Origin of the sequence: Pleurocapsa sp. CCALA 161, from assembly GCF_003003995.1 — a bacterium.
Classification (GTDB): Bacteria; Cyanobacteriota; Cyanobacteriia; order Cyanobacteriales; family Xenococcaceae; genus Waterburya.
Map to the genome: position 1 here is coordinate 1 of NZ_PVWF01000033.1, position 47,857 is coordinate 47,857.

General features: G+C 40.1%; 43 protein-coding genes, 1 other RNA gene and 1 riboswitch. Of the genes, 20 read left to right on the forward strand and 24 right to left on the reverse strand.

Features of this window, described 5'->3' with window-relative positions:
- From C7B62_RS09995 to C7B62_RS10030, 9 genes are all read right to left on the reverse strand, one after another.
- Window positions 1-1,052, reverse strand: a 1,052-nt coding sequence (locus tag C7B62_RS09995; protein ID WP_146132081.1) for a 4Fe-4S binding protein, incomplete at its 3' end; no start/stop codon positions are given.
- A gap of 164 nt (window positions 1,053-1,216) precedes the next feature.
- Window positions 1,217-1,753 (reverse strand): hypothetical protein, encoded by a 537-nt coding sequence (locus C7B62_RS10000; protein ID WP_146132082.1) that lies wholly within the window; start codon window positions 1,751-1,753, stop codon window positions 1,217-1,219.
- Between the two features lie 410 nt (window positions 1,754-2,163).
- The gene (locus C7B62_RS25370; protein WP_146132083.1) at window positions 2,164-2,586 is read right to left on the reverse strand and encodes a hypothetical protein; all 423 of its coding nucleotides are present in this window, start codon (window positions 2,584-2,586) and stop codon (window positions 2,164-2,166) included.
- A 239-nt stretch (window positions 2,587-2,825) separates the two neighbouring features.
- Window positions 2,826-3,671, reverse strand: coding sequence for a nitrate ABC transporter ATP-binding protein (locus C7B62_RS10005; RefSeq protein WP_106235423.1), 846 nt, complete (start codon window positions 3,669-3,671; stop codon window positions 2,826-2,828).
- A 176-nt stretch (window positions 3,672-3,847) separates the two neighbouring features.
- The gene (locus tag C7B62_RS10010) at window positions 3,848-5,848 is read right to left on the reverse strand and encodes a nitrate ABC transporter ATP-binding protein (RefSeq protein WP_106235425.1); all 2,001 of its coding nucleotides are present in this window, start codon (window positions 5,846-5,848) and stop codon (window positions 3,848-3,850) included.
- Between the two features lie 73 nt (window positions 5,849-5,921).
- Window positions 5,922-6,761 carry a nitrate ABC transporter permease gene (ntrB, locus tag C7B62_RS10015; RefSeq protein ID WP_106235427.1) on the reverse strand — a complete coding sequence of 280 codons (840 nt, stop codon included), beginning with the start codon at window positions 6,759-6,761 and terminating at the stop codon, window positions 5,922-5,924.
- A 67-nt stretch (window positions 6,762-6,828) separates the two neighbouring features.
- On the reverse strand, window positions 6,829-8,178 hold the full coding sequence (locus C7B62_RS10020; RefSeq protein WP_106235429.1) for a CmpA/NrtA family ABC transporter substrate-binding protein: 1,350 nt from the start codon (window positions 8,176-8,178) through the stop codon (window positions 6,829-6,831).
- Between the two features lie 299 nt (window positions 8,179-8,477).
- Window positions 8,478-9,641, reverse strand: coding sequence for an esterase-like activity of phytase family protein (locus tag C7B62_RS10025; protein ID WP_233219897.1), 1,164 nt, complete (start codon window positions 9,639-9,641; stop codon window positions 8,478-8,480).
- Window positions 9,642-9,677: 36 nt separating this feature from the next.
- Entirely contained in the window at window positions 9,678-10,019 is a 342-nt protein-coding gene (locus C7B62_RS10030; RefSeq protein ID WP_106235431.1) for a hypothetical protein, read from the reverse strand.
- A 258-nt stretch (window positions 10,020-10,277) separates the two neighbouring features.
- Here C7B62_RS10030 and C7B62_RS10035 point away from each other — a divergent pair, with 258 nt between their 5' ends.
- From C7B62_RS10035 to C7B62_RS10075, 9 genes are all read left to right on the forward strand, one after another.
- The gene (locus tag C7B62_RS10035; RefSeq protein ID WP_106235433.1) at window positions 10,278-11,072 is read left to right on the forward strand and encodes a pseudouridine synthase; all 795 of its coding nucleotides are present in this window, start codon (window positions 10,278-10,280) and stop codon (window positions 11,070-11,072) included.
- The gene (locus C7B62_RS10040; RefSeq protein ID WP_106235435.1) at window positions 11,065-11,832 is read left to right on the forward strand and encodes a RodZ domain-containing protein; all 768 of its coding nucleotides are present in this window, start codon (window positions 11,065-11,067) and stop codon (window positions 11,830-11,832) included. Before C7B62_RS10035 ends, C7B62_RS10040 begins: the two co-directional genes overlap by 8 nt.
- 193 nt (window positions 11,833-12,025) lie before the next feature.
- Window positions 12,026-13,996, forward strand: coding sequence for an AMP-binding protein (locus C7B62_RS10045; protein WP_106235437.1), 1,971 nt, complete (start codon window positions 12,026-12,028; stop codon window positions 13,994-13,996).
- Window positions 13,997-14,191: 195 nt separating this feature from the next.
- Entirely contained in the window at window positions 14,192-14,638 is a 447-nt protein-coding gene (locus C7B62_RS10050) for a YlqD family protein (RefSeq protein WP_106235439.1), read from the forward strand.
- 145 nt (window positions 14,639-14,783) lie between these two features.
- Window positions 14,784-15,776 carry a carbohydrate kinase gene (locus C7B62_RS10055; RefSeq protein WP_106235441.1) on the forward strand — a complete coding sequence of 331 codons (993 nt, stop codon included), beginning with the start codon at window positions 14,784-14,786 and terminating at the stop codon, window positions 15,774-15,776.
- Window positions 15,777-15,947: 171 nt separating this feature from the next.
- A riboswitch (cyclic di-AMP (ydaO/yuaA leader) is annotated at window positions 15,948-16,086 on the forward strand.
- Between the two features lie 239 nt (window positions 16,087-16,325).
- Window positions 16,326-16,472 carry a hypothetical protein gene (locus tag C7B62_RS25670; protein WP_158260660.1) on the forward strand — a complete coding sequence of 49 codons (147 nt, stop codon included), beginning with the start codon at window positions 16,326-16,328 and terminating at the stop codon, window positions 16,470-16,472.
- A gap of 184 nt (window positions 16,473-16,656) precedes the next feature.
- Window positions 16,657-17,991, forward strand: coding sequence for an ArsB/NhaD family transporter (locus tag C7B62_RS10065; RefSeq protein WP_106235446.1), 1,335 nt, complete (start codon window positions 16,657-16,659; stop codon window positions 17,989-17,991).
- Between the two features lie 94 nt (window positions 17,992-18,085).
- Window positions 18,086-20,239 (forward strand): cation:proton antiporter, encoded by a 2,154-nt coding sequence (locus C7B62_RS10070; RefSeq protein ID WP_106235448.1) that lies wholly within the window; start codon window positions 18,086-18,088, stop codon window positions 20,237-20,239.
- A 52-nt stretch (window positions 20,240-20,291) separates the two neighbouring features.
- A complete protein-coding gene (locus C7B62_RS10075) occupies window positions 20,292-20,825 on the forward strand; it encodes a hypothetical protein (RefSeq protein WP_106235450.1) in 534 nt (177 codons plus the stop codon).
- Window positions 20,826-20,898: 73 nt separating this feature from the next.
- Here the strand turns inward: C7B62_RS10075 and C7B62_RS10080 are convergent, their stop codons facing one another.
- The 3 genes from C7B62_RS10080 to C7B62_RS10090 all read right to left on the reverse strand — a co-directional run bounded on the left by C7B62_RS10080 (window position 20,899) and on the right by C7B62_RS10090 (window position 23,603).
- A complete protein-coding gene (locus C7B62_RS10080) occupies window positions 20,899-21,519 on the reverse strand; it encodes a class I SAM-dependent methyltransferase (protein WP_106235452.1) in 621 nt (206 codons plus the stop codon).
- Window positions 21,520-21,915: 396 nt separating this feature from the next.
- Window positions 21,916-22,554 carry a peroxiredoxin gene (locus C7B62_RS10085; protein WP_106235454.1) on the reverse strand — a complete coding sequence of 213 codons (639 nt, stop codon included), beginning with the start codon at window positions 22,552-22,554 and terminating at the stop codon, window positions 21,916-21,918.
- Window positions 22,555-22,676: 122 nt separating this feature from the next.
- Window positions 22,677-23,603 (reverse strand): hypothetical protein, encoded by a 927-nt coding sequence (locus C7B62_RS10090; protein ID WP_106235456.1) that lies wholly within the window; start codon window positions 23,601-23,603, stop codon window positions 22,677-22,679.
- A 206-nt stretch (window positions 23,604-23,809) separates the two neighbouring features.
- On the opposite strand from C7B62_RS10090, the gene C7B62_RS10095 reads away from it, so the two are divergent.
- Together C7B62_RS10095 and C7B62_RS10100 are read left to right on the forward strand one after the other, a co-directional pair.
- Window positions 23,810-24,946: an alanine--glyoxylate aminotransferase family protein gene (locus C7B62_RS10095; protein WP_106235458.1), complete on the forward strand. Its 1,137-nt coding sequence runs from the start codon at window positions 23,810-23,812 to the stop codon at window positions 24,944-24,946.
- Window positions 24,947-25,337: 391 nt separating this feature from the next.
- Window positions 25,338-26,222, forward strand: a complete 885-nt coding sequence (locus tag C7B62_RS10100; RefSeq protein WP_233219898.1) for an MgtC/SapB family protein — start codon at window positions 25,338-25,340, stop codon at window positions 26,220-26,222.
- 87 nt (window positions 26,223-26,309) lie between these two features.
- Here C7B62_RS10100 and C7B62_RS10105 read toward each other — a convergent pair whose 3' ends face one another.
- Together C7B62_RS10105 and C7B62_RS10110 are read right to left on the reverse strand one after the other, a co-directional pair.
- Window positions 26,310-27,179: a metallophosphoesterase gene (locus tag C7B62_RS10105; RefSeq protein ID WP_106235460.1), complete on the reverse strand. Its 870-nt coding sequence runs from the start codon at window positions 27,177-27,179 to the stop codon at window positions 26,310-26,312.
- A gap of 102 nt (window positions 27,180-27,281) precedes the next feature.
- The gene (locus C7B62_RS10110) at window positions 27,282-27,572 is read right to left on the reverse strand and encodes a DUF4499 domain-containing protein (protein ID WP_106235462.1); all 291 of its coding nucleotides are present in this window, start codon (window positions 27,570-27,572) and stop codon (window positions 27,282-27,284) included.
- A gap of 86 nt (window positions 27,573-27,658) precedes the next feature.
- On the opposite strand from C7B62_RS10110, the gene C7B62_RS10115 reads away from it, so the two are divergent.
- The gene (locus C7B62_RS10115) at window positions 27,659-28,450 is read left to right on the forward strand and encodes a tryptophan-rich sensory protein (RefSeq protein ID WP_199194131.1); all 792 of its coding nucleotides are present in this window, start codon (window positions 27,659-27,661) and stop codon (window positions 28,448-28,450) included.
- 124 nt (window positions 28,451-28,574) lie between these two features.
- On the opposite strand, the gene C7B62_RS10120 is transcribed toward C7B62_RS10115, so the two are convergent.
- From C7B62_RS10120 to C7B62_RS10130, 3 genes are all read right to left on the reverse strand, one after another.
- The gene (locus tag C7B62_RS10120; RefSeq protein WP_106235464.1) at window positions 28,575-29,255 is read right to left on the reverse strand and encodes a DUF2993 domain-containing protein; all 681 of its coding nucleotides are present in this window, start codon (window positions 29,253-29,255) and stop codon (window positions 28,575-28,577) included.
- 411 nt (window positions 29,256-29,666) lie between these two features.
- On the reverse strand, window positions 29,667-30,482 hold the full coding sequence (locus C7B62_RS10125) for a metallophosphoesterase (RefSeq protein ID WP_106235466.1): 816 nt from the start codon (window positions 30,480-30,482) through the stop codon (window positions 29,667-29,669).
- Window positions 30,479-31,243 (reverse strand): GTPase, G3E family protein, encoded by a 765-nt coding sequence (locus C7B62_RS10130; RefSeq protein ID WP_106235468.1) that lies wholly within the window; start codon window positions 31,241-31,243, stop codon window positions 30,479-30,481. The genes C7B62_RS10125 and C7B62_RS10130 overlap by 4 nt, the downstream gene beginning before the upstream one ends.
- A gap of 427 nt (window positions 31,244-31,670) precedes the next feature.
- Between C7B62_RS10130 and C7B62_RS10135 the strand changes: the two genes are divergently transcribed.
- Window positions 31,671-33,674 carry a type I polyketide synthase gene (locus tag C7B62_RS10135; RefSeq protein WP_106235470.1) on the forward strand — a complete coding sequence of 668 codons (2,004 nt, stop codon included), beginning with the start codon at window positions 31,671-31,673 and terminating at the stop codon, window positions 33,672-33,674.
- A 63-nt stretch (window positions 33,675-33,737) separates the two neighbouring features.
- Here the strand turns inward: C7B62_RS10135 and C7B62_RS10140 are convergent, their stop codons facing one another.
- The 3 genes from C7B62_RS10140 to ssrS form a co-directional block, all read right to left on the reverse strand.
- Window positions 33,738-35,048: an ATP-dependent RecD-like DNA helicase gene (locus C7B62_RS10140; protein ID WP_106235472.1), complete on the reverse strand. Its 1,311-nt coding sequence runs from the start codon at window positions 35,046-35,048 to the stop codon at window positions 33,738-33,740.
- A gap of 91 nt (window positions 35,049-35,139) precedes the next feature.
- Complete coding sequence (locus C7B62_RS10145) at window positions 35,140-36,420, reverse strand: pitrilysin family protein (RefSeq protein WP_106235474.1); 1,281 nt, start codon at window positions 36,418-36,420, stop codon at window positions 35,140-35,142.
- A gap of 127 nt (window positions 36,421-36,547) precedes the next feature.
- Window positions 36,548-36,731, reverse strand: a non-coding RNA gene (ssrS, locus tag C7B62_RS10150) — 6S RNA.
- A 141-nt stretch (window positions 36,732-36,872) separates the two neighbouring features.
- On the opposite strand from ssrS, the gene C7B62_RS10155 reads away from it, so the two are divergent.
- Window positions 36,873-37,802 (forward strand): NAD(+) kinase, encoded by a 930-nt coding sequence (locus C7B62_RS10155; RefSeq protein ID WP_106235476.1) that lies wholly within the window; start codon window positions 36,873-36,875, stop codon window positions 37,800-37,802.
- A gap of 118 nt (window positions 37,803-37,920) precedes the next feature.
- Window positions 37,921-39,666: a mechanosensitive ion channel family protein gene (locus C7B62_RS10160; RefSeq protein ID WP_106235478.1), complete on the forward strand. Its 1,746-nt coding sequence runs from the start codon at window positions 37,921-37,923 to the stop codon at window positions 39,664-39,666.
- Window positions 39,667-39,686: 20 nt separating this feature from the next.
- On the opposite strand, the gene C7B62_RS10165 is transcribed toward C7B62_RS10160, so the two are convergent.
- Window positions 39,687-40,469, reverse strand: a complete 783-nt coding sequence (locus C7B62_RS10165; RefSeq protein ID WP_199194132.1) for a CPBP family intramembrane glutamic endopeptidase — start codon at window positions 40,467-40,469, stop codon at window positions 39,687-39,689.
- 111 nt (window positions 40,470-40,580) lie between these two features.
- Window positions 40,581-40,868: an ATP-dependent Clp protease adapter ClpS gene (gene clpS / locus C7B62_RS10170; RefSeq protein ID WP_106235502.1), complete on the reverse strand. Its 288-nt coding sequence runs from the start codon at window positions 40,866-40,868 to the stop codon at window positions 40,581-40,583.
- A gap of 376 nt (window positions 40,869-41,244) precedes the next feature.
- Between clpS and C7B62_RS10175 the strand changes: the two genes are divergently transcribed.
- The 3 genes from C7B62_RS10175 (at window position 41,245) to C7B62_RS10185 (ending at window position 43,965) form a co-directional block, all read left to right on the forward strand.
- Complete coding sequence (locus C7B62_RS10175) at window positions 41,245-42,153, forward strand: alpha/beta fold hydrolase (RefSeq protein ID WP_106235480.1); 909 nt, start codon at window positions 41,245-41,247, stop codon at window positions 42,151-42,153.
- Between the two features lie 55 nt (window positions 42,154-42,208).
- Window positions 42,209-43,000, forward strand: a complete 792-nt coding sequence (locus C7B62_RS10180) for a DUF2993 domain-containing protein (RefSeq protein WP_106235482.1) — start codon at window positions 42,209-42,211, stop codon at window positions 42,998-43,000.
- Window positions 43,001-43,371: 371 nt separating this feature from the next.
- Window positions 43,372-43,965 carry a thylakoid membrane photosystem I accumulation factor gene (locus tag C7B62_RS10185; protein ID WP_106235484.1) on the forward strand — a complete coding sequence of 198 codons (594 nt, stop codon included), beginning with the start codon at window positions 43,372-43,374 and terminating at the stop codon, window positions 43,963-43,965.
- 25 nt (window positions 43,966-43,990) lie between these two features.
- On the opposite strand, the gene C7B62_RS10190 is transcribed toward C7B62_RS10185, so the two are convergent.
- Together C7B62_RS10190 and C7B62_RS10195 are read right to left on the reverse strand one after the other, a co-directional pair.
- The gene (locus C7B62_RS10190; RefSeq protein WP_106235486.1) at window positions 43,991-44,809 is read right to left on the reverse strand and encodes an inositol monophosphatase family protein; all 819 of its coding nucleotides are present in this window, start codon (window positions 44,807-44,809) and stop codon (window positions 43,991-43,993) included.
- Between the two features lie 62 nt (window positions 44,810-44,871).
- Entirely contained in the window at window positions 44,872-45,411 is a 540-nt protein-coding gene (locus C7B62_RS10195; protein WP_106235488.1) for a hypothetical protein, read from the reverse strand.
- A gap of 92 nt (window positions 45,412-45,503) precedes the next feature.
- Between C7B62_RS10195 and rseP the strand changes: the two genes are divergently transcribed.
- The gene (rseP, locus tag C7B62_RS10200; protein ID WP_106235490.1) at window positions 45,504-46,595 is read left to right on the forward strand and encodes an RIP metalloprotease RseP; all 1,092 of its coding nucleotides are present in this window, start codon (window positions 45,504-45,506) and stop codon (window positions 46,593-46,595) included.
- A gap of 297 nt (window positions 46,596-46,892) precedes the next feature.
- Window positions 46,893-47,621: an endonuclease III gene (nth, locus tag C7B62_RS10205; protein WP_106235492.1), complete on the forward strand. Its 729-nt coding sequence runs from the start codon at window positions 46,893-46,895 to the stop codon at window positions 47,619-47,621.
- Window positions 47,622-47,857 lie beyond the last annotated feature (236 nt).

The following is a 47,857-nucleotide window of genomic DNA, read 5'->3' on the forward strand; positions in this document are numbered from 1 at the left end:
GCACGTTTTTCGACCCACTGTCCCACACCATAGCTGATCGCGGTACATCCTCCCAGTAAAAGCGGAACAGCAACTAGTTTAGGAATATTGATCGCCTGTCCAAATAGATAAAGTCCAGGGCTAAACAGAGAAGCTAGTTGATCGGTCTGTCGCAGCCAAGCACCAGAAAAGTAATAGTTCCAATTGCCTGCATATAAATAGTAATAACTAAAATAGCCAATCACTAAACCCACATACCCATACCGCAGAAACGTGGTTTCAGGCTTATTTAAGCTATTCCAATAGGTGCGTTCAGCATCAATGTCAATACATGGATTTTGGCAAGCTACACAAGCACTCTGCTCTTGACCATCAGGTAGTACAGTACGACACATTGACTGAGTAATAGGCTGAACATCCATATGGGCTTTGCTACTCAACAAGCCCCCTGGCTCACTATAAATACTTTGAACAGGTGCCATCGGACAAAAGTATTGACACCAGGACTTCCCGCCATAAAAATAACCCACTGCGATCGCAGCGGCGATCGTGAACAGCATCCACCCAGCAAGCACTAAGCGATCGGCGTTAAAAAATAAAATTCGCCCACACAACCCCACAAATAGCCAACCAAACTGTACATAAGGATAGTTTCGACCCAGCCACGAATCAGCGTTAACCTTCGCCAACTCGTAGCGCACCTTCCCAGTCTTCTTATTTTCCCGTTTAAATTGTCGTTGCCAGCCTAAAGCGCGAGGAATCTGAGATAAAAAAGATAGCGGGCAAATCCGCCGCCATAGCTCATGTCCAAACACCAATAAAATAAAGATTGCTGCTGGGACAATAGCTCCCCAGAAAATAGTCGTTCCCAAAGGGTAGGGTTGCTCAACTAAACATACCCCTTGCACCTGGACACAGTTATTGGGTAGCCTTAATGGACTCCAGGGATGATTGGGTTCGGTTAATGCCGATGTCCAGGGATCGTAAAATAGGGAAGCGATGACAAGCAGCCAGGCAATGGTTAGTATCCATCGAATCCAGTGCATTCGAGACTCTGGAAGTTGAGCAAACATAGACAAACCCTTGCTTTATTTGAATTAAACGTTATGTCTTATTTTGATCTAAGTAAAGCGATCAGTGGAGCGGTATCCTTGAGGACGTAAGGAGTTAGTCCTTTAGGGTAATCGCACTTAACTAAAAACTATGATAATTTTATATGCGATCGCTCCTTGAGAAACTAGAGTATTGACCCATCAAAGCAAAGAACACAGCCTACCTCGTGAAGGTAAATACCATGGACTGAGCATTTCTCACCCTTGGCAGGTTTAGACATAGCTCCACCCTTATATACAAGTAACCATAAGTTATCTCTATTAATTAATTCTATCGTAAAATCTTCAATTAGCTCTCTGAATTTTTCAAGCGATCGCAACACTGTTTCTTCTCTTGGTTCATAGCCCAACATATCCCAATAGTGTTTGGCTTTAGCTGAATCTACCGCCCGTAATAAAAATTTTTTTTCTGCTTCAAAATTCTCGATTGACCAGGGCAATGCGCTTATATCGAAACCCATTATTCCGCGACCCTGTATAGCTTGGTCATGAGAAGCAATCCAAATCGCGAAATCGATTTCTGCATCCGTTTGGGCTAAGTGAGAAGCATTTATGGATAATACCTGGATGAATACATCAGTCAGTCCATTACTCATTCTCAATCTTTTGTCGGAATATTCTTCGTAACTGTAATTCTTTCTGTTTGTTATGCTGTTGCTCATTACTACCTCCAAGTAATCGACCTTCTGCAATTTTCTGCTTCGCTTTGCGAGCTGCTGCAACTAAAATACCCTGCGATCGCATTTAACTAAAAACTATCTTCAATGCGATCGCACTACTCCACTCTGAAGGCGATTGATCGCAGGGGACGAATGTGTATCAATCTAAATCGTTAATTACTCCAAAAAATCGAGGTAGGCGATCGACTCACAATGTCCTCTAAGTCATATGTGTACTGTGACTAAATAAGATTTTGTAGTTGTCGCTGAAATCCTAAAGCCTAGTCATTTACCAAAACAGCTACTTCCTGATTCAGCTGAACCTTAAGGGCTTTTAGCTCCTAGAGAATATTTATAAAGTAAACATAAAAAACATTTTTAACGACCGCAAGCTCAGCGACCGAAACGCTAAGTTAGGGGTTTTCGGTTGGGTAGAAGAGAGCACGAATATCGGGACGAGTAAGAACGCGATACTCCCAAAGAGCATAGATGAACGAGACTATGCTAAAGACTATGCTAAAGTCCGTGACCCATAATGGTGAGATATAGGCACCAAAAACCTCAAATGTGACAAATATGGCGTGGGATTTCACTGCAATAACGGCAATAACGGGAGTGAATAAGAGATTAAGCCAGGTAGAAACGAGGGCGCAAGTTCGCCAGCCTGGAGAAAAAGAGCGCAAGCCGAAAAAAATAGGGAAGCCGAGAACGTTAAAGTCGAGGTAGAGGCTGGATCGGCTGAGATGGAAGATGATGTTGAATACCGCAATGATGCCCGAGAGCAAATAGACGATAGCGACAATGTTGAGAGCCATTGGAATTGTGCGTTCGTTCATAGGGGACGCGAGGAAACGCCTAACTGTTTAATATACTGACGTTTTCCAAATAACTACTTACATGGGGCATTTAAACAGAATATTTCAATATTATACTGACATTTGACCTATAACTACGATTTGTACTCATGTTCTTAATCGAGGTGGAAGGGAGTAAGAAGTTCACTATATCCATGAAAAACGCTAATCATTAGGATGCAAGAGAGCGATCGCACTTAAATGCGATCGCTTTTTTTAACTTAAGCCGCATCATTATCGTGTGCAAAGCGATTATAAAGAAAGTCTAGGGCATGGTTGCGTAAGTCATAATACTCAGGCTGTTCCATAATCTGATCTCGGTTGCGGGGACGAGGAAAATCAATATTCATAATTTCCCCAATCCCAGCAGCAGGGCCATTAGTCATCATTACTAACCTATCGGCTAAAAATAAAGCCTCATCAATATCGTGAGTAATCATTAATACTGTACAGCGATGATCGTTCCAGATTGTCAGTAGTTCTTCTTGTAATTCTTCTTTGGTGATGGCATCTAATGCGCCAAAGGGTTCATCCAAAATTAAAACTTCGGGACGAATAGCTAAAGCGCGGGCAATAGAAACCCGTTGTTTCATACCTCCAGAAATTTGAGTAGGTTTTTTGTCCATTGCCTCGCTTAAACCAACCATAGCCAGATGTTCCCGCACAACCGCCCGTTTTTCCCGTTCGGGTTTTTGGGGATGAACCGAATCAACTGCTAGATAGACATTATCAAATACAGATAACCAAGGTAAAAGAGCATAGTTTTGAAAGACTACCATGCGTTCTGGCCCAGGTTCGGTAATTCTTTTTCCCCCTACTGTAACCGAACCAGTCGTCGGGGTGGCAAAACCTGAAACCATATTTAACAGAGTAGATTTTCCGCAGCCAGAGTGACCAATGAGGCAGATAAACTCACCTTGATTAACAGTTAGATTAATGTTTTCTAAAACAGTATAAGGACCAGTCGGAGTGGGGTAAACTTTCGAGACATCAGCGATATTAACAAAAGAAGAATTTTGCGTGGAACGGGGTTGAAATTCTAAAACTTGTTGGTTGGAAGCTTGCATAAGTATAAAAAGGAATTAAGAATTGATAATTGAGAGTTAATAATTAATTATTTTGTTTAGCTTTTAAAAGTAGTTTCAAACTCAAAAAGCTAATAGCTAATAGTGAAGCATTGCAGTCTTGGGGGTTTCCCCTATGAGCAAATGCTGAACCCGAAGGGCTATTAGCGATGTAATGATTAGGCTGCAACAGAAGTTGGGGAATTCAAATGAACTTCAGCAATGGTGAAGTTGCGTTCAATACCTAAGTGATTAAGATACCCAATCGGATCTTCAGCATCAAAAGCAACGCCATCAAATAGCTGAATAGGACTACGACGATATTTGAGATCCCCTAGTTCTAATTCCCTGCTGGCAGTACTAAAGGTGCCGACGCGACAGACTCTCTCTAAGATTTCTACCCAGTTACGAGGAAAGGGAATATGTCCCCACCTTGCCATTTGGGTCATCATCCAGAGGTGTTCTGTTCGACTGGGACGATTCAAACCATCACCAAAGAACATATGGTGGGCATATTCGACATGTTCATTCAAATTACAACTGTAATTACTTGGCTCTCCCAGCTGGATATATTCTTCTTTGGTGGCTAAATAGTTGCGACTAGCTAGAATCTCGCGAATTTCTTGATGATTCTTGGTGTCGGCACAATAACGACCAGCTTCCAATAAAGCTTTAACTAGTGCCACATGGGTATTAGGATAGCGATTTGCCCAATCTTCTCTAACTCCTAAAACTTTGCCTGGATGTCCCTGCCAAATTTCCATGTCTGTGGCAACGGTAAAGCCATGTCCTTCCATAGCTGCACGGAGATTCCACGGTTCACCCACGCAATAGCCGTCAATTGTGTTTGCTTTTAAATCCGCTACCATTTGGGCGGGAGGAATGGTTTTTAGTTCTACATCTCGATCGGGATCGATACCTCCTGCTGCTAACCAATAGCGTAATAAAATATTGTGCATTGAGGAAGGATGCACCATACCCAAAGTATGTTTTTCGCCGTCTAAAGCCAGTAACTTCTGTTTGTATTGGGCAGCAGTAATTACCCCTTGCTCATAAAATTTTTGTGCCAAAGTAATCCCGTTACCGTTACGAGTCATAGTTAAAGCAGTGACTGTAGGTAATGGTCGGTTTTGATTACCTCCTGTGGTTAGCCAGGTGGGCATTCCTGCGGGCATTTGGGCTGCATCGAGATATCCGCCTTCTATACCATCAACAATACCGCGCCAACTGGTTTCTCTGACTAAACTAACTTCATCTAAACCATGTTTGGTAAAAAAGCCTTTTTCTTGAGCCACAGCGACAGGGGCGCAAGCAGTTAGGGGGACAAAACCTAAGTCTAAATTGACCTTTTCTAAGCCATGACGAGCAACAACGGCGATTTTCTTCGCCCGTACTTTTTTGATCCGTTTTTGCTGATTGAGGAAGTAAATAATTTCGCTGCGAAGACTGTAGTAACTGGGATGATTAACTACTTCCATGCGTTTGCGGGGACGAGGAATATCTACTTCTAAGATACCACCGATTTTGGAACTAGGGCCATTAGTTAACATCACAATTCGGTCAGATAACAACACGGCTTCATCCACATCATGAGTTACCATGACGGAAGTGATCCGATACTGTTCGCAAATTTGCATTAACTGTTCTTGCAGATTACCCCTAGTTAAGGCATCTAATGCGCCAAAAGGTTCGTCTAATAAGAGGAGTTTGGGACGAATTGCCAAGGCACGAGCGATCGCAACTCTTTGTTTCATCCCCCCTGATAGTTGTCCTGGAAGTTTATCTTTGGCATGACTTAATCCCACTAGGTTAATGTGTTCTTCTACTACTGATTTGCGTTCTGATTTAGAGCTATTGCCCATCACTTCATCTACTGCTAAGGCAATATTTTGACGCACACTTAGCCAAGGTAGCAAAGAGTAGTTTTGAAAAATTACCATGCGATCGGGCCCTGGTTCTTTAATTTTTTGTCCTTCTAGGGTGACAATGCCATCAGTAGGTAAATCTAAACCTGCAATCATATTTAACAGGGTTGACTTACCACAGCCAGAGTGACCGATTAAGGAGACAAATTCACCTTTTTTAATTTGTAAATCGATACCTTTGAGGGCGATATATTCACCACCGCCAGTCAAGGGAAAAACCTTATCAATTTGATCTACTGCAACAAATACACTCATAATGTTTTGGGGAATTAGGGAGTTAGGGAGTTAGGGAATAGCTAAAAGCTATCAGCTATCAGCTTTTAGCTTTTTAAGATTGTGGTGCGATTAATTTTTGAATATAGGCGATCGACCGATCTAAAATCAAACCCACTGCACCGATATAGATAACCGCCAAGATAATTTCACTGATATAGTTTTGCTGATAGGCATCCCAGATAAAGAAGCCGATCCCAACAATACCTGACATCACAATTTCTGCTGCAATAATCGCCAACCAAGATAAACCAATCCCAATTCTCAAGCCAGTGAAAATGTATGGTAAAGCAGAAGGGAAGAGGATTTTGAAGAAGAATTTCTTATTGGATAACTTTAAAACTCGTTTGACGTTGAGGTAATCTTGAGGAATCTGTTTAACACCTTCAGTAGTATTAATCAGAATCGGCCAAACTGAAGTAATAAAGATTACGAAAATTGCTGCTGGTTGGTTTTTTTGTAGTGCTACTAAAGCAATAGGAACCCAGGCTAGCGGTGCAACCATCCGTAAAAATTGAAAGATCGGGTCTAAGGCTTTATCTATCAGAGGATTTAGTCCAACTAAAATACCTATGCTGATACCAACAATTGCAGCTAGAGAATAACCTTGGGCAACTCGACCTAAACTTGCCATTGTCTGCCAAAACAAACCTTTATCTAAACCACCGCGATCGTAAAAAGGATAGAGCAATAAGTTTCTAGTTCTTTCATCTGTCCATAAGCTGCTAGGCCCTGGTAATCTCATTCCTGGTAACATAGCTACCACTTCCCAGACAATTAAAAAGCCTAGAATACCTATGATAGGTGGCAAAATATTGTGTTTATTTTTCTGCCAAAAACTAGCGATCGCATTATTGTTTTTTCTTTTATTTATTCTCGGTGTACTTACTGCCATGATGTTTATTACTCCTTTAATATTTATTTAGGCTGGGGAATATATAGGTGCAAGGGTTGCGCCTTGACTACACCTTTTTAATTTCTAAACTATTTAAATAGGCTTCTGGATTTTCGGGGTCAAACTTTTTACCATCAAAAAATGTTTCGACACCTCTAGATGTACTGGCGGGAATATCGGCAGTAAATCCTGCTTCTGTAGCAGCTTCTTTCCAGATATCTTCGCGATTAACACGATCGATAATCTGTTTGGCCGTATCGATATCGTCGATTTTACCTTTATGGAAACCCCAACGGATGCCTTCGGTTAAGAACCAAAGATCGTGACTCTTGTAAGGATAAGAAACGCTACCAATTCCATCTTTCCAAAACAGAGGACCCATCATTTTATCTTTGATATCTGGCTTGCCATCGCCCATTTTGTAATTGCTTTGATAGGGAGGTCGAATGATATCGGGAGGAACATTCAAGTAGTTTCTACCCGACACAATAGCCACTACCGCTTCGGTATTAGCAGGGTCATCGATCCATTGTTGCGCCTCCATCACTCCTTTTAACAAAGCTTTGGTAGCTTTGGGATTCTTATCGACCCAATCCGCTCGAATTGCTAAATATTCTTCGGGATGAAATTTCCAAATCTCGCCAGTTAAAGCTGACATAAACCCAATCTCGTCAGTGACAATGCGATAAGGCCAAGGGTCACCTGTACTAAATGCATCCATCGTTCCGTTCCGCATCCCCTGTACTGTTTCCGCTGACGGTACTGCCAAGAGATCGATATCGGTATCTGGATCGACACCACCTGCTGCAAACCAATAACGAATCCAAAAGTCTTGGTTAACTTGAGGGAAAGTATGGGCAGCTTTGAATTTTCTGCCTTCGCTTTTGGCATAACCTTTAACATAGTCGGCTGCACTAGAAATATCTAAACCCAGTCCCTTGCCTTGGTTTTTACCAGAGGTTGCAATCCCATTACCTTGAGTACTTAGTTGCGCCAACAAATACATCGGCAGTTTATTACCATTGGTAATAATTCCTTCACTAATTAAATGAGGCATAGGCATTTGCCATTGACCCCCATCAATACCACCACCTTCAGAACCAATAATGACGTTATCCCTGGCTGATGCCCAGCTTGCCTGTTTGGAAACTTGCACCTCGTTCATGCCATATTTAGCAAAGAAGCCTTTCTCCTGGGCAATAATTAAAGCTGTAGACTCGAGGATCGGAATATAACCTAAAACTACTTTAGTAGTTTCAGGGGTCATTTCAGGACTAAGATCGACTGGTTTAACTTGTTCTGTAGCCGCCTCCCCGCCTGGTTCAGGAGGATTGCCCACGCAAGCATTAAGCAATACAGCACCAGCAGCAGAAGCTCCCGCAGTATATAAAAATTTTCTTCGAGAAAAACGATTCATAAAATCTCCTGGCAGTTGATATAGATTCTTTGGCTGCCACTTAAGTTAAATTTCAATAGATAAAAATAAATTGTTATTCGCAATCCATTGGGTTTAATCTATATAAAAGATAATACTAGAAAGTTGACTTAGAGTACAAAATTTATAATCAGAATTTATAATTAAAAGCCCAACAATTGCTTATTGATTAAGATTAGTCCTTTCGGGGAGCTGAGTCGCTCTAATGTCTGAAAGATTGTGAGATCAGAGAAAAATGCTATTGTATTTGCGCTAGTTTTGAAGCGATCGCGCTACCAAAATCACTTGTTTTCAATTAATCGAAACAGGAACAACTGAGTGATTTGTTCATCGTTAAAGTTATCATCACTAATTAAGAGCAAACTTTTACTACCATCGGGTAAACGAGGCCCGATAGTCATACCTTCAAAGTTATCCAAGTAAATGCCTAAGTCTTGTAGATTAAATAAAAGTTTTTTGCGTAACGGCTGTATCTGAGCAATGTTACCTTTGAGACTCTCAATCTTCGTCGTATCAGTGGCATTCCCAATTACTACCTGAAAGATTTTTGCTCCTGCACCAGTAAAGCCATAAGTTCTTTCTAGGCTAAGGAAATAGCCTTCTGTTTGTAGTGCCACGAGTTCGGTTAGTCCATTAGAAATAGTTTCCACAGGGGCAGGATCGAGCAGATACAAATGTTCGGCAACAACTATCGGCTTGCCGACAGGATTAACTACATAGTGCAGAAAGCGGCTTCTGACTCTTTCTTCTGGATCTGAGGATGGAGATTGATCTTGCCGTAATGCTGATTCGGTAGCGGTAAAGACGCGAAAGGGATCTTGGGGTAATCCTGTCCGATTAATGGTTAGAGGTTCAAACGATAGGTTTTCTTGGATTCCTTGAGATTTTTCATTGACTAAATAAATTGATGGTAGAGGCAAATCGGACAGTTTTTTGCCTGTTGCGAGGTCGTATTCGGCAATGAAGGGTAGGATATTTTTTGTAGGGTTACCTTCGCTGGAGATAAAAACAGTATTTCTGGGAGAAAGAGTTAATCCTTCTGGGTCAATCTTGCCTGTGAGATATTGCTGACCATTTTCATCAAGCAAAATAGTTACCTTCTCTGGCTTAAAGCTAGCGATTTGAATTTGCTGATTAGTTTGTTGGACTTTTAATTTGAAAGTATAGAAACGAGCGGGAGAAAGATTGCCCCGATCATCGGAGAGGACGTAAAATAAATCTTGTTCCCGATTGTAGGCGATCGCCGATAATCCCCCAACAACTGTATCTTGAAATTCTTCTTTAGGGATCTCATGCTGGGCGACAAACTCTAAAGAAAAGTCCCGAAACATTCTTTCTTCAGCAGTTACTCTTTGAGGTAGGCTACAGGCACTAAGAGTCAAGAGCGTAAACAGCAGCCAAAAGCAGAAAATTTTCGAATAAAACCCAAAAAAGCGATCGCTCACGTCTTTATAACCTGAAAACCTACAGTATTTAATTTATCAGGATAAGGAAGACAGAAGTTTAGCCGAAAGTAACTGCGCTTGTTGACGATAAGCTACCGCGAGTAAATTGATCACCAGGCAGGTTGAGCCTAGACCAAACAAAATAAAGGTAACTGGGGTAACGATGCCGATCGCAAACCAGGTGGAGACATGAAGAAATAAAGCGCTTGCCAGTACTGTAGCTATTCCCTTCGACCAACGCAGTTTGGTCAATGATTGACCTGTCGCTATCAAAACTAAAGTGGTGATCGTGGTAATTAAATTAGCTGGTACGAGAAATGAGCAAATCTCGACACAATTTTGGCGGGAAAATTCAAACAGAGGTTGAAAATCAAACATGAATATTTTGAAGATCTATTAATCTGGCTAATTAGTTTGGCTATATCTTTACTATCCAGAATATCCTAATTGGATTAAAAGTTCCTCTTCCTCAAGGCGGGTTGTCTACTACTGTAACTTACATCCGCTAATTTTTTAGCTATATTTGCTGATAGGTTTGAGATTTTTTGGGGAAATATATGATTAGTTACCTAATTTGCCTTGAGTAGTACCTTGATTTATAAAATTAAAATAGATCGCAGTAGGTAGGAATTCTCTATGGCTGAAAGGGTTCAAAAGGTTTTGTCTCAGTGGGGAATTGCCTCACGACGCAAAGCAGAAACAATGATACTAGCAGGTAGGGTTAGCATTAATGGTCACATAGCAAAATTAGGCGATCGCGTTGAGCTAACGCAAGATATTTTGCAGGTAGATGGTCAACAAGTGCAACAGACTCATCGTCCTCAACTTTTATATCTACTGTTACACAAACCAGTAGGAGTGGTTTCCACCTGTGATGATCCTCAAAAACGTCCCACCGTAATCGATCTTTTGCCACCAGAACTTAGCCAAGGATCGGGAATTCATCCTGTTGGTAGATTAGATTTTGCCTCTAGCGGGGCTTTAATCCTAACTAACGATGGAGAACTAACGCTGGGTTTGACTCATCCTCGATATCATCTACCCAAAACCTATTTAGTCAAGTTGAATCGCTCTTTTAACCGAAAAGATTTAATTTGCTGGCGAACGGGAGTGATTTTAGAGCAAAGAAAAACCCTTCCTGCCAAAGTAAAGCTGGTTAAGTCAGATCGAACAGGGAAAACTCTGGAAATAGTTTTAACTGAAGGCAGAAATCGACAAATACGTCGTGTAGCTCAACAGCTAGGCTATGAGGTAATTGAGTTACATCGTGTGGCAATTGGTTCAATTACGTTAAACATCCCTAATGGGTCAAAACTTTCTCCAAGCAAGTATCGACATTTGAAAAAAACTGAACTTAACTTTTTAAGAGATTCTTTTAATCCTCAATTGCCCAAATTAACTGCACAGCCAGGGAGCGCAGTATATGACTAAACATAAGTTAACTACCGAACAACAACAACAGCTAAAAGATATTGGTACTAACCTCAATCAAATTCGAGTAGCACACAATATTTCTCTGGATACTGTCTCGCAGCAGACGTTGATTTCCCAACGATTATTAAAAGCAATTGAAACAGGAGATACTACTGAACTCCCCGAAGCTTTTTACATTCAAGCTTTGGTGAAGAAGTATGCTCAAGCTATTGGCGCAGAAGATGTTCATTTTGACATAGTAGATAATTCTCCTGCTGTCACTAATTCAGTTAAAAAACATCGTCGTCAATATTGGTTTAATTTTCAGCTGCGATCGCTTCATCTATATTTGCTCTATATTATGCTGGTAATTGTCTCAGTTTCTGGCATCACGACTCTAGTAGAACGTCCCGTAATTGTCAATCAAGCTTCAGTAGACAACCCAGTTTTAGCTCCTGAAAGTAAAGAGTCGAAAAGTACTCCTCAAGTTGAGCAGCCAAAAGCTGCTCCTCAATTTGTCTCGCAATCGAGTAATTCGGCAACAGTAAGCGTGGGCATTAACCTACAAGAGCGTTGCTGGCTTAAGGTGATGGTGGATGATCGGGTGGCTTTTGAAGGAGTTCTTCCCGCAGGGACTAAACGTCAGTGGAGTGGGAAAAAAGAAGTCACAATTCGGGCGGGGAATGCAGGAGGAGTGGTGATCAGCTTTAACAATCAACAGCAGCAGGTTTTGGGTGCGCCAGGACAGGTGGAAGAGGTTACCTATACGGTTAATTAAAGTTAATTCAAGAGAGAGCGCATTATTTTAAAGGTTTAAAGCTTAAAACTTAGAACTGTTTAGAGCTATCTAAATATTCAATTGTCTACTTAAACTTTGGATATTATTTTAGATAACTATTTTAGATAACTGATGATCATTTATTTATTCTGGAGGTATTCTGGGAAATATTATAGATAGGTAATAGATAATTATGAACACAGCATCTCAAGCGATCGCGAAGGAGGCGTTAACTAATCCTCAGGGATCATCCACAGGCATCGCTTTTGACTATATCAATCTCGGTTCTTTACCTGAAGTTTGGCGATTAACTGCGGATAAGTTCGGCGATACGATTGCCTTACAAGATCCTCATGCTAAACCAAAAGTAGCAATTAGTTATCGGGATTTAACTAAGCAAATTGAACAGTTTGCCTCTGGACTCCAGGCTGCCAACATTCAGCCTCAAGCAAAGATAGCGCTGTTTGCTGATAATAGTCCCCGTTGGTTTATTGCTGACCAAGGAATTATGACATCAGGAGCAGTTGATGTAGTGCGTTCTGCCAGCGCAGATTCACAAGAATTGGCATATATTTTAGAAAACAGCGACAGTACCGCTTTAGTAGTTGAAAATTTTCAGACTCTTAGCAAACTGAGTTCAAACCTAGACAAATTGCCGATTGATTTAATAGTTCTGTTGAGTGATGAAATTCCCGAAGATTCTCAGATCAAAACGCTCAATTATCAACAGTTAATGACATTGGGGCAGAATAATCAACTCCAGCCTGTAGAGCAGCATAAAAATACACTTGCCACTTTGCTTTATACCTCTGGGACAACGGGAAAACCTAAAGGGGTGATGCTGACTCACGGTAATCTTTTACATCAGGTTAACTACGTCAAAACAGTTTTTCAACCCCAGCCAGGCGATACGGTTCTCTCGATTCTGCCCAGCTGGCACGCTTATGAAAGAGCGGCAGAATATTTCTTTTTATCTCAGGGAGCAACTCAGATCTACACTTCAATCCGCTATTTTAAGCAGGATCTCAAGGAGTTTCAGCCAACTTACATGGTAGGAGTACCTCGTCTATGGGAATCTCTTTATGAAGGGGTACAGAAGCAATTAAGTGGACAGTCTGCCTCACAGCAAAAGCTGGTCAAGTTTTTTCTCAAACAGTCAGAGCGCTATATTATGGCGCAGAGAATTGCCAATGATACGAGTTTGGAACATTTTGAGACCACAACTAGGGCAAGAGCGATCGCTAAAGTCAAAGCGGCCTCTCTCTATCCTGTTCACACTTTGGCAGATAAGCTGGTATATCGTAAAATTCGCGCGGGGATCGGCAACATCAAGGCTGTATGTAGTGGTGGTGGTTCATTAGCAAAATATCTTGATGATTTCTATCAAACTATAAATGTCGACGTGTTTGTCGGTTATGGATTAACAGAAACTTCCCCCATCACCAATGCTCGTACTCCCTCTCATAATGTACGCGGTTCGGCAGGTAGACCCTTACCCGAAACTGAAATCAAAATTGTCGATGCTCAAACTAAACAAGATTTACCTCAAGGGGAACGAGGACTAGTTTTAATTCGCGGTAGTCAAGTAATGCAGGGCTACTATCAAAATCCTGAAGCTACAGCAAAAGCTATTGATGATGAAGGCTGGTTTGACAGCGGAGATTTAGGCTGGTTGACTCCTTATGGAGACTTGGTGTTGACGGGGAGAGCTAAAGATACAATTGTCTTAAGCAATGGTGAAAACATTGAACCCCAACCAATTGAGGATGCCTGTGTTCGGAGTGTCTACATCGACCAAATTATGTTGGTAGGTCAGGATCAACGAGCTTTGGGTGCGCTAATTGTGCCTAATTTAGAAACTTTGCAACAGTGGGTAACAGCGCAAAACTTGAATCTTCAAATACCTGAACTTAATACTTCCCCAGAATCAATGGGCAAAAACGATCTTTATAATCCAGCAATTATTAATCTATATCGCGAGGAATTAAATCGTGAAATCAAAAATCGTCCTGGCTATCGCGCCGATGATCGCATTACTGATTTCCGTTTTGTTACCGAACCTTTTTCTCAGGAAAATGGTACGATGACCCAGACTTTCAAAGTCAAACGCCCTCAGATTATGGATAAATATCAGTCTCTAGTTACGGAAATATTTGCTGATTAATCTGCCTGTGAGCTGGTAAATTAGTTTTTTCCTGGTATTGAGCTAAATTAATAAACCCACAAAATACTGCAAACTAGGTTTTATGAGCTAAAACTAAAAAGATTAAAAATTCAGGGAAAAATCTACCGCGCTAGACAACAACCTGTAACCTTTAAGCTGCTGTCGAAATTAAGAATTAACGAAGGAACCGAAATTATGGATTATTCCAATACAAGTCTGCTATTAAAACGTCCAGTAACTGTAAAAGCTATTGTTACGACTCAATGGAAAGAAGAAGTAACTCAGCAATTGCAACAACAGGTTGCTGGCTTAGATCAGCAGATGCAGCAGCTAGAAATGCAGGGCAAAAGAACTATTGAAGAAATTACCAAGCAAGCAGGTGCTGCCAATCCCCAGGTGCAAAAACAAACAGAAAACATTCAAGGACAGGTTAACCAGAAAAAAGCCGAGATGCTGGAGAAAAAAAATCAGTTTCTACAACAGCTACAGCAAATTCAGCTTTTAGAGTTAGATCAAGAAGTTGTACAGGCACAAATGGAAAGCTTTTTTCGTTTGGAACAGGGGGACAATCTCGTTAAAAAATTAAATGTGGAAGTCGTGTTGAGAGATGGGGTAGTCGAAGAAATTCGTGGTGAAGTTTAAGTTTTTTAGTCAATCGTTGCTTTATGAAACAATTGCTAAAGTGATCACATCAAAAAATATAAACCTTCTTAAAGATTGTTGTGCTTGGGAAACGATACCCTGAAAATTAGAAGTATAAGAAGCTCGTATGTATTGAGGAAGCAAGTTGAACAATAAAGCGATCGCCCATCGTCCTGCTAAAGTTATTTGCTTGGGGGAAATATTATTTGATTGTCTTGCTGATGAATTAGGCAAGTCTGTATCAGAAGTTACGTCTTGGACTTCTTACCCAGGAGGCGCTCCTGCTAACGTTGCTAGTGCTTTGACCAAATTAGGTACTCCCTCAGCATTTATTGGCTGTGTTGGTAAAGATGATCCTGGCAAAGAGCTAATTCAGCTCTTACAGTCGATTGGAGTTGATATCTCTGGCGTTCAATACACCGAACAAGCCCCGACTAGACAGGTTTATGTTACTCGTACGCCCCAGGGCGATCGCACTTTTGCTGGCTTTGGTAAACAACCTGCCGATCGCTTTGCCGATGCCTATCTTCAGGCTAATTTGCTCCCTGTAGAATTATTTCTCGAAGCAGAATATTTGGTAATTGGAACTCTTGAACTAGCTTATCCTCACAGTAGATCTGCTGTATTTCGCGCTCTGAAATTAGCAGAAGAATATCATTTAAAGATTATTCTCGACGTTAATTGGCGTCCGATGTTTTGGCTAAATGAACAAGAAGCCTTGCCTCTAATTGAACAGCTTTGGTCATATGTAGACTTTATCAAGTTGGCAGAAGAAGAAGCTAGATGGTTATTTGAGACTGCCGATGCTGGAGCAATTTTCTATCGTCTTGGCTCTGTTGAAGGTGTGTTAGTGAGTAATGGAGCTGCTCAAGTGAGCTATTGTCTTGGTGAAAACGAGGGTAAAGTTAGTCCCTTTCCCATAGAAGTTATAGACACTACTGGGGCAGGAGATGCCTTTCTGGCTGGCTTTATTCACCAGCTCTGTCAGCGAGGACTACAAGAGTTATCTAACCCTCAAGTGGCTGATGATATTGTTAAATATGCTTGTGCTGTAGGTGGTTTAACTACGACTAAATTGGGGGCGATCGCGGCTCAACCAAGCCCGCAACTAGTTCAAGCTTTACTCGCAAAATTTTAGCTTCAAAATTTGGTTTCAGATTGTTTTCATAATATTTACCAACAAAGCTATAACTGCTGGGGATTTGTAGCTAGGGCAAAGCCTTTTGATTAAAAAATATCAAGAAAAAACATAAAAATTATCAAATAGTCACTTTAGTGCTAGAATACTCAGGCAACTTACTTTTAAATAGAGTTCAGTCAGCCTAGTTTTGTAGTGAAATACAAAAGCGGGGAAACCAATTTTGGGGCTTATTTCTACGGAAAATAGAAATGGACATCTCTCAGTCCTAGCCCGTCAGCTAACCTCGTCGGCATTGAGGGGAGATTGAAGAAGCAATATTCATCAATAGTATAGTATTGTTTTTATCACGATCCTTCGTTACTAACTGCTCTTTACCAAGGGTAGTAATCGTCAGTGTTTTTTACATAGGCGATCGCTACTCATAACTAGTTACTAAGGAGACTAATTATTATGTTTAAGGTCAGTGATCTTGTGCAACACAAGGTGACAGGTGCGGTTGGAAGGGTATTTGGCTATGGGTGTCAAGTATCAGGCCAGATCTATTTTATGACCCTTAAGGTCAAACCTATAAAAGGAATAAGTATTCAAGCCTATATCGAAGACAAAATGGACGAATGGTATTTGGTGCGACTTGATGACCCTGAGTCTAGAGCAAGTAATTTAGGTTTACGGCGACTTCAGCTTATTGCTTAAAACTAAATCATTTGATCAACAAAGTTATCAACTGCAAGCCTATTGCAGATGGTTTTAATAACTTAAATTCCCCAAAATATTAACTCCTAACAGTTAGTGAATCTTCATCTGACTGTTTTTTAACATACAACCAACAAACCCTAGTAAAATTTTTACATTAAATCTCTTCATGGACACAACAGTGATGAATTTGCCCGCAATAATTGCTGCTGCTACGTTTACGGTGGTAACTATAGCCATCTTGACGGAAAAGATGCATTTGACTACTGCTGCCTTTTTAGGAGCGTTAGTTTTAGTTTTTGCCCATGTCATGAGCCTTACTCAGGCAATGGAATATATCAACCAAAGTCATGCCACCTTGGCTTTATTCTTGGGCGTAATGATTTTGGTGCGAGCTTTTGAGCCAACTAATATTTTTGCTTATTTGGCGACCCAGATGGTTTTATTAGCTAAAGGTGAAGGCAAGCGTCTGGTGCTGGGGGTAATTGCCATCACTACGCCGATCTGTGCGGTATTGCCTAATGCCACTACTGTCATGCTATTGGCACCGTTACTGCCACCGATTGCGCAAGAAATTGGCATAGATTTTGTTCCATTATTAATTTTGATGGTTTTTGTGGCAAATAGCGCCGGCTTGTTAACCTTAGTGGGTGATCCCGCGACTTTTATTGTGGGAGATGCGATCAATCTAACTTTTAATGATTATTTAATGAGGTTAAGTCTAGGAGGGGTCGTCGCAGTTGCCTCGATTCTAATTATTGCTCCTTGGTTGTTCCGTGATATCTGGAACAAAAAATTGGGGGATATGGATAGTCTGCCTCATCCCAAGATCAATCATCCTAGAGTGTTGATGTTAGGAGGAATTTTGATTGCGGCTGTATTAACATTTTTTGTGATTGGAGAAACTTTACCCACCCCCATTCCTCCTGCTGCCGTGGCTTTATTAGGTGCGTCCCTGGCTTTAGTCCTGGCTAACCAAAGTAAAATCGATACAGTCCACAACATTCTTCGAGATGTAGACTGGAGTACTCTCTTATTCTTTATGTCTACCTTTGTGATCATTGGTGGACTAGAAAAAACTGGTGTTTTAGATAGTATCTCCACTATCTTAGCCGTGATCTTAGGTAAAAATATTGCTCTCGGTTCGATCTCCTTACTAGTATTGGTGGGTTTATTATCGAGTATTGTCCCCAATATTCCTTTAGTAGTGGCAATGGTTCCGCTGCTCAAACAATATGTGGTAAACGTCGGTTTCGCGGGACCAGAAATATTAAACCCCGATTTTACTGGGCAACTACCTCCAGAAGTATTGCCTTTATTTTATGCCATGATGTTCGGTGCTACCCTAGGAGGAAACGGCACATTGATGGGGGCATCTTCTAATATTGTGGCAGCAGGAGTTGCTGAGATTCACGGCAGTAACATTTCATTTAGCCGATTCCTTAAATATGGAATCCCTGTAATGTTAGTTCAGCTTGTGGCAGCTTCATTGTATGTTACCTTCGCTTTTCTCCTGTAATTAAGCAGACGTAAATAAATCTTGCGTTCTAAAAATTAAACAGTAAAATTAAACCCAAAATATCAAGATCAATAGTCATAATTATTATGTTGCTATGACAACACCTGTTCTAATCTTAATCGAAGTATTGATTGTGATTGGCTTGTCTCGCTTGATGGGACAGCTTTGTCGTACCTTAAAACAACCTTTGGTAATTGGCGAAATTATCGCGGGGATTATGTTAGGACCTTCGCTGCTGGGTCTAATTGCCCCAGATCTGGCAGTCACCTTGTTTCCCCCCGAAACAATTCCTTATTTAGACGTTTTGGCGCAAATAGGGCTAGTCTTTTTTATGTTTTTGATTGGCTTAGAACTCAATCCCAAATATTTAAAGGGACAGCTAGATAAGGCAATTTTGATTTCCCATGTCAGCATTCTGGTTCCTTTTGCCCTTGGTTCAATTCTCGCCTTATTGCTTTATCCATTGGTTTCCAGTCAGGAAGTTTCTTTTACTGCTTTTAGCTTGTTCTTAGGATCGGCAATGTCGATTACGGCTTTTCCTGTGCTGGCAAGAATTATTACCGAGAATAACCTGCAAAAAAGTAAATTAGGCACTTTAGCTTTAACCTGTGCTGCGGTTGATGACGTTACTGCCTGGTGTTTATTAGCAATAGCGATCGCAGTTACCCGAACTAATAGTTTTGTGGGTGCTATTCCCACCATCGTTGAGGCTTTAATATATATTGCTTTTATGATGGTAGTGGTGCGTTGGCTTTTGAAAAAGTTAGAAATTCATTATCAACGCAGAGGTAAACTAACTCCTCTGCTATTAGCGTGGATATACATGGGGGTAGTGGTTTCAGCTTTAATCACAGAATTAATTGGAATCCATTTAATTTTTGGTGCCTTTCTTCTTGGTGCAGTAATGCCCAAAAATGAAGGTTTAGTCCAAGAAATCGCCGAAAAAACCGAAGATTTTGTCATCATATTTTTATTACCTATCTTTTTTGCCTATAGTGGTTTAAAAACCCAAATTGGATTACTGAATCGCCCTATTTTATGGTTATTGTGTGGAGCAGTATTGACGGTAGCGATCATTGGTAAATATATTGGCACATATGTAGCGGCTAGAGTATCGGGGGTGGAAAAGCGGGATGCTTCTGCTTTAGGCTGGTTAATGAATACTCGTGGTTTAACAGAGTTGATTGTGTTAAATATTGGTTTAAAGTTTGGCGTAATTTCCCCTCTGTTATTCACCATGCTGGTAATCATGGCGTTGGTAACCACCTTAATAACTTCGCCCATCCTAGAGTCGATCTATCCTAAGCGCTTAATCAGACTTAATACCACCGATACAGAAATTGAGAGTACGGAAAAACAAGTTGCGACCTATAAAATTTTAGTTCCTGTAGCCAACCCTAATAGCCAAGCAGGATTATTACAATTAGCTGGGGCAATTTCAGGAGAGAAGGGGGCTGTGGTACATCCTCTTAGTTTGATTGAGCTAGAGGAGGATTATTTATATCAAAGCACTCCTGAAGCAGCAGATCAGTTGGTGACAAAACGACGTGAGCAGATCGAAAAAGTAGTTGATATTCTCGAACCTGAATCGATTAGAAAAAGTATTGTCCCGATTGTTGGTATTGCCCAAGATGTCGCGGAGGAAACTGCTGAGATTGCCACTAACGAACAAGCTAACCTAACTTTGGTTGGTTGGCACCGTTCGGCATTTACCCAAAACAGTCTAGGGGGGAGAGTAAGGCAGATTTTGAATAATGCCCCCACTGATGTGGCTGTATTTGTCGAGCAAAAACCATATCCTTGGCAATCTTTATTGGTTGCTTATGCTAATAATATTCATGATGATTTGGCTTTATCCTTAGGGATCAGAATGTTATTTAGCAATGATCAACGTCAATTAAAAATTATTCAGTTAGCCAAACAAGATCCTGATACTACAGGGATTAGTTCAGAATTATGGCAAAGTATCGAGACTTTACCTGAGTCAGTGCGATCGCGAATTGAAATTGCGCCGATTGAACCTGGCGATCCCATGCAAGCAGTTATTCAAGCATCTGCTGTTGCTGATTTAACTATTGTCGGCACCAGTCGTGCCTGGGGAATTGAACGGCAAACTGTAGGACGTTATACAGACAAGTTAGCTAAAGAATGTGAATCTTCAATTTTAATTACTCATCGCTACAATCAAGTCGCTTATCATATTAATTCTTTGATTGAAGAGGAGTTGAACAACTCAAGCGTCGTCTAAGTTCAAGTAAAAGTAAAATTTAAATAGAATCTCTCCGATTTAACGAGAAAGCATGAGTCATTTTAAGATCAAAACTCTATCATTTTATGTTATTGCGATTAGTAGTGTATTGTTTCTCTTTAAAATAGTCAGTACCTATGGTGAAACCAGACTAAACGCTGCTGCTGACATTAATGGCAGTTACCAGTTTGCCTCTGCCGAAAATTTACCCGATTGCTTACAAGGAAAACAACTCAATTTAAATATTGAACAATCAGGAGTTTATTTATTTGGCAATCTTGAGGTCGCGTCGCCTGGGGTTTCCCCAGGCGTTTATGACGAGCGTGAGGTTCAACCTAAATCTAGTCAAGGCAAGGGAATGAAAATTCCTTTTAATGGTAGTTTTGAAGATAATCAAATTATCATGTCTGGGCAAGGTAACATAGCCAATTGCGATTCTGAGGTGCAATTAACTGTTCAAGGACAGCACAAAAACGGAAATTTAGTCGGTCAAATCAATGATCATGTAGCCAAGACTGAAGGAGCTTTTTTGGCAAAATCTCAAAAATCAAAATTACCGTCAGCAGAATCAACCGAAGGATATTAGCAATAAGGGAACTCCCAAAAATAAAATATCTAAACTTATCCAGAATCAGGAAAAATATCAACTGTAAAGATGTTTAGACAGCAACTTTTTGCGCAAAGCCCCAACTGCCCTGTTCATAAAAATTGCTGTAGTGCGGATGGGTTTTAACTAATAGTTCCCAAACCTTGCGGACTTGGGGAGTAATTCTTTCTTCTTCAGGTTTACGCAAAGCCCATTTCGCATCAAGATGTTCCATTGTCCAATCGAGATCGTCAAAAATCATCCAACCTCCAGGCTGCAATAGCTTGTCAACCAGAAAAAAAGCTAGCCCAGTATTGTACCAATCGTGACCACCATCAACATAACAAAGATCGAATGTTCTCTTTTGTTCTTCAATCAGCTTCATTAAGCGCCAATTATAAGAAACAGGTTCATAGTAAAATTTAACTGTATCTAAATAACCACATTTTTCGAGCAATTCTTCTATATTGGGTTGACGTTTTTGTGCGCTGTGTAGATCTATAGATACAATTGAGCCTTCGTCTACTTCCTCAAGAGCAGCAGCCATATAGCAAGTAGATACTCCATGATAAAAACCTAATTCCAAAATGCTAGAAATATCATGTTTATGAATAAAGTCTTGCATGACCTGAGCTTTCTTCAAGGTCATATATGGCAAATCTTCAACCACTTGTTTTACTTTGATCAAATTCATTTAGTTGCTCTGCTATATAGTCAGAAGAATAATATCTAATTAACGGTATTTTACTAACGGCGTTGATTAATACGTAATGCTCTAAAATAACAATTTCAGAGTATTAAAGCTTAAATAATGCAAGTAGTAAACGAAATTGAATATTTAAGCAGAAAAGTTGATTCAAGATAGCAAAGAAAAAATATCTTGGCAAGCGTTCACGCTCAAAAGTAGATCGCTCTACTCGATCACAAAGTGAATAAGCTTATACCTTTTAGTCTTGTAAATGCGATCGCGATAATTTTTTTAAATATAACAATACCAATTTTTAATCAGCTAAAATTGCTCATTTCGCCATAAAAAAAGGGTAGGTTATACCCACCCTAAATAAAAGCCAATTGTCATCATCTAATAATCTTACTTATTTGGTTGAGGAGTCATCCGTAAATAAGGCTTAATCTCTTCAACTCCTTTAGGGAATTTTTGTCTTGCTTGGTCAGTAGGAATAGCAGGAGAAACTACTACGTCTTCACCATCTTTCCAATTAACGGGGGTAGCAACTGAATAATTATCAGTTAGCTGCAAGGAATCAATAACCCTAAGGATTTCAGGGAAATTACGACCTGTACTTGGAGGATAAGTTAAGGTGAGGCGCAATTTTTTGTTGGGGTCAATAATGAACACAGAACGCACTGTGACCTTAGCATCGGCGTTAGGATGAATCATGTCATAAAGGTCAGAAACCTTTTTATTTCCATCTGCCAAGATCGGATAGTCAACTTTTGTTCCTTGAGTTTCGTCAATGTCGCCAATCCAACCCTGGTGAGAGTCAGCATCATCAACACTCAAAGCAATTGTTTTAACATTACGCTTGTCAAATTCAGACCTAAGTTTAGCAACTTCACCTAATTCAGTGGTACAGACAGGAGTATAGTCAGCAGGATGCGAGAAGAGAACTACCCAGCTATCCCCAGCCCATTCATAAAAGGAGATTTCCCCCATGCTGGAATCTTGTGTAAAATCAGGCGCGGTGTCACCTAATCTAAGTTGAGCCATTGTAAAAACCTCGATTTCGTTTTAGAAAAGCAGTTCTTTATCTTCCCATGAAATGCTAGGTCTATATCCTGTTGCTTAATTGTTCTTGATAAGAAATTTTATCTCTTAATCCTTATGTAGCTTTAGGGCAATTTAGAAGCTGCTTTAACTGCTGACCAATCTTCTGGGGCGATTCTTTGATAAAAACCATCAGCATAAACTACACCAATAGTTCCATCTGCTGAGGGGTTGGGTTCATAAAAAGCGACAATTTCCATCCCATTTTCCAGATCAGTAAGATTTTTAGCGGATAAAAAAGAATTCACCAGGTAAGGTTCTAAAGTTTCTGGATGATAAAATACAGAATCATCATAGACAAATTCTTGCAATGCCAGCTTAACTGTCTCAAGGCTACTCATGTCTGGTAGTTTATTTTCATTTTGTTCAGCATAACTTTGCAAAGCACTACCTAAATTTTGCAGGTTAGATTCAGTCTGCGATTCAATTGCTGCTAAATTTGCTTGTTCACAGGCTGCCTTTGACTGCTGTTCAGCTTTTTCCAGCATGGCAATATCTGCCTTGAGATCAAAAGGTCGAACATTATTTAAACTACCAATGGTCTTTAAATTCAAAAGAGATAAGGCAATAGTAGTTTCTGAGGTGATTTTTTCGGCGGATTTTATGGTTGCGCAATCACCACCTGCCAACCCAGACACAGAACCCATTAGATTTTCAAACAGCGAGTTAATATTCAAAGGTTCGCCTGAACTTGCTAGACGATAAGCAACGACATATGTTTCGCTGTTAACTTTAACTGTTTTACCCTGAGTGTAGTAAAGATTGTTATAGAGATTAGCCCCAAAAAGGCTAGTCCAAGACTTCATCAAGTCTGCCATTTCATACTGACCGCTAATTGCTATTTGTCGCCAAGAGTCATCTAAATCTTTTAATTGCTTGGTTAGCGGTGCTTGTTTGCCAGAAATTAGCTCTTGAAAATCATTTGCCAGGCATTTTGAACTATAAGTAAGTATAGAAGTTACTATAGCTAAGGCTAGCGTTATTTTTCGCATAATTAGTCGTTTTAATACTATTTAGATATATTGAACTCAAGATAGCTTAGGTAATTTGCTTCGCCCACTGTGGTTTTACTCAGTAAAGCTTCAATACGATTGATTACTTTAAAATTGGGATTACTAATTTTTTTTAGAAAATGCAATTACACCTTGCCATAAGATAAAATAAACGACCTGATTAGCTGAATAATAAGGAAGACTTCATGGAAGACAAGCATATGTTAATGATTCCTGGGCCCACTCCAGTCCCAGCGCAAGTATTGATTTCTTTAGGCAAACATCCCATCGGACATCGTAGCGGTGATTTTAGTCAAATTATTGCCGAGATTAATCAAAACTTAAAATGGCTACATCAGACTAAAAACGAAGTACTTTCCCTTAACGTATCAGGTACGGGGGCAATGGAAGCGGGTATGATCAACTTCCTCAGCCCAGGCGATCGCGTTTTGGTTGGTGTTAACGGTAAATTTGGCGATCGCTGGGCAAAAATTTGTGAAGTGTTTGGTCTGAATACCGAACGGATTACTGCTGAATGGGGTAAGCCTCTAGATACCGAAGAAATTCGCGCTAAGTTAGAAGCTGATACCAATAAAGAGATAAAAGCAGTTGTGATTACTCACTCGGAAACTTCTGCTGGGGTACTCAACGACTTAGAAACGATTAACAAGTATGTAAAAGCCCATGGCGAAGCTTTAATTATTGTTGACGCTGTTACCAGTTTGGGTGCATATAATATTCCCATTGATGACTGGGGATTAGACGTAGTGGCATCTGGTTCGCAAAAAGGTTACATGATCCCCCCTGGCTTGGGTTTTATTTCCGTGAGTGATAAAGCTTGGCAGGCTTATGAAACCAGCAAGTTTCCTCGTTTCTATATGGACTTGGGTAAATACAAAAAAGCCAACGCTAAAAATAGCACTCCCTTTACTCCTCCCATCAACCTAATGTTTGGACTACAAACCGCGTTAGAAATGATGCAGCGAGAAGGTTTAGAAAACATCTTTGCCCGTCATCTGCGTTTAACCCAGGCCACCCGTGCAGCAGCTAAGGCAATGGGTCTAAAACTCCTAGCACCTGATGATGCAGCTAGTACTGCGGTTACTGCCATCATGAGCGATGATGCCGAAGCGATTAGATCCACTCTGCGTCAGAAATATGATATTGCCCTTGCAGGAGGACAAGATCACCTTAAAGGTAAGATTTTCCGCGTGGGTCATCTTGGCTTTGTCAGCGATCGCGATATCTTAACAGTCGTTTCTTGCCTAGAGGCAACTTTATCTGAACTTGGTCATGATTTTGAACCTAAGGCTGGAGTTAAGGCTGCTGCTGCTGCTCTTTAACCTCTAGAAGTTTTGAATCTGAGCTTGAATTAATTCTTAAGTCTCTCAACGGTGGGGGACTTTTTTCTTGCTCATGTTCAAATCCATTGATGTTGGATTATTTATTTAAGGTTGCGATCGCCTTTTTAAAAATCTTTGATTGGTATGAAGTGAGATTATTAGTGAAAATGGCTTTCACCCCTGGCAAAAGTTTGATTTATGGAAACATTAAACCCTTAATAAAAAGCTTAAAAATTTTAAATTGATAATTACCAATTCTTAATGCCAGCGTGAAATTCTAATTATCAAATCAACAGTCTGATAATCCTCTGACGTAGCAATTTGAGGCGATCTTTGACTAGATTTTCTATAAATAATCTTAGATTAAAAATTATTCGTAGCATTTAAGAATATGACTATCACCTGGACTACTTTTGCCATGCGCTTACTGATCGGATTTTTGTTAGCGGTAGGTATTGGGATTGAAAGACAGTGGCTTAAACGCAGAGCCGTTTTTAAAATAAACGTTTTAGTAGCTTTAGGTTCTGAAATATTTGTGATGCTCTCAATTATGACTCCTGGTGATTCTAGCCCCACCAGAGTGGCTGCCCAAATAGTATCTGGAGTTGGTTTTTTGGCTGGTGGGGTAATTTTGCGGGATGGATCGACTGTGAAAGGTACTAATACCGCAGCAACAATTTGGTGTGCAGCAGCAATAGGTGCTTTGGTTGGTTCTGGATTTTTAGTACCAGCATATGTATCTACATGTGCCGTAATTGGTGCTAATTTATTAACAAGACCATTGGAAAAAGCTTTTAGACATCAACAAGATGAAGATCCTCAATCTTTGTATCTAGACGAGCTGTTTAAAAATGAGCAACCGACTATAAACAGTGGGAATGAACTTGCACCATTGACAGATGTAGTTAGTTTAGCTGATGTTGATCGCTATGATTATCATTATTGTTGTGCTGTGTTGTGCTGTGCGGAAAATGAAACTAAAGTTTTGGAGTTAATTAACCAATTTGCCAGAATACACAATTTAACTCTAATGAGAATGCAAACCAAAAATGTTCTCAGTGAGAATCAACCTGGCAGACTAGATATCGAAATTAATGTTGATTTTGCTTCTAAAAACAGGTGGTTAGTGCAATCTAATCTTCAAGAAATTACCACACTGCTCAAAACTAAGGCTAAGGTAAATTCAGTTAGTTGGCAATTATTATCGCCCCAAAATTCCAAGGCGCAGGTTGATCTTAAAGCCTTAGCTTTCATAGCGAATTCTAATTTATCATGAGAGACAGATTTGACAGATCTTTAAATTTCGACGCAAAGCAAGTAAATTGCCAATTCTGCATCTTTTGTCCCCTATTTTCAAGATAGGTCAATTGAATACCCTAGCAGAATCAAATACTTCTCCATCTATGCCAATTCCCTGAATTTCTAAATACTCTGAGTCAACATCGATGGTGGCAAAACTCAATCTTGCTGCTGAATAAGCAGTCCAATCAGACGTTCCTACGGGACGAGTTTTTGCCCCAGCACCGCAGGTTAAATATGTTGTCCCGTCAATTGCCTCAGTACGCTCATAGTCGTGGTCGTGACCATTAACGTAGAGTTGCACACCATATTGAGCAAACAAAGGTGACAGTAACTCAATTAGCTCGGAACTACTGCCATGAGCGCCAGAAGAATAAAGAGGATGATGTCCGAAAACAATTTTCCAGGTAGCCTTTGAGGCAGCTAAATTTTGTTTTAACCACGGAATTTGCTGTGACCAGTCGGCATTGTCATTGGTATCGAGGGCAAAAAACTGTACAATACCTTTGGTAAAGGAGTAGTAACGACCCTGCATATTAAACGCTGAATAATTTACTTGGTCTACACCATTGTTAGTTCTGATATCATGATTGCCCAAAACAGCATAAAAAGGAACTTCTTGTTGGTGCAAAAAACGATAGGGTCTGCCAAATGTTGCCCCGACTCGTTCTATTTCTCCATCTTCATAGATATTATCTCCAGTCATTAAAACTAAAGCAAAGGGACGTTGCTGAAAATAAAAATTCATCTCTTGAGCGATCGCTAATTGTCCAATATCTCCCGTTCCCACATCTCCTAAAGCGACAAAACGAAATGAAGAGCTAGATATTTGATGGTCATTCTGAGACGTATTTCCCCAAACAGGGTAATGACTGCTTAAAGCTAATCCTAATCCTCCTAACCCTCCTAAGCGCAAGATATCACGACGTTTCAATTTTGTTGCTCCTCTTTTTCGTTTAAAATATTCGTCTATTTGCCTGGCTATTATTGCTGGCTACAAAATTAGGGGTATTTTTTCTCTTTGAGTACAGATCGCTCAATTATTTCGATTAGCTAACTCTTGCAAGCCGATGAAGCCCACAAAAAAAGTATAAATTCCGTAGCGTAAAGGATTCTGATTATGAGAGCGCGCCTTGGCAGCAGCAATCAATCCTTCTACACCATGAGCAAATAAGGCGACGATTGCCAGCCAAAAAAGAAAAGTTAAGTTAGGGGGTAAGGATTTTCCTTGTAAATATAAAGATAAATTCCAGCCTAATAGTCCTAAAGCACTTGTCATGCTTAAGATCGAGGCAATTTTGATTAATTTGGCTGCGGTGGGATTCATAAATTCAGTAATTTTGCTTGAAGATCCAGGATAATTATTATCTACAATTTAAGATAAGCTGCTAGTAACTTAAATACTATTAATAAATGCGCGATCGCTATACGGTAAATAGTAAACCAGCTATCATCAGACAAATATCTACTCTAATTGCTATTATTTCTGCTTTTGGGATGAATATTTGGGCGAACGTTAACCCTCCTAACGGATTAACTATTGGTGCTATATCCCAGAATATCTTCAAAAATGTGCTGATTATCCCCGCCAGCTATGCTTTTGCTATTTGGGGGCTAATTTATCTGGGTTTAATTTCTTTGGCAATCTATCAGGCTTTGCCAGCCCAGAGAAGCGATGGTTTATTGTATAAAATTGGCTATAAGTTAGCGATCGCCTCCATCGCTCAGATAATCTGGGTCATGTGCTTTTTATATCGACAATACAGCGCTTCCATGATTGCTATGCTCTGTATTCTGTTACCTCTGATTGGTGCTTACTGGAGTTTACCTTTCAAGACTCGCATTTCCCGCAAACAACAGTGGCTAATTAAGTTTCCAATTAGCATTTATTTAGCCTGGATCAGCGTGGCGACAATCATTAATGGAGCAATCTTACTGGCATCTTGGCAGTGGCAGGGCTGGGGTCTTAGCCCGATAGTATGGACAGTAATCATGCTCTTAATAGCAGGCTTAATCACTCACTTTGTGGTTCTTCCTCGCCTCGATTTTGTCTATGGGGGAGTGTTTATTTGGGCCGCTATTGCGATCGCCATTAAGAATTCTGATGTGATGCTAATTTCGGGTACAGCGATCGGCTTAAGTATTTCTTTGATTGTATTGCTTTTATCTTTTAGCTTTTATACTCCAGATCATCAAACTAATTAAAACGATGAATTAAACCTCGTCTAGACATAAAACCATAGTTTTTCAACAAGTTAAACAGGAGTTCATTACTACGCGGGTGTGGAACAGTTAACTTAAAAACTCCTGGTTTCAGACTGAATGCGGTTTAGTTGTTGATTTTGATTTTTCCTAAACAGAATATTTGTTCAGATTTAATCGTCAATTCTTCAAGTGTTACATCTGTTCCTAAATCAATTTCTAGCTGGCGCTCAAGCTTGCCACTATGTAAATCATTAGTAATATTTAACGATGATAAACAAAGAGTATGAGCATCGGTCAAATCTATACCTGTAGATAAAGCCAGTTCTTTACTCTCTCCCAAAGCATTTTGATAGCTACCTGCAAAGTTTAATTGGTTATTGGCGATCGCTACAGTTTGCCACGCAACCCTCAGTTTGTTCAATTTTTGGGAGTCTAGGTGATCTTGTGTGATCAAATCCCATAAGTCTGATAAACCACTTTGTAATAAAGTAGAATCAAGAGAAGCTTGTAAATTACCAGCATCTAAGCTTAATTGAAGCTCGACAAAAACTGCTTCTAAGAGTTTAAGAGGTTTGTGCTTAAGCACCTCTGGCAAATTAACAGCAATATTCGTACCCTTAAGCTGTACTCGACTTAAATGTAGCCCTTGGTAGACAACCCGATCACAACTCAGTGATACTTGGGGAATATATCCCTGAAGAATTTGCTTGCTTTTCCCCTCAATTTTGACCTGTAAATCTTCGATCCCTTCAACTTGCGATCGCAAATAAAGCTTAACCGCGCTGGACAATAATTTTCCGATCACCTTTTAACTTTTTATTTTCGCTGCCGATTCTAACACTTCTTGATTAAAGAATTAAAGATCTGGCTTGTAGATTGCTAATCGCGATCGCCTAAACTAACTGATTCTCTTTGTCATATAATTTATAGTTAATTTATAGTTTCGCTCGACATACGTTGATTAGCTAAAAAATTGGAAACGAGATATAGCTAAATTGGAAGGAGAAGCAATAGGATATTGTTAGTAACAACCTAGGCAATCTATTGATAGATTTGCCAAATACTAAAACAAAACTGTTTATACCAATTCTTAGAAGTGATAAGAAACTTAGTAGTTTTGTTGGGAGCTAACTTAATAAGTCAAAAACTATGTATATTAAGCCTTTAACCTTTTCCCATTCCAAACTATCTCTCTGGCTATTTTTGATAAATGGCATTACCTCTCACATACATGAGTCGGGTCGTCTGCTTTTTCCGCAAATTCTAACCCTCTAGCCAAACGCCAGGCAAAAATTGGCGGTAAACCAGCATCTAGAATCGCAGCGCAAGTTTTTTGATAGTCATACTCCACTTCTCGTAAACTGACTGCATCTATCTCAGTATCATAAACCACATAAGTAGCATTGGGACGACCATGACGGGGTTCGCCTACCGAACCGACATTGATAATTCGCTTCAGGGGAGTATTAAAACTAACAGTAGCTTGTTCATCTTGATTAGGCTGATTAACTTTAACCTGCAATTGTCCAGAATCTAAAGTGCGAACATAGGGAACATGAGTATGTCCACAAAACAGCACATCTGCATCACTTGATAGGACTCTTTCTAAGGCGACAAAGGCATCCATTTCGGGTAATAGATATTCGTGGTTGCTACTGGGACTACCATGTACGAAACAAAGATTATCTTCTTTATAAGTATGGGGTAGTTGTGCTAAATATTCCCTAACTTCGGGATTTACTTGCTTGTTTGTCCATTCGTGGGCGGTTTTGCCTCTTTTTTCTGCCAACAGAGAGGGATAACTACAGTCACAAGCGTTTAAGCCTTCCACAATATCTTCATCCCAACAGCCTTGTACGGTAGGAATATCTAAGGAACGGATTTGTTCCACTACCGCATTAGGATGAGGGCCATAACCGACTAAATCCCCCAGACAATAAATCTTTTCCGCCTTTTGCTGGTCAATATCTAGTAAAACTGCATCTAAAGCTGCATAATTTCCATGAATACAAGACATTACTGCTATTTTCATACTAATTCTACCTCTGGTTCAGTTGCTAAAGATTCTTTTACTTGTTGTTGGTAATAACTAATTGCTGATTCGGGAACACAGCAGTCTTTAACGGTTTGAGCAATTTCAGCTTGCTTTAAATTGTTACCCACAATTTCAAAACCACTCTTGCGAACTGGTTTACCATCAAGCCAACGGGGTAAATTTAAGGGTTTAAACTCTAATTCAGGTTGATTAGCCGTAAAATCGCCAAAATAAATTTGTCCATCTTCTAAGTCGAAGATTCCTTTTGCCCGAACCACTTCACCATAAGCACCTTGAGTCATTTCCAGCCAAAAGGTTGCTAAACTGTCAAAATCTAAAATTTCTCCTGTTAAAACTCCCCGATGAATCTGTAAAGATGTTGTCAACTTAGTAATTTGATTGCCCGAAACAACCTCATCCGCCCAAGTAGTAAATTCTGTGTTGTTGGCATCGGGAGAAATTATCGCTACTCGATGAGAGTTCAGACTTGTTAGTAAAGGTTCGATTCCCGACAAGTCTAAATACCAGGGGATTTCAATATAGGTTATGGTTTGATCTGATCCTGCCAATAAAGCGGCTTCTTCCCCTGTCTGGTAAATTTTGAGTTGAGGATATTCACTTTGCAGATATGTTGCATCGATGGGTATGAAATCGGTTTTGGGACTGAAATAGCCTATAGATTCATTAGTTTGGGCTATTTGTTGATGAATCCAGTGGGTTTTACCTGCACCTGAGGGACTGGCTACAGCAATAATCATAGATATTTTTTTGATAACGATAATCATTATACTTAAAAATCAAAAATTAGAAAACTTTATCAAAGAGCATTGAAATTTTCAATGCTCTTTGATAGTTCATTTGACTACCTAAAAGCAAGGCTGCTAATTGTGAGAAATTTTTATAAAAAGTCAAATCATTTTGATACTTGCATCAACAATACTGACTTTAGGAGCATCAGCAATCAAAGCACAGACATCTATTGGAGATCTACAGCAGAATTCAGGTCTAACAATCGCAGGTACAATTAGCAATGTTGTGGGCAATAAATTTATCGGATGGGTTTAGTTTGTGGTGCAATCATTTTTAATGCCTTGCGTAGCAATATTTTACGCTTATCGCTGTTACAATCTTACCTAAATTTATCTTAATAGATAGTTTTGCTCTACTTTACTTGTCCCTTAAATTATGGAACTATCTCCTACTAAAAAAGCTTTACTGGCATTAAAAAAAATGCAGAGCAAATTAGAAACTCTGGAAAATGCTAAACATGAGCCGATCGCTGTGGTGGGGATGGATTGTCGTTTTCCTGGTGCTAACAATCCAGAGGAATTTTGGCAGTTGCTACAAGAGGGGAAGGATGCCATTACAAGTGTTCCTGACGATCGTTGGAATGAGCAAGATTGCGATCTGGGAACAAATACCCTTGAAAAGATTGGCACTAGCTACGGCGGTTTTGTAGCTCACTTGAAAGAGTTCGATCCCAGTTTTTTTCGGATTGCACCAAAAGAAGCAGTTAGCATCGATCCGCAACAAAGATTATTGCTAGAGGTGAGTTGGTCAGCTTTAGAAAATGCTGCTATCTCCGCCGATCGGGTTCAGGGTAGTCAGACAGGGGTGTTTATTGGAATTGCGGCGGTGGACTATTGGCATCAGCTATTAAGCAGAAACAATGCAGAAATTGATGCTTATCTGACTACTGGTAATACTCATAGTTTGGCATCAGGAAGAATCTCCCACTTTTTTAATTTTACAGGCTCTAGTATTTCTTTGGATACGGCTTGTTCATCATCTTTAGTCGCAGTACATTTAGCGATTAAAAGTTTACGCGATCGCGAATGTAACATGGCATTGGCAGGGGGGGTTAACCGTCTGATTTCTCCCAAGATTAGTCTTAATTTTGCTCAAGCAAAAATGCTCTCTCCTGATGGCAAGTGTAAAACTTTTGATGAGAGTGCTAATGGTTTTGTTAGATCTGAAGGTTGCGGGATGGTAGTTTTAAAAAGATTGAGTGATGCGATCGCTGATCAAGATAATATTAGAGCTATCTTATTAGGTTCGGCAACCAATCAAGATGGACGCACTAGCAGCATTACTACCCCAAGTAGTTTGTCTCAACAAGCAGTAATCAAGCAGGCTTTAGTTAACAGTAAAGTTACAGCAAGTCAGGTTAGCTATCTAGAAACTCATGGTACAGGTACAGCTTTGGGTGATGCGATCGAACTTGAGGCTTTAACTCAGGTATTTCAAGACAATGAAGAATTAATCTTGGGTGCGGTTAAAACTAATATTGGTCATTTAGAAGCAGCAGCAGGAATAGTAAGCTTGATCAAAACCGTATTGGCGTTAGAAAATAAATCTATTCCCGCCAATTTACATCTCAAACAACCTAATAGCAATGTAGAGTGGCAAAAATTGCCGTTTAAACTACCTCAAAAAGCGATCGCTTGGCATCAAACAGGACAACCTCGTATTGCTGGGATAAGTTCTTTTGGCTTTAGTGGTACTAATGCTCATCTTGTTGTCAAAGAAGCTAAGGAGTTGGTGGACGATCTCAAAGAGACAGGAACGCGAAAAAAAGATTTATATTTATTTACTTTGTCTGCTAAAAGCAACAAGGCTTTACGTCAATTGGCAAGCAATTATCTTGAGTATATTCAATCTCATCCCCATCTTTTAATTGAAGATATTTGCTATACGGTTAATATAGGGCGATCGCATTTTAATCATCGTCTAGGGATGAGTGTGACTTCTATAATTGATTTGCAAAGTAAATTAGCTCAATATCTTACTCAAGAAACTACATCGCAGGTGTGGCAAGGCAAGCTTAATCTTAATCAAGATGCAAAACTTGCTTTAATAGTTAAACCAGAAAATCAAGAGTTAAAAGAGTTGATTGAATCTATAATTGATAGTCTTGTTGCTGTAGATATGGCGGATATTTATTGGGAGATTGGCGATCGTCAAACTATAAATAATCAGCAAAAAAAATATATTTTCTCGCCAACTAATGACCAACTAAATAATTGGCAAATATTGATTAATGGACTGGGTCAACTATATATTTTAGGCATAAAAATAAATTGGCAGGTGTTGAGCGATTTTAGCGGAGGCAAAAAAATTACCCTACCTAATTATCCCTTTCAAAGATCTATTTATTGGCTGGATTCAACAATGAGCAATGAACAATGAACAATGAACAATGAACAATGAACAATGAGCAATTGATTAACCATCCCCCCAAAAAAAAATTGACTATACAGGTATATAAACTCTAATTTTGGCGCGGGTTAAAGCAGTGTAGAGAATTTTTTGCAAATCGGGACAGCCTTGAAGATCTTCAGTATCTAGAAACACGTAATCGATACTTGAACCTTGAGCTTTATGTACCGTTAAACTGTAGGCATAGGTAACATCATCAAAAGTTCTCGATAGATCAAAATACTTATTCCACTGTTTCTTGGCAACATAATCTTTAATCATTTCGTCTCTCAATCTTTCCCCTGCTTCGGTCAATACAGACAAATTTACTTCAAACCCTGTATCAGTCTTGACAGGAACAGAGCGATATTGATAGGATACTTTGTCGAAAGATAGCTGTTGAATTGTAGGCTGTTCGATTACCGAACACTCTTCAGAATTATTAATCAAAACTCCCCATCTATTTTTTCCTTTTTGCCCTGGGCGAATCCGAAATAGGGGTTTTCTAGCAATTAGCCTGTCTCCTGGCACAAATATCGGCGCATCTTTGCCCCATAAACGCGATCGCACAAATCGATTTGCATCACCAGCAGTCTTGTTACGCCACACTAGCAGTCTGGTATAGTCAGGATTTAATTGGCAATCCTTAGCTTGGAAATACTCAGTAACTGTTTCTAACCATTCTTTTCTGGGTTGGCAAACAACTGTTCGATCTTCGCTGGTTTGAAAAGAATACATCCTGCGGGCATATAACTCATCACTGCGAATCTTCTCCGCTACTACGGCAATTTCTCCTTCATAGCGGATTATTTCGTCTAAAGTTGCTGTATCATCGATCGCTTCAGAAATAGCTACTATTGGCTGCTTTTCTTTCACTGGCGGAAGTTGTGCTTCATCGCCGACAAAAATTACCTTGGTATTAATGGTGGTTGCGATCGCACTAATGATCTCTTCAAAATTACTGCGATTAATCATGGAAAACTCGTCGATGATCATCACGTCGTAATCATCAAATTCTGCATCTCCAGGGGAAGTAAATTCTTCTTCTCCTGTCTCCTCATTGATTTCTGGCTGTTGACCCAAAAGTTGCGCTACGGTTTTAACGTCAATGTTAATCCCCACAGAAATACCTACCTGAATTAGGCTTTTAGCTGCTTTATTAGTGGGTGCAGCAATCACAAATTCAAAATTATGAGCATCTAGCCATTCGATCAAATGACAGATTAAAAAGCTTTTTCCTGTTCCTGCATAGCCGCTGAGGCGAAAGAAACGGTGATTACTACGTAGAAATGATTTTAATTTCTCTAGAGCTTGTTGTTGTGCTGCGGTTAACTTTTTGGCTATTTTTTTTGCAGTTTTGCCCATCGCTTACTCAATAGTTATTTCAATATGGTAAATCATGAAATATCTTTATAGCGATCTAGGGATTATTTTTAATCTCAACCAACGACAGTAATTACTGATTGCTTGGTTTTAATACTGTAACAGCATAATGCTCAGGAGATAGATAACGTTGAGCGATCGCCTGTAACTGTTCTGGTTGTAGCTGACTGATAATCTGAGGATATAGTGCCGAGTCTGCTGCGGTTGCCACAATGTTATAAAAGCCATATATGCTAGCTAGCTGACTGGGAGTTTCAGTAGAAAAAATATAGTCATTAATGAGCTGGCGTTTAGCACTGGCAATTTCTGCTGCGGGAATTAAATGATGGTGTAGCCGATTTAGGCGATCGCAAATCATCTGTTCTACTATTGCCAGATCCTCTGTTTCCAGCAACGCACCAACAGAAAACATACTAGAATCTTTCTGCAACGATAAACTACAGTCAATATCTATTACTATTTGTTTTTCTTCTCGTAGTTCCCTGACTAAGCCTGAACTACGTCCTCCTGTTAAAATCAGTGCAATTAAATCAAGAGCGATCGCTGATTGTAAAGACTCTGAACCAGGACAAATCCAAGCCATCAATAGCCGTGACTGTTCGATCCTGGGCAAATATAGCTCTTGACGACGAATACTAACTACAGGGGGTTCTACGGCGATCTTGGTTGGAGGACATTCGGAACGGGCGCTAAACTGGCTGAAGTGATCATTTACTAATGCTAAAGCTTGTGACTGCTCAATACCCCCCACAATCACGATGGACATGTTTTCTGGTTGATAATGGGTGCGATGAAAACACCGCATTTGATTGGGAGTATGCTCCAGCAATAATTCTTTTTCTCCCAGAATAGATCGTCGGTAAGGGTGATACTCATAGGCGTTCTGACACAGTGCCTGATAACCAATAAAATCGGGATCGTCATGACTAGAATGAATTTCTTCAATCACAACTTCCCGTTCACGGATAAACTCGTCGTCAGGAATATTCGCTCGCAGCAAGATATCTGCTAGACAGGGTAAAGTATCTTCAAAGTGGGTTGCTGCGGTAGTCAGATAAAAGTGGGCATAATCATAGCTGGTAGCTGCATTAGCTATTCCTCCTGTACTCTCAATCAGCCAGTCAAACTCCCCTACCATCACGTTGGGAGAACCTTTGAAAATCATGTGTTCTAAAAAATGCGCCATTCCCGACCAAGCTTCTGGTTCAGCGATCGCTCCTGCTTTAACCCAGATATCTGCAACCACCACAGGAGTTGCTGGCAAATAATGATGAATGATGGTCAGCCCATTGCTCAACTCAAAGGTATTAGCATTAAACTCAACTTGCTTAGGGGATGGAGATAATTTTTGCACTTTTTAGCTATATTCTCAATAATACAACTAAATCATAACCCCTAGCAGAATGTCTTTTTGGTTACATTTTTGACAGAAGCACAAATAAGTTAGTCTAAACTTTTACTTATATTTCCTAGTGAAGAGGTAGCCTACCGCCACGCCGTTTTACCTTAGTTTATGACCTGGCATTCCAGGGTGGGAATTGGCTGTCTCTGTTTCCATTTCCGAGTCAAAGCTCGGTATACTTCCACAAAAACTTTTGCTACTCCCTCATAAATCAAGCATAGATCAATAAACTTGTTAGGTAGTCACCAACGCGGTAGTAGTACTCTTATCTATAATAGTAAGTTTTTCAAATTTAGCAAGAGGCAGTTTCAGTGAGCAATGAGCAATGAGCAGTGAGCAGTGAGCAATGAACAGTAAAGTAATAGGATGAGAAGAATGATTGTTATATCCGTCTGGTAAATATAGTGGATTTAAAGCATGTAATTATTGCTTATAAAGCAGGACATAAGATTAGTAAGCAGTGGGCAGAGAAATGCGCTAGGGAATTAGAGGCTCGTCAATGTCAGGTCATGATTGGACCTAGTGGCATTAAAGATAATCCTTATCCAGTATTCTTGGCTTCTTCAACTGTCAAAATCGATTTAGCAGTTGTTCTGGGGGGAGATGGGACAATCTTAGCTGCTGCTAGACAATTAGCTCCTGAAGGAATACCGATCCTAGCGGTGAATGTAGGCGGACATTTAGGATTTTTGACTGAACCCTTTGAATTGTTTCAGGATACAGAGGCAACTTGGAATCGTCTCCAGTCAGACCATTATGCAGTGCAAAAACGGATGATGCTGCAAGCCCAAATATACGAAGGAGAGAGAAATAGCCTCAAGCCAGTCAGCGAAACATTTTATTGCTTAAATGAAATGTGTATCAAACCCGCCAGCATTGATCGTATGCCCACCTCAGTTTTAGAATTGGAGGCAGATGGACAGGTTGTCGATCAATATAGTGGTGATGGCTTATTAGTTGCAACTCCCACGGGTTCTACTGGCTATACCGTGTCTGCCAATGGCCCGATCTTGCATCCTGGGATGTGGGCGATCGCTGTCACCCCAATTTGTCCTTTAAGTCTCTCTGGTCGTCCTTTGGTGTTACCTCCTGGCACAATTGTCAGTGTCTTTCCCATCCGAGATTATGAAGTAAATACTAAGCTTTGGACTGATGGAACATTAGGTGCAACAATTTGGCCTGGTCAAAGGGTCATGATCAAAATGGCTAATGCTCAGGCTCACTTTATTATCTTGCGCGAGAGTTATTCTTTTTATGAAACTCTGCGAGAAAAGCTACAGTGGGCAGGAACGATAGTTCATTATGGAACTAAAGAGCAAACTGTTCTGGAATGATCTGCTCCCACTGATGAAGATTAAAATTCCCAGAGACTGCATAATACTTAGGATAATCAGCCTATAAATGTAAGAAATTGTAATTGCGATCTACCTTCACGAATTAAAATGGCTATCAATGTGGCATAAAAAACTTTTTCTAATTGTCTTAGCTATAGCTGTCACTGGATTTATTTTGGTGACTAATACTTTTCCTGGACTAACCCAAGCCAAATATGGGCCAAGAGCGATTGAAGATCTGCCAATTCGCAGCAATCCAACTGTTCTCCAAGCTCCTGTCGTTATCGATGGCAGGGAGCTATTTTCGGTTGGTAAAATTGGCAATACGTCCGCAGGAGAAAGAGTCTCACTGATTCGAGATGAACTACTCAAAGCTATCCGAAATGACGTTGTTCCTCAAGTAACAATTGAACAGCGCGAAGGGCTATCTGTAGTGTATTTGGTTTATCCTCAATCACCCTCTGGTTTGGCAAAGAATTCTAATTCTAACCCAATTGAAGAAAGACGCTATCTATTTACCGTAACCCAAGAAGATACCATCGGTAGAAAGTCTATTCGTGAAACTGCTGAAGATTTGAAAACACAAATAGAGCAGGCAATGGCGATCGCTAAAAAAGAAAGAAGTCCCGCCTATCTTAAACGTCAGGGCATAATTAGCGCAGCACTATTATTATTTGGTTTACTCGCCAGCAGACTTTTAACTCAGCTACAGACTTACCCCTTAAGAAGAGCAATTCAAAGAATTATTCCAGGATTACCCAGCAACGCTAGTTCTCAACCATCTAATTTAACCACTCTGTTTCGTCTTAAATTAGGTTTAGCTCAATTTATACTTTGGACGACGATCACTCTAGTTATTTTTCGTCTGTTGCCTGCTACTCGGCACTGGCTGTATTATTTATATAACTTAATCGCTAGTTCTTTCGCCATATCTATTTTTAACTTAGGCGGAAAAGACTTTTCGATTATCCGCTTGCTCATTTTAATTGGTTTAGTTGTGGGAGCAATTTTTCTCAGTAACTATATTGCCAATTTGTTGCGCACTAACGTACTAGAAGCAACCAGAATGACCAGAGGTTCACAGGAAATTATTTCCATTATTACTAAATATGGTTTGATTGCTTTTAGCACCGTAATTCTACTTCAGGCTAACGGTATCGATCTCAGTTCCTTAGCTTTAATTGGTAGTGCGCTGGGTGTGGGTATTGGTTTTGGGTTTCAAGACATCGCCCGCAATTTTGCTAGCGGGATTGTTTTGTTGTTTGAGCGTTCAATCCAGGTAGGAGACTTTATTCAGATTGGACAACATTTGGGAGTAGTAGAAGAAGTCAGAACTCGTAGTATTATCCTCAAAACTCTAGACCGTATTTCGATTATTGTTCCCAACTCTCGTTTGCTGAGTGATGAAGTAATCAACTGGAATCACCGTCACAGCGTTGTTCGCCTCCATCTCCCGATTGGTGTAGCATATGGTTCGGATGTCAAAAAAGTTAAATCGGCTCTGTTGCAGGCGGCATCCGAACATCTTGAAGTGCTTCGCAATCCTGCTCCACAAGTATTTTTTACAGGTTTTGGCGAAAGTTCGCTTGATTTTGAACTGCTGATTTGGACATCCGATCCTAGTCGTCAAGCACCATTAATGAGCGATTTATGTTTTCGCATTGAAGAAATTTTCCAAGCACAGCAAATTGATATTCCCTTTCCGCAACGAGATATTAACCTCAAGATGGAAGATATGCCAATCAAGCTACCACCAAAATTAGAAGGACATTTACTTTATCTTTTACAAGGATTAATTGCTCAACAATATAATGGTAAAGCTAATCAAGATAGCAGTAACACCACCCCAACTTCTAAAAGTTAACCAATCGATAATCGATAGGGTTAGTCCGTTACAAGTCCTTTAAGAGACAAAATGATCCCAATCAAACCCGATAAAAATACTAACCCCATTAATCCAGCGATAGGATTACCATCGATACCTGTAACCCACACAGGAACTCGGTTAGTATATTCAATCAATTGACCAACATTAACGATATAGTAACCCCAGACTAATCCTGCATGAAGACCAATGGCAATACCCAGATAATCCCCATATTTATCTTTAGCCAATACTAAAGCAATACCTAATAAAACTAACGCAGGAAAAGTAATCGCAGTCCGCATAATCTCTTCAACTGGCTTGAGAAAATGAGCTAGGGCATAGGCGATCGCTGTTATCCAAATACAGGTTTTTTGACGATAGTTTCGCTGCAATTCATCCAGCAACCAACCCCGAAATAATAATTCTTCGGCTAAAGCAATACCGATAGCACTTAACAAGCCTTCAATGATAATTCTGATTAAACTAGCGGATGGATGAATTACTTCGATCCAACCTAAAAGCGCTTCAGTGATAAATAATCCCAGACATAGCCAAAAACCGATCGCTAAACCTTGAAGAAATTCTTGGAGATTTTTCCTATTTCTGACTAAACCGTAGCGACGATAAATATAGCGATCGCCATAAACAAATCTTCCCCAAATTTGCCAGAGAAAGAGTAATTCGACAAACAGCAGTGCCATCGTCAAAATAGTGGCAAGGTTGCTATCTGCGCGCAATAGCCAGTAAATTGGTAATGCTACAGGTAGCCATAAAATTGACAAAGCACCAAAGAAAATCATTAATCTCAATGGTGCTGAAAATTCTGCTATTTTTTTAAACCGTGAAGTACTTAGCAACTGACTATTAGTTTAGTAATTAATCAGCCTCACCATAACATCACTCAAGCTAAATTATTCATCTGGCTCAATTGTACTGGTTAAACCATTGTTACAGAGGGTTTCTGCATAAAATTCCGCATGTTCTAAAGCGCAGGTAATTACCAAACCTACTCCACTATTATGAGTCTCCATCATAATATTAACTGCTTGAGGTTGAGTCATACCAGCAATAGTCTGCATTAAAACCTGAACTACGTACTCCATAGGGTTGAAGTCATCGTTATGGAGCAAAACTTTATAGCGAGGTGCATGTTTACGGACAGTTGAAGTTGAGCTTTTATCGATTACAGAAGTTCCCAATGACACAATAATATTCTCCTTTAAAATTTCTTATTTTTGTTTAATCCTCCCCGATGTAGTTGTTCAGGGATATTTATTTTTGCCTTTAAAAGCTTCAAGCTTTAAGGTTCAAGCCCTAAGCTTCTTCTAAATTGAGCTTAGGGCTTCACTCATTCACAGTCTGCATTAGCTAATGCCCTAAATAATGAATTTAAAGATTGAAACACGTATATATATTAACTGAACCTATGAGTTGATTTCCACTCTCATTTGCCTCGTTGTGACTTACGCAACAGCAATGATTAAAATTACTCATCAGTAAAATATCTTTAACTAAAGCAAACCACATCACAAAGAAGTTAACATAAATTCATAGTGACCATACTCTAAATTATTAATGTCCACATTTTCTCCTCCGATCACAAAATCTGTTCCTGGCACGTACTGGCAGTGGCGCGGTAATTCAATTTATTATGTCTGTGTTGGAGAAGCTCAGTCTAACTTGCCTCCTTTGCTTTTGGTGCATGGTTTTGGGGCATCTACCGATCACTGGCGTAAAAATATTGTGCAGCTACAGTCGCAATTTCAGGTATGGGGGATCGATCTTTTAGGTTTTGGCAGATCGGCTAAACCCAAACAAGAATACAGTGGCAACCTCTGGCGAGAACAGTTACACGACTTTATCACTGAGGTAATTGGCAAGCCTACAGTATTAGTAGGAAATTCTCTGGGCGGTTATGCTTCTCTTTGTGTAGCAGCAGAATATCCCCAATCTACAGCAGGATTAATTTTGCTGAATAGTGCAGGACCTTTTTCCGACAATCAAGAAAATTCTCAGTCTCAGTCTCGTTCTAATCCTTGGGGTCAACTAATACGCTCAATTTTATTACAGCCCTGGGCAAGTTTATTACTGTTTCAATATGTACGCCGTCGCTCTATAATTCGTAAGACCCTAAACAAGGTTTATTTTGATCCCAGTGCCGTTACCGAACAATTGATCGAAGATATCTATCGTCCTTCTTGCGATCGCGGTGCAGCGGATGTATTTAATGCCGTGTTTAAAACTCCTCAAGGGGAGAAGGTCGATGTCTTGCTAGGCAAAATGCAATGCCCTCTACTCCTTCTGTGGGGCGAACAAGACCCCTGGATTAAAGCAAGGGACAAGGGAGTACAATTCCGTCAGTACTATCCGCAATTAACCGAACATTATCTGCAAGCGGGTCATTGTCCTCATGATGAAGTTCCAGAACAGGTAAACGATCTAATTGCAAACTGGGTTTTAACCATTGATCGGTTACAATCTTAATTGCTGTCTTCTTAATAATTTGTTACAAGGTAAGAGTAACTCTATCTATAGCTCTATGTTTGGTGGATTTGTTGGATTTGGTAATAAAAAAGGCGGGGATTGGGGCGAAAACCTAATAAATACTGTCGCAAGCAACACAATCCGTCACTTATTTACCCGTAGTGATGCGGTAGAAGTCTCGGTGAAGTGCAATCCTTCTAGCAAACTACTTCAGGGAACGATTGATAGCTTCAAAATGAGTGGTCGCGGATTAGTGATCCGCAAACAGTTCCGCACTGAAGAAATGTCTTTTGAAACAGATGCAGTGGCAATTGATTTTGGTTCGGCAGTTCAAGGAAAGATTGCTCTTAAGCAACCGACTCAGGCGATCGCTCAAGTAAAGTTGTCTCAAGATGATATTAACAAGTCTTTTGAAGCGGATCTAGTGAGAAAGCGTTTAGAAAATCTGACCCCTGATGCCTTAACTGAAATATCAGGTGGAGTACCAATTTCTTTTACTGATGTGGAGGTTCAGCTATTGCCTGATAACAGAGTTAAATTGTCCGCTAAAGCTAGTTGGGAAGATACCATTGTTCCCGTCAGTCTTAAGTGTATATTGAGTATTGGCAAGCGTCGCAAAGTTAAGTTTGAGGAGGTTCAATTTGCTCAGGACAACATACCTCCAGAATTACAAAGCATCTCAAAAGATTTAACCTTAGCCTTAGGGGAAATTTTGAACGACATGGTAGATCTTGACAAGTTTAATCTTGATGGAGTTAAGTTACGCCTCAATCGTTTGCAAACCGAAGGACAAATGCTGTTATTTAGCGGTTATGCCCAAATTGAGAGAGTACCCCAAACAGGCTAGTCTCGCTAAAAAAATAATGTGGCTTATAGCTTTTTGTAAATGGTGACCTGAACTATTCCTGTGGTAGCTGAAGAAAATTTCTTTCCTTAGATTTGAAAACCATGTTTTTGGTAGAAACCTACGGCGCTTAAGCGTGCATTGAGAGTAAGAGCGATCACGCCTGATTGTTTTGCCTGCTCAATTAAAGCTGTTCTGGTTGTTCTGGTCGCTTTTTATTTCTCTACACTTTAAAACCGCTAACCCAAAGAAAGATAAACTTGAAATTAGAGCCAATTGTTATTCTGCTACGATGTAAGCTGTCCTCTAGGTCGGCGATCATCTATATGAATAAGGATTATCCTGTACTTTTTCAATCTTAATTTATTTACAGAATGATTCTCATCAGATTATCTAAAAATATTTTTCAATTCTCACAGGTGTCGTGGAGACAAATAGCTATTTGCTTGTTAATCCTGGTAGCCAGTTTTTCTATCTGGACTTCTCCTGTATCAGCAACGATTAACGATGATCGCTATGAAGGTAATATTTATGTTCTCTTTGGTGGCAATGGCTCTTTAGTCCCTCCACGCATGGATTTAGCCACTTCTTTAAAGCGAGAGAAACCCGCAATTTTAGTATTTTGTGTCGATGATAGTAGTGATTGTAAACAATTTTCTGGTTTAGTTACTCGTCTACAGGAATTTTATGGTCGTGCCGCTAGCATTATTCCTGTTAGCGTCGATTCTTTTATCGATCAAGATAAATACAGTCCTAACGAACCCGCTTACTATTACAGTGGGGTAGTACCTGAAACTGTAATTCTCGATCAAAAAGGTCAAGTGGTTTACGACGGCAAAGGACAAGTTCCCTATGAAGAAATGGACGATGTACTGCGAGAAGTTTTCAATCTGCTACCACGCTCAGAATCTGAGGTTCTCAAACGACGTTCGTTTAATGAGTTCAATTCTGGGATGACGCAAGAGTAAGCAGTAAAATAGATTATTATTTAGGCTATTGTTGGTCAGGTAAAACGCATCTTACCAAAGGTTCAAACTGGGAAACTAGTTCGCTCCGACATAAGCCCAAACTGGGTATTGATACTTTTCCGTAATCTTGACCGTGCTGTAGCGGAAACTCAAATTGATGATCGATAAAGACAAACTCTCCGCCAGCAGCCTTGACAATGACCCATGCCGCAGCTATGTCCCAAATTTTAGGAGTAGCTTCGACTCCTCCCATAGCTATTCCGGCGGCAACCAACAACAAGTTATAGCTGGCAACGCCGAGCATTCTTACCTTGCAGGGGAAAGGCTGTTTTAAAATAGCTTTACTACGGGCGCAAAGATTAAATAATTGTGTCCCGCTAGGATATTCCTCACTAGTATGGATTTGCTGATGATTTAGATATGCCCCAGTGTAGCCAGTTAGTCCAGAATCGCCATACCAAAAACCATGAAATGTCTGTTTAATCGGGGGAAGATAAACAAAACCAAAAACGGGTGTTCCTTGGTAAAGTAGCCCCAAGGAAATTGACCATAGAGGGAGTCCACGAGTAAAGTTAGTCGTACCGTCAATCGGATCGATAATCCAACACCAATCGCGAGTAGGAAAGACATGTACTGTTTCTTCGCTTAAAACACCATGTTCGGGAAAGGTAAGCGCGATCGCCTCGCGGATTTGCTCATCTGACCATCGATCCGCCTGGGTAACTAAGCTACCATCTTCTTTTTCGTTAGCCTGGATTTTGCCAAAATCTTTCATTAGGCGATCGCTAACTGTAGCAGTAGTCTGAACACAAAAGTCTAAAACGCGATCCCAAAATTCATTCATAGGTTATTGTCGAAGGTAAATACCTCGATTAATATGGCATAACTTGCCACTCCTCTCGGTCATTATTGATTATCGGCGATTTTGAATTGATCGAGTAGTTGATTAATTTGTGACTGACTCAAAGCGACTTTGATCTCCAATTTTTCAGTCTCATCCCGCAACAAGATAATTCCTTGACCATTTTTAATGGTGGCTGCTAGCTGAGGATTTACCAAGTTAATTTTTTGATAGACCGTTACAGGTAAACTAACACTAATTACTACCTGAGATTGAGATTGTGGGAAGACATAAAGTCTTTGCTTGGAAGTGTTTAAACTGAGTTTGCTAGGAGTAATATTGCGCTCATCTGCTCCCTGGTTGTTGCGCCAATAAAGAGTAATTCCCCTAACCTGTGGCGTCTCTAAAACAAGCTTATCATCAAACTTTTGCAGTTGCCAGTCTAGCTCTTCTAAATTACCGCTAGTGGGTATTAACCGCTGTTGCCAAGCTACTTCTTTGCCCGCTAACCCCGACCACCAGTTCGCGATCGCCTTGAGATTATCCCCATTGTCAGACTGGTTGCTATTTTGTTGCCAAATTAAATTATCAAAATTATTGCTCATATCTAAAACCCTTGATATATCAAGATAGGCAGAAGAATGTTCTAAAATAGTAAATCGTACTCAACACTTACTAAAAGTAATATTTTTAAAATATGTCAGTTTTAGCGGCAATTTCAGTCGTACTCCTATTAATCGTAGTTCATGAGTTTGGTCATTTTGCAGCCGCAAGATTACAGAAAATCAGAGTCAACCGCTTTTCGATTGGGTTTGGGCCCACTCTTTTAAAATATCAGGGTTCAGAAACCGAGTATGCTCTAAGAGCAATTCCTTTAGGGGGTTACGTTGGCTTTCCCGATGACGATCCCGATAGTACGATCCCTCCTGACGATCCTAATTTACTGCGCAATCGTCCCGTTTTAGATCGAGCGATCGTCATTAGTGCTGGAGTAATTGCTAACTTAATTTTTGCTTATTTTCTTCTAGTGGGTCAAGCTTTTAGCATTGGATTTCAAGATATTCACTATCGACCTGGAGTACTAGTTCCTCAACTACTAAATCAAGCAGAGTCTGCTGCCGCTCAAGCTGGAGTTCAGCCTGGTGACATTATTTTAAAAATAGATAACATCAATTTAGGAGATTCTGCTGATGCTTTAGAAAATTTACGTCGAGAGATTCAAAAGTCTCCTAATCAAATTTTAGAATTAACCATCAAGCGTGGTACTGACATTGTGAACCTTGATGTTAAACCTGATATTGGTCAGGATGGTAAAGGGAAAATCGGTGTAATGCTAGCGCCAAATGGAGATATCATCCGTCGTCGTGCAGCAAATATAGTTGAAGGTTTTACCGCAGGAGCAAACGAATTTCAACGGATTATCCAGTTAACAGTCCAGGGATTTTGGCAGCTAATCAGCAATTTTCAGGAAAATGCTCAACAGGTAGCTGGCCCTGTAGCCATTGTAGCGGTAGGTGCAGAACTTGCGCGTAATGACTTAGGTAACCTGTTTCAATTTGGCGCTTTAATTAGTATTAATCTGGCAATCATCAACATTTTGCCCTTACCTGCTTTAGATGGAGGTCAATTAGCATTTTTGACAGTGGAAGGAGTTACTGGCAAACCTCTACCCAGCAAGCTGCAAGATGGCATTATGCAGACTGGTTTAGTCTTGTTACTCAGCTTAGGCGTATTTATTATTGTGCGCGACACCATTAACTTGGCTTTTTTCCAGAATTTATTTCAATGAGTATGGCTGATGGTGAAATAGCTTCGTTGAAATTTAATAGTTTATAGCTATCCTCCTTCGAGGACGTAGTCAGCTTTTAGCTTTTAGCCCTTCGAGTTCGGCAGTTGCTCTTTGCACGGCGCGTTTTGGTTAAGAAGATTCTTACCCATTTGCGAAGCTTATCCTTTAGGAAAAGCCGCCTTTGGAAACTAACAAGACCCCTAAAGGACTCCTAAAGGATAAGCTTCGCGTCGCGCACTGCGTCACTCTTAGCTTTTTAAAAGCGTAGTTTATTCAATTGAAAGCTACTATAAATTAATGCCCAAGTCCAAGACTGCTAAAGTTACAGGGGCTAAAACTAAGACCCAAACTAAGACTAAAACAACCAGAAAAAGATCGCCGAGTAAAGCCCTTAAACAGCGATCGCTCGATATTTTTACCCTCTTAACCGAACTATATCCGAATGCCACCTGTAGCCTTGATTATAAGACTCCCATACAGCTTTTAGTGGCGACAATTCTTTCGGCTCAATGTACCGATGAACGGGTGAATAAAGTTACCCCTGCTTTGTTTGCCGAACTGCCTGATGCAGCTACTCTAGCGGGATGCGATCGCGATCGCCTTGAAACTTTGATTCGTTCCACTGGTTTTTATCGCAATAAGGCAAAAAACATTCAGGGTGCTTGTCAGATGATTATGGGTGATTTTGGCGGGGAAGTCCCCAGCGAAATGGAGCAGTTGTTAAAATTGCCAGGAGTAGCCCGTAAAACGGCTAATGTTGTCTCTGCTCATGGCTTTGGTAACATTCAAGGGGTCACGGTAGACACCCATGTCAAACGTCTGAGCAACCGCTGGCAGCTAACTAAATCAGATAACCCAATTGAGATCGAGCGGGATCTGATGGCATTATTACCTCAGTCAGAATGGGAAAATTACTCGATTCGTACCATTTACCATGGCAGAGCAGTCTGTAAAGCCCGTAAGCCTCAATGCGATGACTGTCAACTGCTTCAGCTTTGTCCATCGGCAAAGGAATACTTAGATTAATTATTTGAGATCATTTCTGATGATAGAGTTGAGCGGTACAAATAATAACCTTCCAGTTCTAAATGCTCTTACCCTAAGTCGTTATTGATACCAATGTCATTGTTGCTGGGTTGAGATCTAGACGTGGTAGTGCATTTCAATTGTTATCATTCATTGGTACAACGTGAGTTCGACAAAGTTAGAAAGTAGCAGAAGGTAGTGCCAATAATTCTTTCGGCTCTAGATCGAGAGAAGGT

Bases quoted from the DNA above. Each gene is read 5' to 3' on its own strand.
- C7B62_RS10085 (WP_106235454.1), bottom strand. From the start codon at position 22,554: ATGGCTCAACTTAGATTAGGTGACACCGCGCCTGATTTTACACAAGAT.
- C7B62_RS10185 (WP_106235484.1), top strand. From the start codon at position 43,372: ATGATTCTCATCAGATTATCTAAAAATATTTTTCAATTCTCACAGGTG.
- C7B62_RS10095 (WP_106235458.1), top strand. From the start codon at position 23,810: ATGGAAGACAAGCATATGTTAATGATTCCTGGGCCCACTCCAGTCCCA.
- C7B62_RS25670 (WP_158260660.1), top strand. From the start codon at position 16,326: ATGACCCTTAAGGTCAAACCTATAAAAGGAATAAGTATTCAAGCCTAT.
- C7B62_RS10050 (WP_106235439.1), top strand. From the start codon at position 14,192: ATGGATTATTCCAATACAAGTCTGCTATTAAAACGTCCAGTAACTGTA.
- C7B62_RS10090 (WP_106235456.1), bottom strand. From the start codon at position 23,603: ATGCGAAAAATAACGCTAGCCTTAGCTATAGTAACTTCTATACTTACT.
- C7B62_RS10125 (WP_106235466.1), bottom strand. From the start codon at position 30,482: ATGAAAATAGCAGTAATGTCTTGTATTCATGGAAATTATGCAGCTTTA.
- C7B62_RS10140 (WP_106235472.1), bottom strand. From the start codon at position 35,048: ATGGGCAAAACTGCAAAAAAAATAGCCAAAAAGTTAACCGCAGCACAA.
- ntrB (WP_106235427.1), bottom strand. From the start codon at position 6,761: ATGGCAGTAAGTACACCGAGAATAAATAAAAGAAAAAACAATAATGCG.
- C7B62_RS10190 (WP_106235486.1), bottom strand. From the start codon at position 44,809: ATGAATGAATTTTGGGATCGCGTTTTAGACTTTTGTGTTCAGACTACT.
- C7B62_RS10005 (WP_106235423.1), bottom strand. From the start codon at position 3,671: ATGCAAGCTTCCAACCAACAAGTTTTAGAATTTCAACCCCGTTCCACG.
- C7B62_RS10020 (WP_106235429.1), bottom strand. From the start codon at position 8,178: ATGAATCGTTTTTCTCGAAGAAAATTTTTATATACTGCGGGAGCTTCT.
- C7B62_RS10080 (WP_106235452.1), bottom strand. From the start codon at position 21,519: ATGAATTTGATCAAAGTAAAACAAGTGGTTGAAGATTTGCCATATATG.
- C7B62_RS10030 (WP_106235431.1), bottom strand. From the start codon at position 10,019: ATGTTTGATTTTCAACCTCTGTTTGAATTTTCCCGCCAAAATTGTGTC.
- rseP (WP_106235490.1), top strand. From the start codon at position 45,504: ATGTCAGTTTTAGCGGCAATTTCAGTCGTACTCCTATTAATCGTAGTT.
- C7B62_RS10115 (WP_199194131.1), top strand. From the start codon at position 27,659: ATGCGCGATCGCTATACGGTAAATAGTAAACCAGCTATCATCAGACAA.
- nth (WP_106235492.1), top strand. From the start codon at position 46,893: ATGCCCAAGTCCAAGACTGCTAAAGTTACAGGGGCTAAAACTAAGACC.
- C7B62_RS10010 (WP_106235425.1), bottom strand. From the start codon at position 5,848: ATGAGTGTATTTGTTGCAGTAGATCAAATTGATAAGGTTTTTCCCTTG.
- C7B62_RS25370 (WP_146132083.1), bottom strand. From the start codon at position 2,586: ATGAACGAACGCACAATTCCAATGGCTCTCAACATTGTCGCTATCGTC.
- C7B62_RS10160 (WP_106235478.1), top strand. From the start codon at position 37,921: ATGTGGCATAAAAAACTTTTTCTAATTGTCTTAGCTATAGCTGTCACT.
- C7B62_RS10180 (WP_106235482.1), top strand. From the start codon at position 42,209: ATGTTTGGTGGATTTGTTGGATTTGGTAATAAAAAAGGCGGGGATTGG.
- C7B62_RS10110 (WP_106235462.1), bottom strand. From the start codon at position 27,572: ATGAATCCCACCGCAGCCAAATTAATCAAAATTGCCTCGATCTTAAGC.
- C7B62_RS10135 (WP_106235470.1), top strand. From the start codon at position 31,671: ATGGAACTATCTCCTACTAAAAAAGCTTTACTGGCATTAAAAAAAATG.
- C7B62_RS10000 (WP_146132082.1), bottom strand. From the start codon at position 1,753: ATGAGCAACAGCATAACAAACAGAAAGAATTACAGTTACGAAGAATAT.
- C7B62_RS10045 (WP_106235437.1), top strand. From the start codon at position 12,026: ATGAACACAGCATCTCAAGCGATCGCGAAGGAGGCGTTAACTAATCCT.
- C7B62_RS10070 (WP_106235448.1), top strand. From the start codon at position 18,086: ATGACAACACCTGTTCTAATCTTAATCGAAGTATTGATTGTGATTGGC.
- C7B62_RS10100 (WP_233219898.1), top strand. From the start codon at position 25,338: ATGACTATCACCTGGACTACTTTTGCCATGCGCTTACTGATCGGATTT.
- C7B62_RS10195 (WP_106235488.1), bottom strand. From the start codon at position 45,411: ATGAGCAATAATTTTGATAATTTAATTTGGCAACAAAATAGCAACCAG.
- C7B62_RS10165 (WP_199194132.1), bottom strand. From the start codon at position 40,469: ATGATTTTCTTTGGTGCTTTGTCAATTTTATGGCTACCTGTAGCATTA.
- C7B62_RS10040 (WP_106235435.1), top strand. From the start codon at position 11,065: ATGACTAAACATAAGTTAACTACCGAACAACAACAACAGCTAAAAGAT.
- C7B62_RS10035 (WP_106235433.1), top strand. From the start codon at position 10,278: ATGGCTGAAAGGGTTCAAAAGGTTTTGTCTCAGTGGGGAATTGCCTCA.
- C7B62_RS10075 (WP_106235450.1), top strand. From the start codon at position 20,292: ATGAGTCATTTTAAGATCAAAACTCTATCATTTTATGTTATTGCGATT.
- C7B62_RS10130 (WP_106235468.1), bottom strand. From the start codon at position 31,243: ATGATTATTGCTGTAGCCAGTCCCTCAGGTGCAGGTAAAACCCACTGG.
- C7B62_RS10065 (WP_106235446.1), top strand. From the start codon at position 16,657: ATGAATTTGCCCGCAATAATTGCTGCTGCTACGTTTACGGTGGTAACT.
- C7B62_RS10175 (WP_106235480.1), top strand. From the start codon at position 41,245: ATGTCCACATTTTCTCCTCCGATCACAAAATCTGTTCCTGGCACGTAC.